This window comes from Rhizobium sp. WYCCWR10014 (assembly GCF_001657485.1).
Classification (GTDB): Bacteria; Pseudomonadota; Alphaproteobacteria; order Rhizobiales; family Rhizobiaceae; genus Rhizobium.
This window is the reverse complement of record NZ_LXFU01000023.1, coordinates 1-56,265: the sequence shown is the minus strand read 5'-3', so window position 1 is coordinate 56,265 and position 56,265 is coordinate 1. Positions and strand designations below refer to the sequence as shown.

General features: G+C 62.5%; 53 protein-coding genes and 1 tRNA gene (1 of these 54 only partly in view). 27 read left to right on the top strand and 27 right to left on the bottom strand.

The genetic code is table 11. The annotated features are described in order from the left end of the window. Both murA and A6U98_RS02525 read right to left on the bottom strand, forming a co-directional pair. Positions 1–765: the 5' portion of a UDP-N-acetylglucosamine 1-carboxyvinyltransferase gene (gene murA / locus A6U98_RS02530; protein ID WP_064647779.1), read on the bottom strand. The gene continues 528 nt to the left of window position 1, outside the view; 765 of the gene's 1,293 nt are visible here — the first part of the coding sequence; its start codon is at positions 763–765; the stop codon falls past the left edge of the window. 107 nt (positions 766–872) lie between these two features. Beyond that, on the bottom strand, positions 873–1,067 hold the full coding sequence (locus A6U98_RS02525) for a hypothetical protein (RefSeq protein WP_003556333.1): 195 nt from the start codon (positions 1,065–1,067) through the stop codon (positions 873–875). A gap of 153 nt (positions 1,068–1,220) precedes the next feature. Here A6U98_RS02525 and A6U98_RS02520 point away from each other — a divergent pair. Both A6U98_RS02520 and A6U98_RS02510 read left to right on the top strand, forming a co-directional pair. Further along, a tRNA-Thr gene (locus A6U98_RS02520) sits at positions 1,221–1,295 on the top strand. Positions 1,296–2,068: 773 nt separating this feature from the next. Next, complete coding sequence (locus A6U98_RS02510) at positions 2,069–2,311, top strand: DUF982 domain-containing protein (RefSeq protein ID WP_011650393.1); 243 nt, start codon at positions 2,069–2,071, stop codon at positions 2,309–2,311. Positions 2,312–2,605: 294 nt separating this feature from the next. On the opposite strand, the gene A6U98_RS02500 is transcribed toward A6U98_RS02510, so the two are convergent. Both A6U98_RS02500 and A6U98_RS02495 read right to left on the bottom strand, forming a co-directional pair. Further along, on the bottom strand, positions 2,606–2,869 hold the full coding sequence (locus A6U98_RS02500) for a hypothetical protein (RefSeq protein WP_064647773.1): 264 nt from the start codon (positions 2,867–2,869) through the stop codon (positions 2,606–2,608). 91 nt (positions 2,870–2,960) lie between these two features. Beyond that, the gene (locus A6U98_RS02495) at positions 2,961–3,221 is read right to left on the bottom strand and encodes a BON domain-containing protein (RefSeq protein WP_064647771.1); all 261 of its coding nucleotides are present in this window, start codon (positions 3,219–3,221) and stop codon (positions 2,961–2,963) included. A 177-nt stretch (positions 3,222–3,398) separates the two neighbouring features. Between A6U98_RS02495 and A6U98_RS02490 the strand changes: the two genes are divergently transcribed. After that, positions 3,399–3,665, top strand: a complete 267-nt coding sequence (locus A6U98_RS02490) for a membrane protein (RefSeq protein ID WP_027666312.1) — start codon at positions 3,399–3,401, stop codon at positions 3,663–3,665. 105 nt (positions 3,666–3,770) lie between these two features. After that, positions 3,771–5,831 (top strand): ATP-dependent helicase, encoded by a 2,061-nt coding sequence (locus tag A6U98_RS02485; RefSeq protein ID WP_064647769.1) that lies wholly within the window; start codon positions 3,771–3,773, stop codon positions 5,829–5,831. Positions 5,832–5,844: 13 nt separating this feature from the next. Here A6U98_RS02485 and A6U98_RS02480 read toward each other — a convergent pair whose 3' ends face one another. From A6U98_RS02480 to mscL, 5 genes are all read right to left on the bottom strand, one after another. Then, on the bottom strand, positions 5,845–6,897 hold the full coding sequence (locus tag A6U98_RS02480) for an enoyl-CoA hydratase/isomerase family protein (RefSeq protein ID WP_064647767.1): 1,053 nt from the start codon (positions 6,895–6,897) through the stop codon (positions 5,845–5,847). 83 nt (positions 6,898–6,980) lie between these two features. Continuing rightward, complete coding sequence (locus tag A6U98_RS02475; RefSeq protein ID WP_064647764.1) at positions 6,981–8,942, bottom strand: EAL domain-containing protein; 1,962 nt, start codon at positions 8,940–8,942, stop codon at positions 6,981–6,983. A 108-nt stretch (positions 8,943–9,050) separates the two neighbouring features. Then, complete coding sequence (galE, locus tag A6U98_RS02470; RefSeq protein WP_064647924.1) at positions 9,051–10,085, bottom strand: UDP-glucose 4-epimerase GalE; 1,035 nt, start codon at positions 10,083–10,085, stop codon at positions 9,051–9,053. 433 nt (positions 10,086–10,518) lie between these two features. After that, positions 10,519–11,685: a pyridoxal phosphate-dependent aminotransferase gene (locus tag A6U98_RS02465; RefSeq protein ID WP_064647762.1), complete on the bottom strand. Its 1,167-nt coding sequence runs from the start codon at positions 11,683–11,685 to the stop codon at positions 10,519–10,521. Between the two features lie 122 nt (positions 11,686–11,807). Next, entirely contained in the window at positions 11,808–12,245 is a 438-nt protein-coding gene (gene mscL, locus A6U98_RS02460) for a large conductance mechanosensitive channel protein MscL (protein WP_012755977.1), read from the bottom strand. 219 nt (positions 12,246–12,464) lie between these two features. Between mscL and A6U98_RS02455 the strand changes: the two genes are divergently transcribed. Beyond that, positions 12,465–15,989 carry a hybrid sensor histidine kinase/response regulator gene (locus A6U98_RS02455; RefSeq protein WP_064647760.1) on the top strand — a complete coding sequence of 1,175 codons (3,525 nt, stop codon included), beginning with the start codon at positions 12,465–12,467 and terminating at the stop codon, positions 15,987–15,989. A gap of 277 nt (positions 15,990–16,266) precedes the next feature. On the opposite strand, the gene A6U98_RS02450 is transcribed toward A6U98_RS02455, so the two are convergent. Then, positions 16,267–16,824, bottom strand: coding sequence for a TetR/AcrR family transcriptional regulator (locus tag A6U98_RS02450; protein ID WP_064647758.1), 558 nt, complete (start codon positions 16,822–16,824; stop codon positions 16,267–16,269). Between the two features lie 137 nt (positions 16,825–16,961). Between A6U98_RS02450 and A6U98_RS02445 the strand changes: the two genes are divergently transcribed. Further along, complete coding sequence (locus A6U98_RS02445) at positions 16,962–18,164, top strand: MFS transporter (protein WP_064647756.1); 1,203 nt, start codon at positions 16,962–16,964, stop codon at positions 18,162–18,164. Positions 18,165–18,171: 7 nt separating this feature from the next. Here A6U98_RS02445 and A6U98_RS02440 read toward each other — a convergent pair whose 3' ends face one another. Both A6U98_RS02440 and A6U98_RS02435 read right to left on the bottom strand, forming a co-directional pair. Further along, positions 18,172–18,615 (bottom strand): nuclear transport factor 2 family protein, encoded by a 444-nt coding sequence (locus tag A6U98_RS02440; protein WP_064647754.1) that lies wholly within the window; start codon positions 18,613–18,615, stop codon positions 18,172–18,174. Between the two features lie 93 nt (positions 18,616–18,708). Continuing rightward, entirely contained in the window at positions 18,709–19,113 is a 405-nt protein-coding gene (locus tag A6U98_RS02435) for a GFA family protein (protein ID WP_064647752.1), read from the bottom strand. Between the two features lie 57 nt (positions 19,114–19,170). On the opposite strand from A6U98_RS02435, the gene A6U98_RS02430 reads away from it, so the two are divergent. Beyond that, positions 19,171–19,671 (top strand): MarR family transcriptional regulator, encoded by a 501-nt coding sequence (locus tag A6U98_RS02430; protein WP_064647750.1) that lies wholly within the window; start codon positions 19,171–19,173, stop codon positions 19,669–19,671. Positions 19,672–20,080: 409 nt separating this feature from the next. Here A6U98_RS02430 and A6U98_RS02425 read toward each other — a convergent pair whose 3' ends face one another. The 6 genes from A6U98_RS02425 to A6U98_RS02400 all read right to left on the bottom strand — a co-directional run bounded on the left by A6U98_RS02425 (position 20,081) and on the right by A6U98_RS02400 (position 27,073). Then, a complete protein-coding gene (locus tag A6U98_RS02425) occupies positions 20,081–20,290 on the bottom strand; it encodes a cold-shock protein (RefSeq protein WP_003545273.1) in 210 nt (69 codons plus the stop codon). Between the two features lie 280 nt (positions 20,291–20,570). After that, positions 20,571–20,981, bottom strand: a complete 411-nt coding sequence (locus A6U98_RS02420) for a YdeI/OmpD-associated family protein (RefSeq protein ID WP_245304479.1) — start codon at positions 20,979–20,981, stop codon at positions 20,571–20,573. Positions 20,982–21,251: 270 nt separating this feature from the next. Continuing rightward, positions 21,252–23,465 carry a 3-hydroxyacyl-CoA dehydrogenase NAD-binding domain-containing protein gene (locus A6U98_RS02415; RefSeq protein WP_064647748.1) on the bottom strand — a complete coding sequence of 738 codons (2,214 nt, stop codon included), beginning with the start codon at positions 23,463–23,465 and terminating at the stop codon, positions 21,252–21,254. A gap of 16 nt (positions 23,466–23,481) precedes the next feature. Next, positions 23,482–23,865 (bottom strand): cupin domain-containing protein, encoded by a 384-nt coding sequence (locus A6U98_RS02410; RefSeq protein ID WP_017990215.1) that lies wholly within the window; start codon positions 23,863–23,865, stop codon positions 23,482–23,484. A gap of 2 nt (positions 23,866–23,867) precedes the next feature. After that, positions 23,868–25,076 (bottom strand): acetyl-CoA C-acetyltransferase, encoded by a 1,209-nt coding sequence (locus A6U98_RS02405; protein ID WP_064647746.1) that lies wholly within the window; start codon positions 25,074–25,076, stop codon positions 23,868–23,870. A gap of 200 nt (positions 25,077–25,276) precedes the next feature. After that, positions 25,277–27,073 (bottom strand): acyl-CoA dehydrogenase C-terminal domain-containing protein, encoded by a 1,797-nt coding sequence (locus tag A6U98_RS02400; protein WP_064647744.1) that lies wholly within the window; start codon positions 27,071–27,073, stop codon positions 25,277–25,279. 373 nt (positions 27,074–27,446) lie between these two features. Here A6U98_RS02400 and A6U98_RS02395 point away from each other — a divergent pair, with 373 nt between their 5' ends. The 8 genes from A6U98_RS02395 to A6U98_RS02360 all read left to right on the top strand — a co-directional run bounded on the left by A6U98_RS02395 (position 27,447) and on the right by A6U98_RS02360 (position 36,983). Continuing rightward, entirely contained in the window at positions 27,447–27,806 is a 360-nt protein-coding gene (locus tag A6U98_RS02395) for a hypothetical protein (protein ID WP_064647742.1), read from the top strand. 209 nt (positions 27,807–28,015) lie between these two features. Beyond that, complete coding sequence (locus A6U98_RS02390; protein ID WP_064647740.1) at positions 28,016–28,717, top strand: SDR family NAD(P)-dependent oxidoreductase; 702 nt, start codon at positions 28,016–28,018, stop codon at positions 28,715–28,717. 95 nt (positions 28,718–28,812) lie between these two features. Further along, entirely contained in the window at positions 28,813–29,169 is a 357-nt protein-coding gene (locus A6U98_RS02385) for a VOC family protein (protein WP_280950183.1), read from the top strand. A 331-nt stretch (positions 29,170–29,500) separates the two neighbouring features. Next, complete coding sequence (locus A6U98_RS02380; protein WP_064647736.1) at positions 29,501–33,268, top strand: peptidoglycan-binding protein; 3,768 nt, start codon at positions 29,501–29,503, stop codon at positions 33,266–33,268. 501 nt (positions 33,269–33,769) lie between these two features. Then, entirely contained in the window at positions 33,770–34,693 is a 924-nt protein-coding gene (locus A6U98_RS02375) for a sulfite exporter TauE/SafE family protein (protein ID WP_064647734.1), read from the top strand. After that, positions 34,693–35,493 carry a TIGR02186 family protein gene (locus A6U98_RS02370; protein WP_064647732.1) on the top strand — a complete coding sequence of 267 codons (801 nt, stop codon included), beginning with the start codon at positions 34,693–34,695 and terminating at the stop codon, positions 35,491–35,493. The genes A6U98_RS02375 and A6U98_RS02370 overlap by 1 nt, the downstream gene beginning before the upstream one ends. Positions 35,494–35,693: 200 nt before the next feature. Further along, complete coding sequence (locus A6U98_RS02365) at positions 35,694–36,251, top strand: dihydrofolate reductase family protein (protein WP_064647730.1); 558 nt, start codon at positions 35,694–35,696, stop codon at positions 36,249–36,251. A gap of 150 nt (positions 36,252–36,401) precedes the next feature. Beyond that, positions 36,402–36,983: a transglycosylase SLT domain-containing protein gene (locus tag A6U98_RS02360; protein ID WP_064647728.1), complete on the top strand. Its 582-nt coding sequence runs from the start codon at positions 36,402–36,404 to the stop codon at positions 36,981–36,983. Positions 36,984–37,028: 45 nt separating this feature from the next. Here the strand turns inward: A6U98_RS02360 and pdeM are convergent, their stop codons facing one another. The 3 genes from pdeM to A6U98_RS02345 all read right to left on the bottom strand — a co-directional run bounded on the left by pdeM (position 37,029) and on the right by A6U98_RS02345 (position 41,051). Beyond that, a complete protein-coding gene (gene pdeM, locus A6U98_RS02355; RefSeq protein WP_197496331.1) occupies positions 37,029–37,766 on the bottom strand; it encodes a ligase-associated DNA damage response endonuclease PdeM in 738 nt (245 codons plus the stop codon). Between the two features lie 94 nt (positions 37,767–37,860). Next, positions 37,861–40,371, bottom strand: coding sequence for a ligase-associated DNA damage response DEXH box helicase (locus A6U98_RS02350; protein ID WP_064647726.1), 2,511 nt, complete (start codon positions 40,369–40,371; stop codon positions 37,861–37,863). A 47-nt stretch (positions 40,372–40,418) separates the two neighbouring features. Next, positions 40,419–41,051 carry a YitT family protein gene (locus A6U98_RS02345; RefSeq protein ID WP_064647724.1) on the bottom strand — a complete coding sequence of 211 codons (633 nt, stop codon included), beginning with the start codon at positions 41,049–41,051 and terminating at the stop codon, positions 40,419–40,421. A gap of 133 nt (positions 41,052–41,184) precedes the next feature. Between A6U98_RS02345 and A6U98_RS02340 the strand changes: the two genes are divergently transcribed. Beyond that, positions 41,185–41,685, top strand: a complete 501-nt coding sequence (locus tag A6U98_RS02340) for an Rrf2 family transcriptional regulator (RefSeq protein ID WP_027686090.1) — start codon at positions 41,185–41,187, stop codon at positions 41,683–41,685. 23 nt (positions 41,686–41,708) lie between these two features. Then, positions 41,709–42,170 carry a carboxymuconolactone decarboxylase family protein gene (locus A6U98_RS02335; protein ID WP_011650365.1) on the top strand — a complete coding sequence of 154 codons (462 nt, stop codon included), beginning with the start codon at positions 41,709–41,711 and terminating at the stop codon, positions 42,168–42,170. A 67-nt stretch (positions 42,171–42,237) separates the two neighbouring features. Here A6U98_RS02335 and A6U98_RS36625 read toward each other — a convergent pair whose 3' ends face one another. From A6U98_RS36625 to A6U98_RS02325, 3 genes are all read right to left on the bottom strand, one after another. Then, entirely contained in the window at positions 42,238–42,405 is a 168-nt protein-coding gene (locus A6U98_RS36625) for a hypothetical protein (RefSeq protein WP_156667808.1), read from the bottom strand. 153 nt (positions 42,406–42,558) lie between these two features. Further along, positions 42,559–43,194, bottom strand: a complete 636-nt coding sequence (locus A6U98_RS02330; protein WP_020493417.1) for a YitT family protein — start codon at positions 43,192–43,194, stop codon at positions 42,559–42,561. Between the two features lie 210 nt (positions 43,195–43,404). Beyond that, on the bottom strand, positions 43,405–44,337 hold the full coding sequence (locus A6U98_RS02325) for a methyltransferase (protein ID WP_064647921.1): 933 nt from the start codon (positions 44,335–44,337) through the stop codon (positions 43,405–43,407). 201 nt (positions 44,338–44,538) lie between these two features. Between A6U98_RS02325 and A6U98_RS02320 the strand changes: the two genes are divergently transcribed. The 3 genes from A6U98_RS02320 to A6U98_RS02310 all read left to right on the top strand — a co-directional run bounded on the left by A6U98_RS02320 (position 44,539) and on the right by A6U98_RS02310 (position 46,736). Further along, entirely contained in the window at positions 44,539–44,805 is a 267-nt protein-coding gene (locus A6U98_RS02320; protein WP_064647722.1) for a DUF6460 domain-containing protein, read from the top strand. Between the two features lies 1 nt (position 44,806). Continuing rightward, positions 44,807–45,304: a CAP domain-containing protein gene (locus tag A6U98_RS02315; protein ID WP_064647719.1), complete on the top strand. Its 498-nt coding sequence runs from the start codon at positions 44,807–44,809 to the stop codon at positions 45,302–45,304. Positions 45,305–45,389: 85 nt separating this feature from the next. Next, a complete protein-coding gene (locus A6U98_RS02310; protein WP_064647717.1) occupies positions 45,390–46,736 on the top strand; it encodes an MATE family efflux transporter in 1,347 nt (448 codons plus the stop codon). On the opposite strand, the gene A6U98_RS02305 is transcribed toward A6U98_RS02310, so the two are convergent. Together A6U98_RS02305 and A6U98_RS02300 are read right to left on the bottom strand one after the other, a co-directional pair. Next, on the bottom strand, positions 46,712–47,800 hold the full coding sequence (locus A6U98_RS02305; RefSeq protein ID WP_064647715.1) for a quinone-dependent dihydroorotate dehydrogenase: 1,089 nt from the start codon (positions 47,798–47,800) through the stop codon (positions 46,712–46,714). The two genes, A6U98_RS02310 and A6U98_RS02305, sit on opposite strands and share 25 nt — an antisense overlap. Then, entirely contained in the window at positions 47,797–48,150 is a 354-nt protein-coding gene (locus A6U98_RS02300) for a DUF952 domain-containing protein (protein ID WP_064647919.1), read from the bottom strand. Before A6U98_RS02300 ends, A6U98_RS02305 begins: the two co-directional genes overlap by 4 nt. A gap of 119 nt (positions 48,151–48,269) precedes the next feature. Between A6U98_RS02300 and A6U98_RS02295 the strand changes: the two genes are divergently transcribed. From A6U98_RS02295 to A6U98_RS02275, 5 genes are all read left to right on the top strand, one after another. Further along, entirely contained in the window at positions 48,270–48,668 is a 399-nt protein-coding gene (locus tag A6U98_RS02295; RefSeq protein WP_064647713.1) for a hypothetical protein, read from the top strand. Positions 48,669–48,759: 91 nt separating this feature from the next. Beyond that, a complete protein-coding gene (locus A6U98_RS02290) occupies positions 48,760–49,407 on the top strand; it encodes a response regulator transcription factor (RefSeq protein ID WP_003545225.1) in 648 nt (215 codons plus the stop codon). Positions 49,408–49,525: 118 nt separating this feature from the next. Beyond that, positions 49,526–50,191 (top strand): helix-turn-helix transcriptional regulator, encoded by a 666-nt coding sequence (locus A6U98_RS02285; RefSeq protein WP_064647917.1) that lies wholly within the window; start codon positions 49,526–49,528, stop codon positions 50,189–50,191. A gap of 11 nt (positions 50,192–50,202) precedes the next feature. Continuing rightward, positions 50,203–50,913 (top strand): thermonuclease family protein, encoded by a 711-nt coding sequence (locus tag A6U98_RS02280; RefSeq protein WP_064647711.1) that lies wholly within the window; start codon positions 50,203–50,205, stop codon positions 50,911–50,913. A 102-nt stretch (positions 50,914–51,015) separates the two neighbouring features. After that, positions 51,016–51,429 (top strand): tellurite resistance TerB family protein, encoded by a 414-nt coding sequence (locus A6U98_RS02275; protein ID WP_029875415.1) that lies wholly within the window; start codon positions 51,016–51,018, stop codon positions 51,427–51,429. Between the two features lie 109 nt (positions 51,430–51,538). On the opposite strand, the gene A6U98_RS02270 is transcribed toward A6U98_RS02275, so the two are convergent. Further along, on the bottom strand, positions 51,539–52,414 hold the full coding sequence (locus tag A6U98_RS02270; RefSeq protein WP_064647709.1) for a transporter substrate-binding domain-containing protein: 876 nt from the start codon (positions 52,412–52,414) through the stop codon (positions 51,539–51,541). Positions 52,415–52,775: 361 nt separating this feature from the next. Here A6U98_RS02270 and A6U98_RS02265 point away from each other — a divergent pair, with 361 nt between their 5' ends. Both A6U98_RS02265 and A6U98_RS02260 read left to right on the top strand, forming a co-directional pair. Beyond that, the gene (locus tag A6U98_RS02265) at positions 52,776–53,714 is read left to right on the top strand and encodes an IS110 family transposase (protein ID WP_064647707.1); all 939 of its coding nucleotides are present in this window, start codon (positions 52,776–52,778) and stop codon (positions 53,712–53,714) included. Between the two features lie 429 nt (positions 53,715–54,143). Continuing rightward, positions 54,144–56,138, top strand: a complete 1,995-nt coding sequence (locus tag A6U98_RS02260; RefSeq protein ID WP_064647705.1) for a methyl-accepting chemotaxis protein — start codon at positions 54,144–54,146, stop codon at positions 56,136–56,138. Positions 56,139–56,265 lie beyond the last annotated feature (127 nt).

Sequence of the window (56,265 nt, the reverse complement as noted above, 5' to 3'; positions counted from 1 at the left end):
GGCGACGGCCATGGCATAGGTGCCGGTCTCGATGCGATCCGGCAGGACGCGGTGGCGAGCGCCGGAGAGCGAGGTGACGCCTTCGATGGTGATCGTCGCAGTACCCGCGCCCGATATCTTGGCGCCCATGGCGTTCAGGCAGTTGGCGAGATCGACGACCTCAGGCTCGCGGGCGGCATTGCCGATGACAGTCGTGCCGCGGGCAAGCGTTGCCGCCATCATCATCACATGGGTGGCGCCGACGGAAACCTTCGGGAAGGTGTAGCGCGCGCCGATCAGGCCGCCATTCGGCGCCTTGGCGTTGATATAACCGGCATCGATCTCCATGCTCGCGCCGAGCGCCGTCAGCCCTTCGATGAAGAGATCGACGGGACGGGTGCCGATGGCGCAGCCGCCCGGCAGCGAAACGCGGCAATGGCCTTCGCGCGCCAGCAACGGCCCGATGACCCAGAAGGAGGCGCGCATCTTCGAGACCAGTTCATAAGATGCTGTCGTATCGACGATCGTGCGGCAGGTGAAGTGGATCGTGCGCGAATAGGAATCTTCCTGGCGCTCGCGGCGGCCGTTGACGGCGACATCAACGCCGTGATTGCCGAGAATGCGCATCAGCAATTCGACATCGGCCAGATGCGGCACGTTTTCGAGCGTCAGCGTATCGCTGGTCAGAAGCGAGGCGATCATCAGCGGCAGTGCGGCATTCTTGGCGCCGGAAATCGGAATGATGCCATTCAGCTCATTACCGCCAACGATTCTGATACGATCCATGTGCGCTTACGGGCCGCGCCCGCCTTTCCTGAAAGTTCTGCCTTGGAATAAGGAGTGAGGTGTTTAGGGGATTTATCGACACGCTTCAATTCGCGACGGACGGAACATTACGATTCGTCCATTTTTGCGGCGGGCAGCCCATTTGTTTCGTCGGCTTGGCCCGAACGGCGGGCGCGGACCTGCTGTTTGCGTCGCCCCAGATTTTCCCTGAGCTTTTCGGCGGCGCGCTCGCGGCGCAGTTTCGCCTGTGCTTCGATCGCTTGCTTGCGGCTCTGCTGGCCGGTTTCGGTCTTTTCGTTCATGCGACAGGATTAGCCGAATTCGCGCCAATCCAAAAGGCCCGTCATTGCAATCGACGCGAAGTTGGAATTTGCGGCTTGCGCTGGCCGCCAAGCTGTGGCAATAGCCCCCCGTTCTCGCGATTGAGCCACACGGCTCGCACGGGTCCTGGTCCTGCTGCCGTAGCTCAGTGGTAGAGCACACCCTTGGTAAGGGTGAGGTCGGTGGTTCAATCCCACTCGGCAGCACCAGTTTTCTCGTAAAAATCTGACTTCACTTCCTGCGCGCTCGGCAAGACTAACGACAAGTGGGAAGCAGCACCGTGCTGTCAGCGCAATCGGGAATTTCGGTTACTTCGACATGATAAGCTATGAACGGGGAAAACTGCCATAGGTCGAACATTTCTCTTGTTACCAAGTCTTCACCTGGAATTGGCGCATGAGGCCACGAAGTCGTCCCATCGTAGATGCCTTCGACATACCACCGATAAAAATTCTCCGACCAGAGATAGGCGCCGAGGTCTATCACCGTCCCCTCACCGTGCCGCCCGAGCGTAGCCCGCAAGTATTCCCGCTGCAGTCTTGGGAGTGTCTCTATGGAGAGACGCGTCAAGAGAGCGTCTTCAGCAGACATCTCTGCCCCACGGGCGAGGTCCGGCATTGCCAAAGCCCCGCAGAGAAAAGCAACCTGGATCAGATTTCGACCTAAACCCATGTGGAGCCCTCAGCTTCGAGAGTATGGTAGCGATGATGCCGCGCCCACGCCATCGGATTTGGTTGCACCCTCCAAAAATTCCCCTCGCATTGGGGCGTCATGATTGCAAATTCCAACGAAATTCTTGGCCCCCGCCCACCGGTCGCTTGGTGAATGTCATCAAGAGGACATTTCGCCTCACCGGCTGCAATCCATTCCGCCCATTGCTGCCGGCAAAAATCACGCTAGAGTATTAACTATCGCAAAGTCTCCCCGGAGGAACTGGGAGATGCTGCGCTTCGTTTCTGTCGACAATCGTGGAGGAGCGTCAATGGCAACTGAAAGATGGAACAGCCCGGTCAAGGTTGGTTTCGAAGGTGCCGATGCGCGAACGGTCAATGGGCCGTTTGATGCGCTGAAGTGCCTGGCGGATCTGTGGCCGAGTATGCGCGGGCTTCGTTATATCAAGGCCCGCAGCGCCTGCCGGGCGGCGCTCGATGGGCGCAAGAGCGTGGAAGAAGCAAGAGCCGAGTTTCTGGCGGCAGCCGAAGAGGCGAAGCTGAAGTTGCATTGAACTGGCGCATAATGCTTTCCGAAAATCGATTCCGATTTTCGGGGTTATGCGCTGCACTTCGGCAAGGAATTTCGGGCGATTTTCGCCTTCTGGGCGCGCAAGCGTGCCGGAACGGAACAATGCTTTAATTTTAGTTTAACCCTGCAACAAATGCGTGCCGGGATTTGATGCGACAGGCGTTGCGCCTGGTACAGCTGCATCAATAGAAGATGCCCAGCCATCATGATGATGGTTAGAGGCTCGTACCCTCTGCGGAAACGCAGGCGAGCCTCGTCCGAGCAAGCCCGGACGTCTTCAGCAGTCCGCGCCGCCCTCATTCTCGATCTCGACATAGCCGACACCGATGATCGTGCCATCCGCCGCGCGGATGAAGGAAGGGAGATAGTGAGGCTCTACCGGTGTGCAGGCGACCGTCCCGGTATATTCGTTGAGGGCGATCTGGTCTTTCGGCAAAGCGGAATAATTAGTGCCGGTTTCCAGCGAAGCATGGGCGGAGCCGGCAAAGACACCACAACCCACTATCAAGGTCGTTGCCCAGAGGCGAGGAAGCAACTGCATGAGAGTCTCCAGCGTTTAGGTCCGGCCTTTCAACACGCGAGAGAGCAGTTTGGTTCCCTTCTTGCATCGCAAAGACATGAGCGCGAGCCGGCTAGCGTCGCAGCAAGCGAGCACGCACATAACCCCGGCCGACGACGCCCTCGGCGATCTCGATCGCCCGCTCGACATCACCCCGCCGGCGCACGAAACCCTCCAGGATGACATAGGAGCCCGATATGCTGACGGTGATTTCGCCGGCTTCGAAATCGGCGGCCGCATGAAGGGCGCTTTCCACCGCGGCCCGCGTCGCGGCATCGCTGTGGCCCTGCCGGCCGGGCTCGCCATGCCCCGTGAATGCTGGAAAGCCGAGCACCGTGAACGTTTCCTAATGTAGGTTGATGTCTGTTAACGCCGCAGCGACGCATTCGTTGCGTCCCCCGGAAAAGAAGAGCCTGTTCGACAGCGATACTTGCGCGGTGGCATGGGCTACCCTTGGCGAAAGGCGACGCCGCTTCCATATCTGGCTGCAGTCGAAAGAGGGATGATGACGATGAAAGCGCTTCTGCCCGCCTTGTTTGCCGGGGCTTTGCTTGCCGGCTGCTCCTCGGCCGATACGCCGGCGCTGGAACCTATTCCCGGCAGCATTACCTATGGCGGCCAGCCGCGAACGAAGCTCAGCAAGTCGCCCGTCGGCAGCGCCGTCTACAACCAGTTCTACAACGGGACGGGACAGCGCGTGGAGGAAACCTATATCCTTCAGCCCGACCGGAGCCTGAAGCTGGTGCGGCGCGAGATCGGCCCGGATTTCCCCGATTGACGCCACCCATGCGCCGCGGCGCTTGACAGGGACGGCAATCGCGAACATTCAAGGAACATCTAATTTTTCCCCAGTGATTCTGCGGGAGCCCGACCGGACGGCTGGATGTACCTCGAAAAGCTCAATCCGCAGCAGCGCATGGCCGTCGAGCATGGCACGCTCATCGACGGCAACCATATTGCCGGGCCGCTGCTGGTCATTGCCGGCGCCGGCTCCGGCAAGACCAATACCTTGGCGCATCGCGTCGCCCATCTCATCGTCAAGGGCGCCGATCCCCGCCGCATCCTGCTGATGACCTTCGCGCGCCGGGCAGCCGCCGAGATGGCGCGGCGCGTCGAGCGCATCTGCCGCGACGTGCTTGGTTCGAATGCCGGCGTCATGGCGGACGCGCTTTCCTGGTCCGGCACCTTCCATGGCATCGGCGCCCGGCTGTTGCGCGATTATGCGGAGCAGATCGGTCTCGATCCTGGGTTTACCATCCACGACCGCGAAGACAGTGCCGATCTGATGAACCTGATCCGGCACGACCTCGGCTTCTCGAAGACGGAAAGCCGTTTTCCCACAAAGGGCACGTGCCTTGCCATCTATTCCAGGGCGGTGAATTCGGAAACCGCGCTCGACCTCGTGCTGCGCGACGTCTTTCCCTGGTGCGCGACGTGGGAGAAACAGCTGCGCGAACTTTTCGCCTGTTATGTCGAGGCCAAGCAGAGCCAGAACGTGCTCGATTACGACGATCTGCTGCTCTACTGGGCGCAGATGGTCGGCGAGACTGTCATTGCCGAGGATATCGGCAGCCGCTTCGACCATGTGCTGGTCGACGAATATCAGGACACCAATCGGCTGCAGGCCTCGATCCTGCTGGCGCTGAAGCCCGGCGGCCAGGGGCTGACCGTCGTCGGCGACGATGCGCAGTCGATCTATTCCTTCCGCGCCGCGACGGTCCGCAACATCCTCGATTTTCCCGCCGCCTTCAGCCCGGCCGCCAATATCGTCACGCTCGACCGCAACTACCGCTCGACGCAGCCGATCCTCGCCGCCGCCAACGCCGTCATCGACCTCGCCTCGGAGCGCTTCACCAAGAACCTCTGGACCGAACGGCAATCGTCCGAGCGGCCGCGCCTGGTCACGGTGCGCGACGAGGCCGAGCAGGCGCGCTACGTCGCCGACATGGTGCTCGACAACCGCGAGGAAGGCCTCACGCTCAAGCAGCAAGCCGTGCTCTTCCGCGCCTCGCATCACAGCGGGCCGCTGGAGGTCGAGCTGACCCGGCGCAACATCCCCTTCGTCAAGTTCGGCGGGCTGAAATTTCTCGACAGCGCGCATGTGAAGGACATGCTCGCCGCGCTTCGCTTCGCGCAGAATCCGCGCGACCGGGTGGCGGGCTTCCGGCTGATGCAGATCCTGCCCGGTGTCGGGCCGTCGACGGCGCAGAAGACGCTCGACCTGATGGCCGAGGATGCCAGCCCGATTTCTGCTCTCGCTGCCATGCCGGCGCCACCGCGCTCCGGCGAGGACTGGACAATGTTCGTTTCGATGCTGCAGGAGCTGAAGACCGGCAAGGCCGGCTGGCCGGCGGAAATCGGCCTGGCGCGGCAATGGTACGCGCCGCATCTGGAACGGCTGCACGAGGACGCAGCAACGCGGCAGGCCGACCTGCTGCAGCTCGAGCAGATCGCTAGCGGTTATGCCTCGCGCGAGCGTTTCCTCACCGAGGTCACCCTCGATCCGCCGGATGCGACCAGCGACCAAGCGGGCGTGCCGCTTCTCGACGAAGACTATCTCATCCTGTCGACGATCCATTCCGCCAAGGGCCAGGAATGGACGAGGGTCTTCATGCTGAACGTCGTCGACGGCTGCATACCGAGCGATCTCGCCGTCGGCACCACCGCCGAAATCGAAGAGGAGCGCCGGCTGCTCTATGTCGCCATGACCCGCGCCCGGGATGGTCTCGACCTTGTCGTGCCGCAACGCTTCTTCACCTATGGGCAGAACTCGCAGGGTGACCGGCATGTCTATGCCTCACGCAGCCGCTTCATTCCGGCAACCCTGCTGCAATTCTTCGAGGCCTGCAGCTGGCCGCTGGTGAAATCGGAGACCGCCGCTCAAGCGCACGTGCGGCAGATGCGCATCGATGTCGGCGCCCGCATGCGCGGCATGTGGCGATAGATCGACTAGTGTGTCAGAGTGAAAGCGGCGGTTCGGCCGGTTTCAGGAAATGCTCGATCCTTGCTGCTTCAACAGCCTCGACAGATGCCGGCGACCATTTCGGATTGCGGTCCTTGTCGATGACGGCGGCGCGGATGCCCTCGAAGAAATCGGGATTATCAAGCATCTGCAGACAGGCGCCGAGTTCTCGGCCGAGGCATTCGGCCAACGAAGCACTGCGGCGGCCGGCTCTCAGCAGCCGCAAAGCGAGCTTCATACTGGTCGGTGAACGCGTCAGCATCACCCGGCGCGTCTCGGCGGCGAATTCGCCTTCCTCCCCGACAAGCGCCGCCAGGATTTCCTCGACGCTGTCAAAACGGAATGCGCGATCGATTACCGCCGCGTTCTGCCGCAGCCGGCTTTCTCCCTGAGGCTCAGACAGCGCCTGCAGCACGACATCGACATCGCCGGATGAGCTGGCGCGCGGCAGGGCGGAGAGAGCATCGATCGCTTCGCCGAGCCGCGACGAGGCGATCTGAAGGTCGGCAAGGCGGGCGTGGATCGCATCGGCAGCACCAATATCGAGCCCTGTCAGGCCGAGCCATGTTCCGGCCTCGCCGGGCGCACGCGGCAGCAGCCAGGTGGCGCCGACATCCGGGACATAGCCGATACCGGTTTCGGGCATGGCAAGTCGCGTGCGCTCGGTGACGATGCGGTGGCGGCCGTGCGACGACAGCCCGACGCCGCCGCCCATGGTGATGCCGTCCATCAGCGCGACATAGGGTTTTGGGTAGGAGGCAATCAGATGGTTGAGGCGGAATTCCTCGCGCCAGAAGCTTGCCGCGAGACCGTCGCCGGTGCGGGCGCTCTCATGCAGGGCGCGGATATCGCCGCCGGCGCAGAAGCCGCGTTCGCCTTCCCCCATCATCGCGACGCTTACCACCTCGGGATCATCGACAAAATCCTGAAGGGCCGCAGTGATCGTCCGGATCATCGGCAGCGTCAGGCTGTTCAGCGCCCGCGGCCGGTTGAGCCCAATCACGCCTGCGGTGCCCCGCCGTTCAATGATGACTTCGCCGTCTTGCATGGTTCACCTCATCTGTTGCGACCATGAATAGACGACGGTGAAGCATCACTCCAGTCGATTTGCGGCCGATCGAGTTCGATCGTTCAGGCAGACAGCGAATTGCGGGCAGAGGCTGCGGCGTCGCACCGGGCGGCGTAATCGATGGCAAGTTCCAGCGGCAGCGGTCGCGAGAAATGATAGCCTTGTGCCAGACGAACACCCATCGCCTTCAATCCCTCGGCGATCGCTTCGCTTTCGACGCCTTCGGCGACGGAGGCAATGCCGAGATTCTGGCAGAGATTGGCGACCGAGCGGGTAATGTTCATGCAACGGGCATCACTATCGAAATTCATCACGAAGGACTTGTCGATCTTCAGCTTGTCGAAGCCGAGACGATGAATATGGCTGAGGCTCGAATAGCCGGTGCCGAAATCGTCCAGCGCAATCGAGATGCCGGCGGCGCGCAGCATTGATATCACCTGGTCGGCGGTGTCGAAATCGGAGAGCAGCGCGGTCTCGGTGATCTCGAATTCGATGCGCCTGGGATCGATGCCGGAGCGGGTGATCATGGCAAGCAGCGCCATCGAGGTCTCGTGGTCGCAGATATCGCGCGCCGAGAGATTGAAGGACAGCCTGAGATGGCGTGGAATGATCGCCAGCGCTTCGAGCGCCTTGGCAAAGAGGATACGGGTCATGCGGCCGATGACCGCCGTGCGCTCGGCGGCGGGAATGAAGGCGTCAGGGTTGATACGGCCGAAGCGGGCGCTGTCCCAGCGGGCGAGCGCTTCGTAAGCGACGACGCGGCCGCTTTTCAAGTCAACGATCGGCTGATAGTCGAGTTTCAATTCCTTGGCGAAGTCGTTCGCCTGCAGCTCGAGTTCGATCAGGTGGCGCTGCGTCAGGATCTTCTCGTGGTCGGCTGAGAAGAACTCGACACCGCTGCTGCGCTTGCTCTTGACCTGATAAAGGGCGAAGTCCGCTTTTTCGTAGAGATCCTCGGCGGTGTACTCGCCGATATCGGGATAGACGATACCGCAGGAACCGAAGACGCGGACCGAGCCGTCGGGGATTTCGTAGGGATCTCGGACGGCAGCGCAGAGCGCCTGGCCGAGATCGGCGATCGCCTGGCGTGTCATCGAGCAGGGAAAGATGATCCCGAACTCATCGCCGCCGAGACGCGAGACGATGCCCTCTTCGCCGACCAGCGCGACGAAACGGCGGGCTGTCTCCTTGAGCACGAGATCGCCGGCGGCATGGCCGAAGACGTCGTTGACCGGCTTGAAACCATCGAGATCGAGAATGCCGAGGACGGGCGGCGAAGAGGGATTCTTCTGCAGCCGTTTTTCCAGTGAGAGAAAGAAGCTGCGGCGATTGGCAAGGCCGGTCAGTTGATCATGCAACGCGTTGCGGCTGTTGACGAGGTTGAGCTCCTCGGCTTCCGCCTGCCTTTGCTTCAATTCCTCGGTCAATTGCACGAGACCGACGAAATTTTGGAAATAGCTGTTGATCACCCGGAGGAAGGGCAGGATCAGGAAGAGACCGCTGATGGCCGTCGCGACGAAAACGGGATTGCCCGAGAACAAGAAGGTTGCGACCATGGCCGAGAAAGTGATGACCGTGGTCAGCGCCGCCGCCATCGGCAGATGCATCAGGCAAAAGATGCAGGAAATGCCGGTGACAACGAGGAAATAGGCGATCTGGCCCTGCTGGGAGGCATCGCCATATTGGTAAAGCGCGATCGCCCAGCCGCCGAAAGCGACGGTCAGGATACCGGCGCCAGCCATCGTGAGCTTCATCAGCCTGTAGGCCCGCTCGGCGGTCACGTCTTCCTTGCCCCTGATCTCCCACCAGCAGAGACGGAAGACGCAGACGACACTCAAGGTCACGGGAATGTAGAGCGAGAGCCAGAGGGGCGCGGATTTGAGGTGGGTGATCGCCACCGCATGGGCGTTGATGATCAGCAGGACATAGAGAATGGGGATCTGCGACGACAGGGCCCTGAACTGCGCCAGCAGAAGCGTCGGATTGTCTTTTTGCAGCTGCAATGAGGCCAGAAAGTTCTTCATCTTCTCCTTTCCGTCGGCCAGAGCCAGCCAGAGAAAGCTTGATTTTTCCTTATTCACGTAACGGCATTGGGCCCCCGCATGTGCGGGGATGATAAACGGGTTGCCGGATCAGAACGAAGCGGCGGCGAGTGCCCGGTGGATGCTGTGCAGGTCGTCGACGTTCTTGTTCGACAGGAACAGTTCCCAATCGAGCGAGCTCTGGACGATGGTTTCGAGCGAATCGTATCTGGGCTTCCAGTCGAGCACCTGCCGGGCGAGCGAAGCGTCTGCGACGACGCTTGCCGAATCGCCGGCGCGCCGCGGCGCCATGTGGATCTTGAAGGAATGCCCGTGGAGACGGGTGACCATGTTCAACACGTCGAGCACGGAATAGCCGCTGCCATAACCGCAATTGGCAATGAGCGAGCCCTTGCCTCTGCGCAGGTGCTGTAGCGCTTTCAGATGTGCATCCGTTAGATCGCTGACATGGATGTAGTCGCGCACGCCGGTGCCGTCATGGGTAGGATAATCGATGCCGTAGACATGGACGCTGTCGCGCGTGCCGAGCGCTGCCTCGCAGGCGACCTTGATGAGGTGCGTGGCACCCGAGGTCGACTGGCCGGCACGGTGGTGCGGGTCGGCGCCGGCGACGTTGAAATAGCGAAGTGCGACATAGTTGAAATCATAGGCGGCGGCGGCATCGCGCAGCATGAACTCGGTCATCAGCTTCGACTGGCCGTAGGGGTTTTCCGGATTGAGGGGGGCCGTCTCCTTCACCGGCAGGTCGGTCTTTTGCTGGCCGTAGACGGCCGCCGTCGAGGAGAAGACGAAGTTGCGGATGCCGGCCTTGATCGAAGCGCTCAGCAGTGCTCGGGTCTTGCCGGAATTGTTGTCGTAATAGGAGAGTGGATCGGCGACCGAGACGGGGACGACGGCGGAACCGGCGAAATGGATGATCGCCTCGATGTCGTTTTCGATGAAGACCTTTTTCAATATGTCGGGATCGGCAATGTCGCCGAGATAGAAACGCGCCGCCGGCGCCACGGCCCAGCGAAAGCCGGTGGAGAGGCGGTCGAGCACGACCACATCCTCGCCTGCATCAAGCAGCGCCCACACCATGTGACTGCCGATATATCCGGCCCCGCCCGTCACCAAAACCGCCATGTCCCGCATCCCTGCTTTCGTTTTTATAAGCAGGGGCATCAGGCGTCGGTTTTTCTTTCCAATTTTCTTATCGAACGGCCTTTGGAAGGCCTTTGAACCGGTATGTTTGGAGTCGTGGTTAGAGGCCGATTTCGGGCTTTGCTAGAGTTTTATCGATCCGGCGATTCCGGTACAAATCACGGCATTCGCGGCTGATGGCAGCCCCTCACCCTAACCCTCTCCCCGTTCTGACGGGGAGAGGGGACGTGCCCTGCGCGACATCAATGGGGACCGAGATGTCGCCGCATACCCCCTTCGGCCCGCAAGCGGGGGTCCGAAGGACGGGTCGAGACCTGTGGCTCGACCCCGGTTGGTGCCGGCAGGCGGATGAGGGGCAGCCCTCGGCGATCTGCTACGGAAATACCCATGACTTTTCGCTGCAGGCCGATGGTCGTCAGAGCTTGAGGATATAGTCGCAGAGGCGCTCGGCCGCGATCGCCACCTGCGTGGGATCACGCAGGAAACAGGCGCGCAGGAAGAGTTCGCCGCCCGGTCCGAAAGCGGTGCCGGGAGCAAGGCCGACGCCTGTCTTGTCGACGATGTCGAGCGCTGCCTTGCGGCTGTCGGCGACGCCGTCGATCTTCAGGAAGGCATAGATCGCGCCGTCCGGCTTCAGCGTCTCGACGCGGTTGGTGGCGACAAGCGCATCGCAGAGAATATCGCGGGAGCGGGCCGCCTTGGCGATATTGGCAGCGACGAAATCGTCGCCTTGATCAAGGGCTGCGACGGCGCCCTTCTGCATGAACTGCGCCACCCCCGATGTCGAATACTGGATCAGGTTTTCGAGCACCTGGCCCATCTCAGGGGGTGCTACGATCCAGCCGACGCGCCAGCCGGTCATCGACCAGTTCTTCGAGAAGGAATTGACGAAGATGACCTTGTCGCCCTCGTCCATCACATCGAGGAAAGAGGGCGCGCGGCCGCCGGCAAAGTAGTAGCGGGCGTAGATTTCATCCGCCATGATCCAGAGGTCGTGCCTGCGGGCAAGCGCCAGGATATCGCCAAGATCCTGCTTCGTTGCCGTCCAGCCCGTCGGGTTCGACGGCGTGTTGATGAAGAGACCCTTGGTCTTCGGCGTAATCGCGGTTTCGATACGGTCAGGATCGACCGCCCATTTGCCGCCTTCAAACTGCAGCTCGACACCAACGGAGCGCGCACCTGAGATTTCGAGAGCGGCGGCGATATTCGGCCAGGAAGGCGAGAGGTAAACCAGTTCGTCATCAGGCGAGGTCAGCGCCTGCACGGCGATCTGGATCGCCTGCATGCCGGAACCGGTGACATAGAAATGTTCGACCGGAAGCCGGATTCCGAAATGTCTGTCGTAATAATCCGAAAGCGCCTGGCGAAGCTCCGGAATGCCGCGCTGCCAGGTGTAGAAGGTCTCGCCGCTGGCAAGCGCATCCATCGCCGCCTTGCTGATGAAATCAGGCGTCGGCAGATCGCCCTCACCCACCCAGAGCGGCAGCAGGCCTTCGCGGCCACGGGCATAGTTGACGAGTTCGACGATCCCGCTTTCGGGCGCCGCCAGGGCGCGCGGGCTAAGGCTGCTGACGATCGACATGCAAATCTCCGGTTTCCGCCTTCATAGCGGATTTGCGCCGGCAAATCCCATGATAACAAGTGATGGCATATCGATTTTGGTGATGAATGAGCCCGGCCGAAGCGGACGGGCTCCAGCCCGGATCAAGCCGTCGGGCGCGTGGCGAGAAGATCGCGGATTTCCGTCAGCAGCTGAACGTCTGCCGGCGGCGCTGGCAGCTCTTCCGGTGCCACTTTTTCCTGGCGCTCGACCTGGGCACGCAGGGTGTTCACGCCCTTGACCATCAGGAAGATGATCCAGGCGAGAATGAGGAAGTTGATGAGCACGGTGAGGAAACTACCATAGGCAAAAACTGCTCCCTGCTCGCGGGCGGCGGCGAGCGACTGCGCGTTGACGGCCGAGGAGAGTGGGAGGAAGTAATTGGAAAAATCGAAGCCGCCGAAAATGGCGCCGACGATCGGCATAATGAGGTCATCCACCAAAGATTTGACGATGCCACCGAAGGCGCCGCCGATGATGACGCCGACTGCAAGATCCATGACATTGCCGCGGGCGATAAAGGCCTTGAACTCATTGAGCATCGGATCCGTCTCCCTTTGATCCATTTCAAAGATATGCAATTGTTTTTATTAGCTACATCTTCATTGCAATTAATCAATCGGCAATCGCAATTATTTGGGGATACCCCTGCGGTCTTTGACTTAAGGCCTAGACCGGCGGGAATTCTCAAAGTGTCTGAAATGACTTAAGCTGCCCACGTTGCGGGAGGTCCCGGCAGGTTTTCCGCCGGCGGAGGGTCAATGCTTCCAGGCTGGGTTATATTTGCGTCTGCCTTCGGCTATCTGCTCCTGCTTTTCGCCGTGGCCAGCTATGGCGACCGCAAGAACCGCAGCCCAGCTACGCTCGACCGCAGCCCGGGCACGCTGGAAGGCGGATGGCCGGTGGTCTATGCGCTGAGCCTTGCGATCTACTGCACCTCCTGGACCTATTTCGGCAGCGTCGGGCTTGCCGCGCAGCGCGGGTTGGAATTTGCCGGCATCTATATCGGCCCCATCCTGGTCTTCACGCTCGGCATGCCACTGCTTCGCCGCATCATCGAGCTCGCCAAGGCGGAGAAGCTCACCTCGGTCGCCGATTTCGTCGCCGCCCGTTACGGCAAGAACCCGACGGTCGCAACGATCGTCGCACTGATCTCGCTGATCGGCGCCATTCCCTATATCGCGCTGCAGCTCAAGGCGATCTCCAGCACCGTCAGCGCCATGGTCAATCCGTCCGATTACGGCATCGGCAGCGGCAATCTCTACTTCCTCGACCTGCCGCTCCTCGCGACGCTGGTGCTTGCCTGTTTTGCCATCATGTTCGGCACGCGGCATACGGATGCGACGGAGCATCAGGATGGCCTCATCCTCGCCGTCTCGATGGAATCCGTGGTCAAGCTTGTCGCCTTCCTGACGGCGGGCGTCTGCGTCGTCTGGTTTCTCTTCGACGGCCCGACCGATCTGTGGCGCAAGACGGTCGACAATGAGCTGGTCATGTCGGCGCTCAGCTACCATACGCCGATCAGCCGCTGGATCACCCTGATCATCTTGTCGGCCTTTGCGATCATCCTGCTGCCGCGGCAATTCCACGTGACGGTTGTCGAAAACCGAACCCCGAAACAGCTGAAACTCGCAGGCTTCCTGTTTCCCAGCTATCTTATCGCCATCAATCTCTTCGTGTTGCCGGTAGCGATCGGCGGGCTCTTGACCTTCGGCGGCACCGGCAATGCCGATTTCTACATGCTGTCGCTGCCGCTTGCCGGCCAGATGCCCGTCATCTCGCTGATCATCTTCATCGGCGGTTTCTCTGCTGCAACGGCGATGGTCATCGTCGATTCTGTCGCCTTGTCGATCATGGTGTCGAACGACATCATCATGCCGATCTTCCTCAGGCGAAAACTCGCCGGCCGCGCCAGCCTGCGCGACAATTTCGCCAAGACACTACTCAACATCCGCCGCAGCGCCATTTTCGCCGTGCTGCTGTTCGGCTACGCCTATTACCGTTCGACCGACAGCACCGCCGGCCTTGCCTCGATCGGCCTGCTTTCCTTTGCCGCCATCGCACAAATTGCCCCAGCGCTGTTCGGCGGGCTGATCTGGCGGCGGGCGAATGCGCGCGGCGCGATCCTCGGGCTTACCTCCGGCTTCGTCATCTGGATCTACCTGCTGTTCCTGCCCTCGCTCGGCGGCCCCGACTATTCCTATGTGGCAAGTGCGGTGCTCGGCTTCATCTTTCCCGGGACCACGTTGTTCACCGCGCCCGACGCCGATCCGCTGGTCAATGCGACGGCGATGAGCCTGCTCGTCAACAGCGCCTTCTTCGTCGTCGGCTCGCTCACCCGCAACGCCAAGCCGCTGGAGCGCATTCAGGCCGGCATATTCGTCAAGCGGCATTCGCGCTCGCAATTTGCCACGCGCGGCTGGAAGACCCGTATCAGCGTCGGCGATCTCAAGGCGGCGATCTCGCGCTATCTCGGCGAAGAGCGCATGCAGCGCTCGTTGACGACTTACGAACAAAGCTCCGGCCGCAAGCTGGAGGATGAGCAACCGGCCGACATGGCTCTCATCCACTTCAGCGAACAGCTGCTCGGCAGCGCCATCGGCTCGTCCTCGGCCCGGCTGGTGCTGTCATTGATCCTGCAGAAGATCGAGGATGCCTCTTCCGACACCGCCTGGCTGCTCGACCAGGCGAGCGAGGCGCTGCAATATAACCAGGACATGCTGCAGACGGCGCTTTCGCAGATGGACCAGGGCATTGCCGTCTTCGACAGTTCCAACCGGCTAACGATCTGGAACCGGCGCTTCCGGCAATTGCTGGATCTGCCGGAAAGTGCCGGCCAAGTCGGTTTTCCCTTGTCCGATATCGTCACCACGCTCATCCAGCGCGGCGATATCGCGCCCGGCGATCTCAGCCAGACGGTGCGGCATTTCCTGACGCTCGACAAACCCTTTTCGCTGGTGCTCGGCGGCGGTGAGCGGATCATCGAGGTGCGCTCCAACGCCATGCCCGACAAGGGCATCGTCGCCACCTTCACCGACATCACCCAGCGCGTCAGCGCCGACCAGGCGCTGAAACAGGCGAATGAAACGCTGGAGCAGCGCGTCGCCGAACGCACGGCCGAGCTTACCCGCGTCAACCGTGAACTCGGCGAGGCGCGCGCTGCGGCCGACGAGGCGAATATCGGCAAGACGCGCTTTTTCGCCGCCGCCGGCCACGATATCCTGCAGCCGCTCAATGCCGCCCGGCTCTATTCCTCGGCCTTGGTCGAGCGCATGGCGCAATCCGAGAACAGCCCGATCGTGCGCAACATCGATTCCGCGCTGGAATCGGTCGAGACCATTCTCGGCGCGGTGCTCGATATATCCAGGCTCGATACCGGCGCCATGCGGCCGCGGCTCGCCTCCGTCGCGCTCTCCGACCTGCTGGAGCGTATCCAGACCGACTTTGCGCCGATCGCCAGGGAAAAACAGCTGAAGCTGGTGGTCATGCCGACGTCGCTCAGGGTCCGTTCCGACCCCAACCTGCTGCGCCGGCTGGTGCAGAACCTGGTTTCGAACGCCATCAAATACACGATTTCAGGCAAGGTGCTGGTCGGGGCGCGGCGGCGCGGCAACCAGGTGATCATCCAGGTGATCGATTCCGGCATCGGCATCCCACCGTCGAAATTCCGCACGGTGTTCAAGGAATTCGCGCGGCTGGACGAAGGCGCGAAAACCGCCTCCGGCCTCGGGCTCGGCCTGTCGATCGTCGACCGCATCGCCCGCGTGCTCAACCATCCGGTCGAGCTGCAGTCGACGCATGGCAAGGGCACGGGATTCCGCATCTCCATGCCGCTCGACGTCTCGCGCCCGGCCGCGGCTGCAGCAGCGGTTGCGCCCGCCGACCGTCCCGGCCAACCGCTGAGTGGGTTGAAGATCCTCTGCATCGATAACGAGCCGAAGATCCTCGAAGGCATGCGGCTGTTGATCAGCGGCTGGGGCTGCGAGGTGGAGGCGCTGGATTGTCTCGCCGACGTCACCGCCGTCGATGGCCAGGAGGGACCGCCTGACATCGTCATCGCCGATTATCATCTCGGCGACGGCACCGGCATTGCCGCCATCCTGCATCTGCGCCGGCGGTTCGGCGCCGATATCCCCGCTTTGCTGATCACGGCCGACCGCACGCCGGAGGTCCGCAGCGAGGCCGAGCGATACGGCATCGCCGTTCAGCACAAGCCGGTGCGGCCGGCGGCGCTGCGCGCCTATATCACCCAGATTTCCGGCCTCAAGCGCGCAGCCGCAGAGTAAAAGACAGGCTTAGAGCCTTTCCGGGTTAGATTGAAGCATTCTGTTGGCTCAAACGGAGTCGGATGGTCGACCGGTCGGCGCGCGTCGTAGCCCAGATCTACGGCCAAGCCGGCCGGTCGATCAGCCGGCCCGTCAGCCAACCCGAAGGGCCGGGCATCTTTCCGCCAGGACAAAGGCGATCGGCTCGCACGTACCAAGAGGTATGCCCTTCGCCAATCGCCTTTGCCCTGACGAAAACCTGCTCCGGCAGAATGCTGCAATCTAACCCGGAAAGGCTCTAAAGCGCCGCGTCCATGACTCGAGCGACGAGATCGCGCACGCGCGCTGCATCCGGCACGTCGCCGAACAGGATGCGGTACATTATCGGCGCCACGACCTGATCCATGACGCGCTCGACATCCGGAAAGGCCTCGCCGCGGGCCTTTGCCCTCTCGGCGATGAGACCGATCTGCTGGCGGGTATATTCGGCGCATTTACAGGCATTTGCCCCGGCCTGCGCCGCCAGCACGTCACGGATCATCTCGCGGCCCGGGCCGGAGGACATTTCCTCGGCATATTGCTCGGCCCAAGCTTCGAGATCGGCCTTGCCGCTGCCGGCATCGATCGGCTGCATATCCGGCCGCAGCCGATCGACGGCGACATCGGCGAGAAGCTGTTGCAGGTCGCCCCAGCGGCGATAGATGGTCGACGGCGTCACCCCCGCCTTGCCGGCGATCAGCGGGATCGTCACCTCGGCGCGGCTCATCTCCGCCAGCAGCTCACGGACTGCCTTGTGCACCGATGCCTGAACCCGGGCGCTTCTGCCGCCCGGACGGAGGTTCTCTTTGACTGTCATGCCTGCAACCCGACTTTCGCCCCTTGACACCGTTGGTTCAAAATCTTTGACAGAGCTATTAACGCAAATAGTTTGCTTTTATGAGGCGCCAGCTCTACATAAGCTAACGCAACGGCTTAGCTTTAAGGAGCTTATATATGGTCGCCGCAGCCAAATCCACCGAGAATTCGCCACGCCCCTCGATCGGCTTTCATGCGCTGACGCTCGCGACCTTTTTCGGCGCCTCCGCGGCGCCGACGCCGCTTTACCGGATCTATCAGGAAAGTTTTTCCGTTTCGCCGGTGCTGATCACGGTGATCTTCGCGGTCTACGCCTTCGCGCTGCTGGCGGCGCTGCTGATCGCCGGTTCGATCTCGGATCATCTCGGCCGCAAGCCGGTGATCTTTTTCGCTCTCGTGCTCGAAATCGTCGCCATGGGCCTCTTCGTCGTCGCAAGCGGTCCCGACTGGCTGATCGCGGCGCGGATCGTGCAGGGGCTGGCAACCGGGATCGCCGGCGCCTCGATCGGAGCGGCGCTCGTCGATGTCGACCGGGCAAAGGGACAGATCGTCAATTCGATCGCGCCGCTTTGCGGCATGGCGGTGGGGGCAGTCGGCACCAGCGCCCTGATCCAATACGGCCCCTTCCCGATGCATCTCACCTATGCGCTGCTGCTCGTCGCCTTCACGCTGCAGGCGGCCGCCATCTGGCTGACAGGCGAGACCGGGGCCAAGCGACCCGGCGCGCTCGGCTCGCTGATACCGCGGGTCACCGTTCCCAAGCAGGTGAAGCGGCCGCTCTCGCTGGTGACGCCGATCAACATCGCCAACTGGACGCTTGCCGGCTTCTATCTCTCGCTGGTCCCGTCCTTGGTCGCTACCACGACCGGCAGCCGGGCGCCGCTGACGGGCGGAGCCGTCGTCACCGCGCTGATGGTGAGCGGAGCAATCGCCGTCTATCTCAGGCGCAGCAAGACGGCCTCGGCCAATCTCGCTTTCGGCGTGTCGGCCAAGACGTTCGGCATCCTGACGGTCGTTGCCGGCGTGCATCTTGCCAATGTGCCGCTGCTGCTCGTCGGCACGATTTTTACCGGTGTCGGTTTCGGCACCAATTTCCTCGGGTCGATCGGCACCATCATGCCGCTCGCCAAACCGGACGAGCGGGCCGGGCTGCTGTCGGCCTTCTACGTCCAGAGCTACCTCGCCTTCAGCCTGCCGGCGATCCTTGCAGGGTTCCTGGCGAAATCGGCCGGTTACGCATTGACGACCGATATCTATGCGACGGCGATCCTGCTTTTGATGGGCGTCGGACTAATGAGCATTCGCGCCGACCGGCGGAAGGTCGCGGGGAGTGCTGCCTGACATTCCTTCACGGCTTCAGATCGAGCAGCGCCCGGCCGCTGCCATCCATGGCGAAGGGCACCGAGGCGTGTTGGTGGGCAACCAACCAGCGGCCGTCCTGCTTGACGAGACCGAGGGTCTGGCGGAACCAGAGATCGACTTCGGTGCCATCTCTCTTGGTCCCGGTCATGCGCGTGAGGCCGCTCCAGAAAGCGACATCCTCGCCAACCGTCAGTCTGGCATCGCGCACCTCGCCGCCGATCGGGCCTTCCCAGGTATCGAACCATGCCTGCAGACCCGCCTCGTCCTGGCCGTAATAGGCAAGCGGCGGCGCCAGCGAAAATTCGACGGAATCCTCCGTCTCATAGGAAAGCGCATCGCTGGCGTTCTTCTCACCCAGCGCCTTGGCCCGCATCATCAGCATGGCGATGATCGCCTCTTCCTCGATCCTGGCATTCGCTTCGTCTTTCACGGTCGTTCTCCTTCTCCGTTATGGACAGAGGACGAAGGGGAGGACGACGATCCGACATCAGCGATAGAACCGCTGCGCACTTTTGGAATTACGTCACAGATAACTCGTCACCGCCGGTTCGTTCCACCAGGCATCGTGCCTGCCGTCGGCATAACGGACCGGCAGTGCTGCCAGTTCCTCAGGTGTGATATCGTCGAGGCAGGCGATGTTGATCGAAACATAGGCGCCGCCGATCGCTTCGACATAACCATCGCCATAGGCCGGCACACCGCAGGTGCGGCAGAAGCGGTGATGACCGCTCATCGTGTTGAACTGATAGTCGGCCGTTTCCGCCTGGTCGCACATCAGCCGGAAATCCTCCGGCTTGACGTTGGCGCCCCAATAGCGCCGTTTGGCGCAGATCGAACAATTGCAGCGGCCGGTGCCCTCCTCGAGATCCATGTCCACTTCGTAGTGTACTTTGCCGCAATGGCAGCTTCCCTTGTAGGTTTTCTTCACGCGCTTTCCTCCTTCGGCGTTGCCTTCAGTGTCCCGATATGACAATGTGTTGTCATTATGAATGAGATACAAAATCGACAACATGTTGTCAAACTAAATCGACCGGAGCGGACGATCGAGGGGGATGCTTTTTCCGCTTTCGCGATCACCGCCCTTCGCCTCGCCGGCCATCTGACGGCGGCGGGCGACCATTTGGCAAAGCCGGCAGGGCAAACCAGCGCGCGCTGGCAGGTGCTGGCCGCGGCGCGGCGCGGCAACATGTCGGTGGCGCAGGTCGCCCGTGCGCTCGGCCTCGCCCGCCAGGGTGTGCAACGGCTTACCGATGTGCTGGAGGGTGAAGGGCTGATCGCCTATGCCGACAACCCGCAGCACCAGCGCGCCAAGCTCGTGCGGCTGACGGAAGAAGGGTCGGCGCGGCTCGGCGTCATCGAGGTCGCACAAGCCGGATGGGCCGACGGGCTGGGCGCTGCGTTCACGTCAGCCGAACTCGATGCGGCACGGGCGGTGATGGCGCGGGTGATGGAGATGCTGGAGGCTGGCGAGGCGCCAGGAGGTTGAGGGACTTGCCTGTCTTACGGGGCTTGTTGTCGCCAGCGACGTATTCAGTTTCACGGTGCGAAAGATTCTTTAAGGTCGTGCCGTGGCCGCCCCCCACTGCCCTGCCGGGCATCTCCCCCACAGGTGGGGAGATCGGCTGGGCGCACCCGCTTCCCCAAACAATCGGCGTCCAGCACGACGAAACGGTAGATGGGCAGGAAGTTCATGCCACTTGTGATCTCCCCACCTGTGGGGGAGATGCCCGGCAGGGCAGAGGGGTATCGCGGACGCATCCGGGGAAAGGGCACGGCATCAACCGGCCGGACACAAAAAAAGGCCGGGTTACCCCGACCTTCCCTGGTATCTCAACGAACCGTGCCAGTACATCCGTGGTCACGATCCGGAGATGATATTCAAAAGCCTTATAGGCTCAGGCCGCCTGGAGGCGGTCTGCCGACATCTTGCCGGACTTGTTGTCGCGAACGAGCTCGTAAGACAGCTTCTGGCCATCCTTGAGATCGCGCATGCCAGCGCGTTCAACGGCGGAGATGTGGACGAAAACGTCGGCTGCGCCGTCATCCGGCTGAATGAAGCCGAAGCCCTTGGTTGCGTTGAACCACTTTACGGTACCTGTGCTCATGACGATATCCTTTTCGAATCGTTCATAGAAGAATGCAACTCGAACAAATGCCGAGCGGCGATGAAAACCGATTTTGGAGGAAGTTCGCCAGGAACGACGCGAGGCCGTTTCAAAGTTCATCTAGCAAGATCGATGCGCGGATATGTAATCGGAAATTGTGTCCGTGACAAGGCCGCAGCTAGGGAAATCGGCGACGTTTCAGACACCGCGGACAGGTCTTTGCCTGCCGCGTGGCGCGGAAAACCGGGGGCGAGATTTTTTGCAGAAGCTGAAATACCGTCTATTCGGCCCGCGCCAACCTGGTGATCGCCTTACCGAGGCGGGCGACCCGCACTTCCGGGGTCGTTGCCTTCAGGAGTGGCAGGACGATTGCATATTGGCCGGTCTTGTCGAGCCGAGCAAAGGCAGCGCCAGCGGCAGCGTTCTCAGCGAGCGCCGCCGCCAGATCGTCCGGCAGGCCGGCATCGCGTTGTGGAGCGTAGGCGACAGCCCAGCGTCCGTCGGCTTTGGCGGCAGCGACTTCGGCAAGGCCCGCGGGCCGCATGCGCCCGGCTTCCACGAGTACTGTGACCCGATCGACATTGAGCTTGGACCACGGACTTTTGGCGCGCCGGGGCGAATAGCGCTGCAGGTAGGAGTTCGCGTCAAACCCCTTGCGCTGGCTGTCAATCCAGCCGTAACAGAGCGCCACATCCAACGCCTCGTCGATGGTGATGAGGGTTCGTTCGGATTTTTCTTACCGATCTTCAGCCAGGCGCCGGTCGATGCTGCGTGATGCACGCGGAGCCAGGATTCCCACTCCATCGGATCGGCGAAGGCGAGGATGTCGGTTGATGGTTGCATGGGCGGTCCGGTCCGGGTGACAGCGAAGCGTGTGTTGCTTGCGGTTCAGATTACCGTCGTCACGCTGTCCCATTCAACATTTGAAATCCGGGAAGAGCGGCACAGTTTAAAAGGCGGCCTAAGCCGCCTTCCCCACCTTCGCATAGGGGTCGAACCGCCCGTAAAACGTTTCTCCCTTGGCGGCCATGTCCTCCAGCAGCGGCGTCGGATTGAAGTGACTTCCGTAGGCAGCAGCTAACTTTTCAGCCAGTTCCACGAAAGCCTTCGCACCCATCCCGTCGATATAGCTCAGCGCTCCGCCGGTATAGGGCGCGAAGCCAAAGCCCAGAATCGACCCAACATCCGCCTCGCGCGGATCGGTGACGATTCCTTCCTCCACGGTGCGGGCGGCTTCGAGCGCAATGGTGACGAGGAAACGTTGCTTCAGGACCTTGACGTCAACTTCATCCGCCTGCTTCTGCGGGTAGAGGGTCTTCAGGTCGGGCCAGAGGGACTTCTTCGCCGGTTTCGGCGGGTAGTCGTAGAAGCCCTTGGAATTCTTGCGGCCGAAACGGCCCTCCTTTTCCACCATGCGGGAGATGAGTTCCATATGCCTGGGGTCGATGGCTTTTTCGCCGAGATCGGCGACCGTCGCCTTGAGGATCTTTAGCGAGAGGTCGATGGCGACCTCGTCGTTCAGCGCCAGGGGGCCAACCGGCATGCCGGCCATCTTGGCGGCATTCTCGATCATCACAGGCGGTACGCCCTCGATCAGCATGTCGTAGCTTTCCGACATGTAGCGCAGCACACAGCGATTGACGAAGAAGCCGCGGGTGTCGTTGACGACGATCGGCGTCTTCCTGATGGCTGCAACATAGTCGAGAGCGACGGCCAGCGCCTTGTCGCCGGTGTCGCTTCCGAGGATGACCTCGGTTAGCATCATCTTCTCGACAGGCGAGAAGAAGTGGATGCCGATGAAATCGGCCGGGCGTTTCGAATTCTTGGCGAGACCTGAGATCGGCAGGGTCGAGGTATTGGAGGCGAAGATCGCGCCTTCCGGCAGCACGGCTTCGACCGCCTCAATGACTGCTTTCTTCACCTCGCGATCCTCGAACACCGCCTCGATGACGAGATCGGCATTGGCGAGGTCGGCATAGTCGGCCGAGGGCGTGATGCGGGAGAGCAATGCGGCTGCTTCATCCTGCGTAAGACGCCCCTTACCGACAGAATCCTTGACCAGGCCTTCGGAGACGGTCTTGCCCTTGGTCGCCGCTTCGATGTCGCGGTCGATCAATGTCACGGGAATGCCGGCGGCGGCGGTGACATAAGCGATCGAGGCACCCATGAAGCCGGCGCCGACGACGCCGATATGTTTCAGCTCGGTCTTGAGGTGACCGGCCGGGCGGCGGGCGCCCTTGCCGAGTTCCTGCATGGAGATGAACAGCGAACGGATCATCGAGAAGGCTTCGCGGGTCTGCAGCACCTCGGTGAAATAACGCTGCTCGATCTTCAGACCGGTGTCGAACGGCACCTGCAGGCCTTCGTAGACGCATTTCAGGATGGCAAGCGCTGCCGGATAATTGCCGGATGTTTCCCTGCGCAGGATCGCTGGCGCTGCCGGCCAGAGCTGTGCGGAAGCCGGCGTCCAGATGCCGCCGCCCGGCGCCTTGAAGCCCTTCTCGTCCCAGGGGGCGACCGGCTTCAGGCCATCCTTGATCATCTGCTTGGCGGCTGGGATCAGCTGATCCGGCTCGACCACCTGATGCACGAGGTTCATCGCCTTGGCGCGGGAGCCGGTCAGCGACTGGCCCGTCGTCATCATCTGCAGCGCATCCTGGGCGTTTGCCAGCCGCGGCACACGCTGCGTGCCGCCGGCGCCGGGGAAGATACCGACCTTCACCTCGGGCAGCGCGATCTTGACGCTCTTGGCATTGGAGGCGACGCGGCCGTGGCAGGCGAGCGACAGTTCGAAGGCGCCGCCCATGCAGGTGCCGTTGATGGCGGACACCCAGGGCTTGCCCGAGGTTTCGAGTTTGCGGAACAGGCCGCTCATGCGGCCGACCAGACCGAAGAGGTTCTGCACCGCCGTCTCTGGACTCTTTGCCTTCTCCTCCTGGTAGGAACTGAACATCGATTTGATCATCGACAGATCGGCGCCGCCGGAAAAGGAGGATTTGCCGGAGGTGAAGACGACACCCTTGACGGCGGCATCGGCGGTCGTGGCGTCGATGATGGCGTCGAGTTCGGCCATCACCTCGGCGGTGAAGACGTTCATCGATTTACCGGGCATGTCCCAGGTGACGAGAGCGATACCGTCGGCGTCGGTTTCGAGCGTGAAATTGGTGTAGGTCATTGGGTTTCCTCCCCGATCAGGCCGGCAAATGGCTGCGCTGCGCGTCTAAGGTCTTCGTCTTTTCGGTGACGACATCGCCGGTATGCTTGGTCTGCGACGGCTCGAAAAGCACGATCCAGCATTCCTCCTCGGCAACCGGATTATGCTCGACACCTCTCGGCACGACATGAAAATCACCGGCGCTCAGATGCACATGCGGGCGGTCGCGATATTCGATGGTCAGCGACCCCTTCCAGATGAGGAAAAGCTCGTCCTCGTCGCGGTGCGAATGCCAGGTCAGCTGGCCCTGGACCTTGGCGAGCTTGACGCTCTGGCCGTTGAGATCGGCGATGACGCGGGGCGACCAGTGCTCGGTGACCTCGGCATATTCGGTTTCGATCGTGCCGGTGTTGAAGCCCATCGTCAGACCCTTTCGATAACCGTTGCGGTACCCATGCCGGCGCCGATGCAGAGCGTCACCAGCGCGGTGTTGAGGTCGCGGCGTTCAAGTTCGTCCAGCACCGTGCCGAGGATCATCGCGCCGGTGGCGCCGAGCGGATGGCCCATGGCGATGGCGCCGCCATTGACGTTGATCCTGTCGTGATCGATGTCGAAGGCCTGCATGTAGCGCAGAACCACGGCGGCGAAGGCCTCGTTGAGCTCGAAGAGGTCGATGTCGGCAAGGCTCATGCCTGATCGTTTCAACAGCTTCTCGGTGACGTCGACAGGCCCGGTCAGCATCAGGGCCGGATCCGAGCCAATATTGGCGAAAGCCTTGATGCGGGCGCGCGGCTTTATGCCCATGCTCTCACCGCCGGCTTTGGAGCCGAGCAGGACGACACTGGCGCCATCGACGATGCCGGAGGAATTGCCGGCATGGTGGACATAGTTGATGCGCTCGATCTCCGGATGGGCCTGGATGCCGACGGCCTCGAAGCCGCCCATCTCGCCGGGCATCTGGAAGGACGGATTGAGGGAGGCGAGCGCCTGCATATCCGTGCCGGGGCGCATGTGTTCATCCTTAGCCAGGATCGTCAGGCCGTTCTGGTCCTTGACCGGGATGACCGACTTGTCGAACCAGCCCTTTTCCCAGGCATGGGCGGCGCGCTTCTGGCTCTCGACCGCGTAAGCGTCGACATCGGTTCTGCTGAAGCCGTATTTGGTGGCGATCAGATCGGCTGAGACACCCTGCGGCATGAAATAGGCCGGGAAATTCACCGAAGGATCCATGAACCAGGCGCCGCCGGACATGCCGAGGCCGACGCGGGACATGCTTTCCACACCGCCTGCGATGACGATGTCGTCGGCCCCTTGGGCGATCTTGCCCGCACCGAAATTGACGGCATCGAGGCCGGAGGCGCAGAAGCGGGAGATCTGCATGCCGGGCGCCTTCGTGGAGTAACCGGCTTCGAAGGCGGCGGCCTTGGGGATGACGGCGCCGGCATCCATGACCGGATCGACGCAGCCCATAATGATGTCATCGACCGTTTCCGTATTGAGCCCGTTGCGGTCGCGGATTGCCTCCAGGGTCTTTGCCGCGAGGCGGACGGAGGGCACCTCATGCAGGGCGCCGTCCTTCTTGCCGCGGCCGCGCGGCGTACGCACGTGGTCGTAAATGAAAACCTCGGTCATTTGTCTCATCTCCCTGACGGCGCGGCGGCGCCGGTGAATTTTAGTCCCCTTCTCCCCAACGAGAGAAGGTGGCCTCGAAGAGGTCGGATGAGGGGGCGCTCGCAGCAAACTCAGCCTTACGGCCGCTCGCTCCTTCGTCGCTCACCCCCTCATCTGTCCTTCGGACATCTCCTCCCCGCTGGGGAGAAGAGAGTACGCTGTCAAAACGCTTCGGCGGCCAGTTCCATCATCGTGTCGGCGCCGGCCTCGATGCGAGCCTTGCGAAGCGCGGTTTCCGGCATGAGGCGTTCCATGAAGAAGCGGGCGGTGACCAGCTTGTTCTTCAGGTAATCCTCGCGGGCGGCATCGCCTGATGCAAGGCCATCCTCGGCGGCTTTGGCCATCTTCGCCCACATATAGCCGAGAATGACGAGGCCGAAGAGGTGCATGTAGTCGGTCGAGCCGGCGCCGGCATTGTCGGGCTTGGCCATGGCGTTCTGCATGAACCACATGGTCGCGCCCTGGACGTCGTTCAAGCCCTTCTTCAGGTGCTTGGTGAAGAAGGAGAGCTTTTCGTTGCTGCGGTTCTCCTCGCAGAAATCGCCGATCTCCTTGAAGAGGGCCATGGCGGCGCGGCCGCCGTTCAAGGCCAGCTTGCGGCCGACGAGATCGAGCGCCTGAATGCCGTTGGCGCCTTCATAGATCATGGCGATGCGGGCATCGCGCACATACTGGCTCATGCCGTGTTCTTCGATATAGCCGTGGCCGCCGAAGACCTGCTGGGCCATGACGGCATGATCGAAGCCCTTGTCGGTCATCACGCCTTTGAGGATCGGGGTGACGAGGCCGAGAATATCGTCGGCCGTCTGGCGCTCGTTGTCGTCGCTAGCGCGGTGGGCGATATCAGACTTGAGCGCGGTCCAGAGCAGGAAGGCGCGGCCCGCCTCATTGAAGGCGCGGATGGTCATCAGCGTGCGGCGAATATCCGGATGGACGATGATCGGATCGGCCTTCTTGTCCGGCGCCTTGGGGCCGGACAGAGAGCGGCCCTGGATGCGATCACGCGCGTAGTTGGCGGCGTTCTGATAGGCGATCTCGGAAATGGCGATGCCCTGCAGACCGACCATCAGCCGGGCCTCGTTCATCATCACGAACATGGCGTTGAGGCCGCGGTTTTCGGTGCCGATCAGGAAGCCGGTCGCCTCGTCATAATTCATCACGCAGGTGGCGTTGGCGTGGATGCCCATCTTGTGCTCGATGGCGCCGCAGGAGACAGCGTTGCGGGCGCCCGGCGCGCCGTCGTCGCCGACGAGGAATTTCGGAACGATGAAGAGCGAGATGCCCTTGGTGCCCTCGGGCGCACCCTCGATGCGGGCGAGCACCAGATGGATGACATTGTCGGTCAGGTCGTGCTCGCCGGCGGAGATGAAGATCTTCTGGCCTGATATTTTGTAGCTGCCGTCAGCCTGCGGCACCGCCTTGGTGCGCAGCATGCCGAGATCGGTACCGCAATGCGGCTCGGTCAGGTTCATGGTGCCGGACCACGTGCCATCCACCATCTTCGGCAGATAGGTGGCTTTCTGCTCGTCGGAGCCGTGGACGAGGAGTGCGGCGATCGCGCCCTGCGTCAGGCCCGGATACATCATCAGCGACATGTTGGCGGCCGACGTATATTCGCCGACGGCGGTATGCAGCGTATAGGGAAGCCCCTGCCCGCCGAATTCCTCCGGCACCGCAAGACCGATCCAGCCGCCTTCGCGATAGGCCTTATAGGCTTCCTTGAAACCCTTCGGCGTCGAGACGCTGGCATCTTCGTGGCGAGTGCAGCCTTCCTGATCACCGGAATAGTTCAGCGGAAAGAGAGCTTCCTCGGCAACCCGTCCGGCCTCGCCGAGGATCGCTTCGATCATATCGGGGGTCGCATCGGCAAAACCCGGCAGATTGTTGTAGCGTTCCAGACCCAGCATGTCGTTCAGGACGAAGAGCGTATCGTTCACCGGGGCCTTGTAGACTGGCATCTCTCAAATTCCTCCCATTCGGCTGACCGGGTCGCGCCGGCCTTGGGCACTGTCTTACAAAATATTGACGTTTGCGTAAACGTCAATTTTGCGCTTGCATCGTCTTTTCTTGAAAAATTCGAGAGACGAATCCGCGGGCCATGAAGCACTGGCGGAGCAGACGCCATCTCATCTTCCTTGTCCATCGCAGAACGGGGTATAAGCGGAAACGTCTATCACCGCGCGGCCAATGCTTCGGGCCGGGGGCAGCAAATCACAGCATCGCGGTAGGTCAGCAGCACTGTCTTAACCATCGCGAAAAATTGGTTGCGATCGTTCAGTAGCCGGCTGCTATACCGGAGCGTATTGAAATAGGGCGTTCGGGAAATCGCATTTGAAACAGGTAATTGGTGCCGCTACAGGATTGTTGATCAGTTGTTCATTGGTAATTGCGCAGGAACCACCGCCCCATCCCATATTGACGAAAGAGCAGTTCCTATCTTATTCCGCTGGGGCGATCGTTGCGGGTATGTATTGCGAAAAGCTTGAATTAAATGGCGATTTCTTCGCCGGGTACGAGTACGGAACCGGTATCTCTCCGTCCCTTGATCCCTATTTCCGGTCAGAAATGAAGCGGCTTGAGAAAGAAGCCAAAGGCGATCTAAAGAGCTACTGTTCGTTAGCAAGACTAATGTTTTACAAGGCTAACAAACCAAAACCGTTGGTGGCTCCTCTTTTGATCGACAAGCCGTAGGAGCGCCTCTGCGCAAAGAGCCGTCGCGCCTTTGGCTTCGAGCCTGCCCTCAACGACTTGTCTGCGCAGACCGGCCTTCCCTTCATCCATCTCTCGCGCATCAGTGCCTACTCGATCGATTCGACGCAGCAGCTGAAATTCCGGCCGAGTTGTGGCGAAGGCCGTTCAGGCTTCCTACGTCTCACGGACGATCCATCGAGGAAGACATCATGTTCGACTTTCCCTATGAGAGCGCACTCATCGTCGGCGCCGGCTCCGGTATCAGCGCATCGCTTGCCCGGCAATTGTCGGCGCAGGGCGTCAAGGTCGGGCTCGCCGCCCGCAATATCGAGAAGCTGCAAGGGCTCATCGAGGAGACCGGCGCCAGCGCCTTTACCGCCGACGTCTCGCAGCCGGCGAGCGTCGCAGCACTGTTCGAAGAGGCTGCCGCCGCAATCGGAGGACCTGACGTGGTGATCTTCAATGCCAGCGCCCGTCAGCGTGGCCCGCTCGCCGAACTCGATCCCGCCGAGGTCGAGAAGGCAATCGCGACCACCGCTTTCGGCGGTTTCCTGGTGGTGCAGCAGGCAGCGCGTCGGATGATTCCGCGCGGCCGTGGCGCCATCCTCATGACCGGCGCGTCGGCAAGCGTGAAGGGCTTTGCGCAGTCGGCCCCCTTCGCGATGGGCAAGTTTGCCTTGCGCGGCCTTGCCCAGAGTGCCGCTCGCGAACTCGGGCCGATGGGCATCCATGTCGCGCATTTCGTCATCGACGGCGCGGTGCGCTCGCAGATCCGGCCGGACCGTGTGGAGAAGCCGGATGGCACGCTGCTGCCGGAGTCGATCGCCCAGACCTATATCGACGTGCTTCGCCAGCACCGCAGCGCGTGGTCGCTGGAGGTGGAAGTCCGGCCCTGGACGGAGAACTTCTGAGCTGCTGCAATAGACGAACAAGGCAACTTTCGCGGCGGTTTCAAACAGGCTAGACTTTTGCCGTCAACGCTGGCTGGGAGGACACCGATGCCGGCCTGGACCACGTCACCATCGAGACCCGCGATGCGCATGAGATGATCGGCTTCCTGGAAGCCGTGCTCGGCGTCAGGGAAGGCTATCGGCCGCCCTTTCCCTCGCCCGGCCACTGGCTCTATCTGGACGAACGCCCGGTCATCCATCTCAGCCTGACGTCGCGCAGCACCGATTTTCCGCCCGGCATCTTCAACCATGTCGCCTTCAGCCTTTACGAATTCGGGCCGGCGCTGGAACGCATCAAGGCTGGCGGCTATCGCTACGAATATTACGATATTCCCGACACCGATTTCGGCCAGGTCTTCGTCTACGGCCCCGAAGGCGTGAAGATCGAGCTGCAATATCCCAGACCCGCCTGAGCGCGCGAGCGCGCCATTCGATGTGACGCGTTCGGGGGCAATTGCCGCCAAAAACGGCGTTTGGAACACAAACGTTAAAAAATTCCCATCGGCATTAACGGCTTGTTTACCACGTTTCGTGAAAGGTGCGGATTGAGCAGTAGCGATCCGCATTCCTTTCCCCAGTCTCGCGTTCCTTAAGGATGCCGCTACATCGTTCAGCTTGAGGAAAGTCTAATTGACTATCGTCTTATGAATGGTGCGCTCCGGTCCGCGCAAACACGCGGGCAGCAGAGGAAAAGCCAAAGATCGAGCTCTGACGAGAGGTCGAGCAGTCGAAGCGAGCAAGAAGATGAACGGATCGCGATCAAATCCTTCCCGACAGTCCGACAGGACCTCGCTCGATGCGCTGAACCGCACGATCGAAGGGCTGGAGGCGCGCATCGAAGGGCTGATGGGCAGCGGGCGCGAACAGCGGCCGCGCACGGCAGCGGCCGAGCGCGATCCTTATGCCGCTTCCCATGCTCCCCGGCCCGCAAAGGCTCCGCCCGAGCCGCGGCCGGATCCGCTCGCCGAAATCCGTCAACGCCAGCGCGCACTCGAAGCCAGCCGCGAACGGCCCTATGCACGCGAACAGGCCCCGCAGCTTCGTGAACCCACGCCGCGCGCCGCCGCCCCGGTGCCGGCGCCCGCCTTCCGCGCCGGCGATGACACGATGACGGAGATCGCCCAGGCGCTCGTCAATCTGCGGCAGGACCTGAAGCGCGACATTTCCGAGGGCGTCACCCGCGAGATGAACGCGCTGCGCGCCGAGCTGCGCGAAATCAAGACAAATGCCGGAGACGGCCGTTTCGCCGACGACATGCGCGCCGATATGGGCCGCCTTGCCCAGAGCATCACCCAGCTGACCGGCCGCTCCGCCGCACCGGAGGCCACGGGCCTTCGTGAGGATTTCGAAGAGCTGCGCTCGCTGATGGACGGCCTGGCGCGCGAAGATTCGCTGCGCCATATGGAAAATCGCTGGGACGGCTTCGAAAACCGGCTTGCGGCGCTCGATACCGAGGGGCTGCAGGAAGAACTCGTTTCGCTCGCTTATCGGCTCGACGACATCAAACGCCATATCGGCGGCATGGGCGAAAGTCCGGCCGTTCGGGCGCTGGAAGACAAGCTGATCTCGATCGCCACGGCGATGGAGCATTTCGGCAATATGATCCAGCCGCACGACCGGGTCATGTCCGAGCAGTTCGCCGCCATGGACATCAGGCTCGACGAGATCAGCCGGGCGATCGCGGCAAGCGGCCGCACGGCCACCACGAATGATCCGGGCCTGATGCAGCGGCTGGAAAGCCGGCTTGCAGCACTGGCAGACCAGATCGACCTGATGAGCCATGACGCAGCCAACCGCGTGAACCCGGCCGACGAGCTGGCGATGCGGCTGGAGGCGCTGACGGGACGCGTCGAGGAGCTGACGAAGGCGGAAGCGACGTCGCGGCTCGACGAACGGCTGGAACATCTTTCCTATCTGCTGGAGCGCACGCAGGAGACGGCGCCGCAGGCCGACCTCACCGGCACGCTTTCCGACATTTCCCGCAAGATCGACGCGCTTGAGAACGGCGCCGTCAACGACGTGCTGGCGCAGCGGCTCGACCATCTGGCCCGGCGCATCGACGAGATGGCCCATCAGCAGCAGGCGCCGGCACCGGCCGCGATAGCCGACGACGGCGCCTTCCTGCGTCTCGAAGGACGGCTGAGCGACATTGCCGCCCGGCTGGAAGAGAGCACATCGGCAGCGCCGACCGATCCGCGGGCGCTGAAGAACCTCGAAGACCAGATCGCCCATCTTTCGGCGCTGATGAGCGCGCCGCGCGAGAGCGCTGTCATACCCCCCGAACTCGACCAGCGCATGGGCGCGATCGAAGATTATATGGCGACGAGCGATGAATATATCATCGAGGCGGCACGCCAGGCGGCAGAGGCCGTGGTCGAAGCCTATTCGCGCCATGGCGGTCCGCAGGGTGTCATGCCCGCCGCCGACATGTCGGCGCTGACGGCGCTGGCCGAGGATCTGCGCCACCTCGAGGATATCAGCCGCGAAGGCGAGGAACGCACCCACAAGACTTTCCAGGCGCTGCACGAGACGCTGGTGCATATCGCCGATCGGCTCGACGGCATGGAAGATCGCGGCCGGCCGGTTGCCCAGATGCCGGTCGCCGACGTCGATTTCGATGTCGATCCCTATGCGCTGATGGTGGCCGAAGCGGAGATGAACAGGACGCCGGCCGCTGCCCCGACAGCGAAGGCTTCTCCTGTTATCCGTACGGCCGAAGTCGCAGCCGAACCTGTCGCCCCGGCGCAAGCCACCGCCATGAGCGGAACGAGCGCGATCGCCATCGAAGCCGCGACCAGGACGACGGAAGCTGCGACAGCGGCACCGGCAAAGGCCAGCCTGCTCGCCAGCCTCGGCAAGCGGCTGCTGCCCGGCAAGAAGGCCGAGAGCCGGACGACCGAACGCCCGATGATCGACCCCGCGCCGTCGATCGACCCCACCGACGTTGTGCCGACGGATGCGGCAAACGAATTGCTCGAGCCGGGCTCGGGCGCACCTGACGTGAAGAAGATCCTTGAACGGGTTCGCGCCAGCCAGAGTGCGGCGCGCGGCAAGCCTGCCGGCGAAACCGATCGCGCCGATTACATCGCTGCTGCGCGCCGAGCGGCGCAGGCGGCCGCGATGGAGGTGGATGCCAATCCGAAGCAGGCAGCCGGCAGGGCCGAGAAGAAGGGCGCGAGTGCCGACAAGGCCGGCAAGGCTTCCGACAAGACGGGCAAGACCAGCGCCTTTTCGCGCTACCGGCGGCCGATCCTGCTGGCGGTCGGTGCCGTGCTGCTCGCCATCATGGCCTTTCCGCTTGCTCGAACGCTGACAAGCGGCGAGCGCGCGCCGCAGCCGCCGGCGGAAGTCTCGGCGCTGACCGGCGCGGCAGAAAACCCGTCACCGGCCTTGCCTGAAGCGACACCCGCCCAGCCGGATGCCGCCGCTCTCGGAACGACCGCTCCGGCAGCGGATGCTGTACCGCCCGCTGCCGAACAGGCGCAGCCGGAGGCAACGCCGCCGGTCGGCGGCGACCATCTGACCGACGTGACGCCGCTTGACGGCGAAGGGGCTGCGACATTTGCCGCTCCCGCCCCGTCCGGTGCAGCACAGGAGACATCGGGCTTCGTTCCCGCACCCGCACCGCAGGCTGCCATCACCATTCCCGACAGCGTCCAGCCGAAATCGCTTGCCGATGCGGCGAGCGGCGGCGATGCGCTGGCGCTGTTCGAAATCGGCGCGCGTTATTCGGACGGCCGCAACGGCATGACGGTCGATCAGAAGCAGGCGGCGAGCTGGTACCAGCTCGCGGCCGACAAAGGCTTTGCGCCTGCGGAATACCGGCTCGGCAGCATGTACGAGAAGGGCAACGGCGTCGAACGCGACATCGCCAAGGCGAAGGGTTTCTACGAGCAGGCGGCAAACCAGGGCAATGCAAGCGCCATGCACAATCTCGCCGTGCTCTACGCCTCCGGCGCGCTCGGCCAGCAGGATTATGCGACGGCCGCCTCGTGGTTCACCAAGGCTGCGAACCTCGGCATTACCGACAGCCAGTTCAACCTGGCCATCCTCTGCGCACGCGGCAACGGCGTACCGGCGGATCTCGAAGAGTCCTACAAGTGGTTTGCGATCGCCGCAAAGGGCGGCGACAAGGATGCGGCGCAGAAGCGCGACGAAGTGGCCAAAGCCATGAAGCCCGACCAGCTCGAACGGGCACGCGCCAAGGCCGATCTCTGGAAGGCGGAACCGGTCGACCATCGCACGAACGCCATCGACATTCCCGACGAATGGGCCGGCACCGGCGCCAAGACGGCGAGCGTCGATATGAAGAAGGCGATCCGCAACATCCAGGCGATCCTCAACAATAACGGCTTCGACGCCGGCGTGCCGGACGGCGAAATGGGCGCGAAGACCGTGACCGCGATCAAAAACTTCCAGAAGTCCGTCGGGCAGGAACCGGACGGCAAGGTGACCGACGCGACCGTGAAGGCGCTGCTCGAACGCAACAAGCAGGGCGGCAAGGCAATCTGAGGCCCGCGTTGCATCGGCGCGGCGTCATCGTCGGCCTGGGAGATCGCCGACAGCAGCCCCTCATCCGCCTGCCGGCACCTTCTCCCCGCACGCGGGGCGAAGGGGGATCGCCGCAACCTCTCCGTTCCTCGCTCCCCTCTCGTATGGCACGTCCCCTCGCCCCGTTTACGGGGAGAGGGTTAGGCTGAGGGGCAGTCGTCGGCGCGAACTGAAGGAGTCGGCCGACTTTGTCAGCAATCCGGGCCTGGCGGCACTATGCCGCAAGGCTTTTTCCAATTTTGCCGTCGTCTGTCACAAAACCTGAAAAAAGCCGGATTATGCCCGGACATATCGATCCGCGCATCCGGCGAATCCTCTGCCACCGATCTCTCCGCCAATCTCTATGGCTAATCACGGGGCCGATCGAAAGCCTCTGGCAACGATTTCACAGTATGGTGCGCATTCGAACGGGGACGTGACAAGAAACCGCCCGGCAGGAGCGGTCATCATTCGGGGTCGGCTGTGACAATCTATCTGCCCATCGCAGAATTGTCGGTGAACATCTTCATCATTCTCGGCATGGGGGCGGCCGTCGGATTCCTGTCTGGAATGTTCGGCGTCGGTGGCGGTTTTCTCATCACGCCGCTGTTGATCTTCTACAATATTCCTCCCGTCGTGGCCGTCGCGACCGGCGCCAACCAGGTTGTGGCATCGTCGATATCGGGCGCGATCACGCATTTCCGGCGCGGCTCGCTCGACGTCAAGCTCGGCACGGTGCTGCTGGTCGGCGGTCTTACCGGCGCGACGGTCGGTATCTGGATCTTCTCGCTGCTGCGCGCCATCGGCCAGCTCGATCTCATCATCTCGCTGATGTATGTCATCTTCCTCGGCACCGTCGGCGGGCTGATGCTGCTCGAAAGCATCAATGCCATGCGTCGGGCAGCGCGCAACGAGCCGCCCGCACCGCGCAAGCCCGGCCACCAGCACTGGGTGCACAAGCTGCCGCTGAAGGTGCGCTTCAAGAAGTCGAAGATCTTTCTCAGCGTCATTCCAATCGTCGCGCTCGGCTTTGCGATCGGCATCCTCACCTCGATCATGGGTGTCGGCGGCGGCTTCATCATGGTGCCGGCGATGATCTACCTGCTGCGTATCCCGACCAATGTCGTCGTCGGCACCTCGCTGTTCCAGATCATCTTCGTGACCGCCTATACGACGATCGTGCAGGCGGCGACGAACTTTTCCGTCGACATCGTGCTCGCCTTCATCCTGATGGTGGCGGGTGTCATCGGGGCACAATACGGCGTGCGCGTCGGCCAAAAACTGCGCGGCGAACAGCTGCGCGCCCTGCTCGGCCTGCTGGTGCTCGCTGTCGGCGTGCGTCTGGCGATCGCTTTGGTGGTGACGCCGGCCGACGTCTATTCGGTGGTGATGGGAGCGGGCAATTGATGCGCCTGGCTGCCGCTGTCATCGCATTGATTTGCCTGCTGCCGGCTGTTGCCGGAGCGCAGTGGTTGCCGGGGCAAGCAACGGAAGCGGTGCGTGAAGGGTTGGAAATCGGCACGTCGACCAGCGAAATCGCCATCACCTCGGATTTCCACGGCGCGGATCTGACCATCTTCGGGGCGCTCTCGAATACCGACCAGTTGCTGCTCGCCATCGGCCAATATGACGTGGTCGTAGTGCTGGAGGGCCCGCGCCAGGATGCGACAGTGCGCAGGAAGGAACGCGTCTTCGGCATTTGGGTGAACACCCGCTCGATGACCTTCGAAGCCGTGCCGCATTCCTATTCGATGTCGAGCTCGCGCATGATCGACGATCTGACGACACCGCTCGAGCTGACCGATCAGGGGATCGGCATCGACCACATTCCGCTGACGCCGGTCGGCTTCGTCGGCGACGGCAGCAATCTCGGCGAGTTCCGCGATGCCTTCCGGCGGCTGCAGCAGGGCGGCGGGCTCTACGACCGCAACCCGAGCGGGGTGCGGTTCGTTTCCTCCAACCTGTTCAAGGCGAGCCTGCGCTTGCCGGCAAACATTCCGAACGGCGTGCACACCGTGCGCGCCTACCTGTTCAAGAGCGGGATTTTCGTGACCGACAAATCGCTGCCGCTGCGGGTCATCAAGACCGGCATCGAGCAGACGATCACCGATGCGGCGCATGACCAGCCGATCCTCTACGGCTTCGCGGCCGTACTGCTCGCCGTCATCACCGGCTGGGGTGCCAGCCTGATCTTCCGCAAGGACTGATCCACAGCCAAGGCGCTCAGGATTTCTTCCCGAAAATGGGCTCGGCAAGGCGCTGAGCATGAAGGCCTGCGCGAGCAGCTGCTTGCCCGAATGTCCTGCTCCAAAAAACCGCTTGCATTTCGCTATCAGTCAGCTTAGCTTTCAACCAGTTGTCAAACGCAACCAGTTTGGATGGATGGTAATTCAGAAGGAGGTTGGAAATGAGAAAGCTTGTTGTCTGGAACCTGATGACGCTCGATGGTTATTTCGAAGGCACGAAGCCTTGGGATATCGACTTCCACAATTTCGCCTGGGGACCTGAGCTGCAGCGCTATGCCGAACAGTTCGGCAGGGAAAGTGATCTGCTGGTATTCGGCCGGAAGACCTATGAGGGCATGGCCTCCTACTGGCCGACCGCCGAGGGCGAAGGTGAGATCAAAGCCTATATGAACGGCATCGCCAAGATCGCCGTGTCGCGGACGATGAGCGAGCCCGGCCGGAACAATGCCCGTGTCGTCAACGACCCGATCCCCGAACTGACGAGGCTGAAGCAGGAGGACGGCAAGACGATCTTCATCTTCGGCAGCGCCGAACTTGCCGACAGCCTGATCAAAGCGGGGCTTATCGATGAAATCAGGGTTTGCCTGGTGCCTGTCATTCTCGGCGGCGGCAATCCGCTTTTCAAACAGGCAGAGGGCCAGGTGCCGCTGAAGCTCATCGAATCCTCGACGACGGAGGGCGGCGCGGTAATCCTGCGCTACGAACCCGTCAGGGCTTAGGGATTTTGATGTGCGATGCCGTCCCGATGGTCGGGCCAGGGTATCCATCCCTGGTCGCACAAGAGAGCAGCCTGGGAAGTTCGCATTCGACTAAAAACCGGTTTTTAACATTTACGAGTTAGTAATCTCTCGGAAACGAGAGGTTTTGTCATGCGTACTCGTATCGTTCTGACGGCCATGGGTCTCGCGCTGCTTGCCGGCTGCGCGACGGCGCCGAAGCAGACGAGGAACATCTGTGCCGTCTTCGACGAGCGCGACGGGCTCTTCTCCAGTTGGCAGAGTGCCGCCGAGCGGACGGAGAAGAAATACGGCGTGCCCGTGCCGATCCTGATGGCGACGATGTATACCGAATCCGGCTTCCAGCCCTATGCGCGGCCGCCGCGCACCAAACTGTTCGGCTTCATTCCCTGGACCCGGCCTTCGACGGCCTACGGCTATTCGCAGGCACTCGACGGGACCTGGGATCACTACCAGTCGCAGACGGGGAACTGGACCGCGCGGCGGGCTAACTTCGCCGACGCGATCGATTTCATCGGCTGGTATCACTACCAGAACAGCGTGGAGACCGGCATTCCGCTGAACGATGCCTATAATCTCTATCTCGCCTATTATTCCGGGCCGACGGGATACAAACGCGGCGACTGGCGCTCGAACGCGCAGTTGCAGCAGACGGCGCAGAAGTTTGCGCGGATGGCCGGGACGTATCAGCGGCAGCTGCAGGAGTGCGATTGAGGGTATTGAAGGGCGCCCGCGTAAGCCGTCCAAATATGAAGGGCGCTACCCCCACAAATTCCCATACCTGACAGAATAAATCCGGTCCTTGCCGAGTAGATGCGCCATCAACAAAGCCTTGTCGAACAGGCCCCTCATCGCCTGATGGCCGAGATCCAGACCGCCGCTCATGACGCCGAAGGCCGGCATCAGCAGGCGGGCGCCGTCGGTGGCAAAGCAGGGGCGGCGGACGGATTTCTCGCGGCGGCGGACGGTCGCGGACGGATGCAGGTGGCCGGCGATTTCGCCGCTCTGCAAGCCGTTCTTCGGCTCATGCCGGAAGGTCAGGCCGGCATAATGCATTTCGTCGGCGGACGTGCCCGGTAGATCGACGATGCCATCCGGATCATGGTTGCCATTGATCCAGATCCATTCGCGGCCGCGGGCCATCTCGACGATCAGGGCGCGAAAATTCTCCGGCAGATGCTTGGAACCGATACGGTCGTCGAAATTATCGCCGAGCGAGATGACGAGCTTCGGATCATAACGCGAGATGACGGCGGCAAGGACGGTCAGCGTCGCCAGCGTATCGTAAGGCGGCAGCATCATGCCGCGGCGGGCGAAGGCTGCGCCCTTTTCCAGATGCAGGTCGGAGACGACGAGCAGCCCGGCATCCGGCAGATAGAGGGCGCCGAGCGGATCGCAGACGGCGGCAATGCCATGGACCGATGTCTCGATGCCCGGCATGGCGGCCAGTCCTGATATGTTGCGCGCCAGCGCCAGGCGGTTCATCACGGTCGTCATTCCCAAATCGTCGTCTGGCCTAAATCGTCGTCGGGCCTAAATCATCGTCAGGCCTAAATCGTCGGGCCCTAATTCTCATCAGGCCCGATTCTCGTCAAGCGAGCGCTTCGGCGATGAGATCGTCCGCCGCTTCGGCGAGCAGCGCGTCATGAGCCTCACCCGGCACCGCCTCGCGTCCGATTTCCAGCATCACCGGCACGGCGAGCGGGGAAATATGGTCGAGAGCGCGGTGGGTGATGTGGCCCCTGATTCGTCTCAGCATATCGCCAAGACGGCCAATATCCAAAAGTCCCGTCGCCGCATCCTGCCGCGTCGCCTGCAAGAGGATGTGATCCGGCTCGTGACTGCGCAGCACGTCGTAGATCAGATCGGCGGAGACGGTGATCTGGCGACCGCTCTTTTCCTTGCCCGGATGGCGGCGCTCGATCAAGCCTGCAATGACGGCGCAATTGCGGAAGGTGCGCTTCAACAGGAAGGATTCGTCCAGCCAGGCTTCGAGATCGTCGCCGAGCATGTCTTCGTCGAAGAGGTCGGAGAGGCTGAGCCGGCCATTGCCGATCATCAGCCCCATATCCTCGAGGCCCCAGATGGCCAGCGAATAATCGGTGGCGACGAAACCGAGCGGCTTGGCGCCTATCCGCTCCAGCCGGCGGGTCAGCAGCATGCCGAGCGTCTGGTGGGCGAGACGGCCTTCGAAGGGATAGGCGACCATGTAGCCGCGGCTGCCGCGCGGGAAGGTTTCGATCAGAAACTCGTCGCGCTTCGGCAGCATCGACTTGTCGTTCTGCAGCGACAGCCAGTCGCGCACCTGATCCGGCAGGTGGCGCCAGCGGTCGGGATCGGCGATCATCGCCCGCACCTGCTCGGCGAGATAGGTAGACAGCGGAAACTTGCCGCCATTATAGGAGGGGATCTTCGGATCGAGCGAAAAGGCCTGCGACGCCAGGCATTCGTTCTCGCGGATGCCCTCGAAACGCAGCACCTTGCCGGAGAAGACGAAGGTATCGCCCGGCGACAATTGCTCGAGGAAATATTCCTCGACCTTCCCCAGCGTAGCGCCGCCGCGGCCGATCCTGCCGCCCTCGCCGCGCTTGACCATGCGGATATTCAGCATCGGGCTTTCGACGATGGTGCCGAGGTTGAGGCGGTATTGCTGGGCGACTGCAGGATTGGAGACGCGCCAACGGCCTTCCTTGGTCTTGCGGATGCGGGCGTAACGCTCGTAGGTCCTCAGCGCATAACCGCCGGTGGCGACGAAATCGACGATGCGCTCGAAGGTCTCCCAGCTCAGATCGGCATAGGGCGAGGCGCTGATGATTTCATCGTAAAGTTCCAGCATGTCGAAAGGCTCGGCGCAGGCCATGCCGAGCACATGCTGGGCAAGCACGTCGAGCGCGCCGCGGCCGACGGGCGGGGTGTCCTGCGCGCCGATATAATTGGCATCGAGGGCGGCCTGGCACTCCATGACCTCGAAACGGTTGGCAGGCACGAGGATCGCCTTCGAGGGCTCGTCCATGCGGTGGTTGGCGCGGCCGATGCGCTGGGCAAGACGCGAGGCGCCCTTCGGCGCGCCGACATGGATGACCAGATCGACATCGCCCCAGTCGATGCCGAGATCGAGGGTGGAGGTGGCGACGACGGCGCGCAGCCGGTTTTCGGCCATCGCCGCCTCGACCTTGCGGCGCTGCGCGACATCGAGCGAGCCGTGATGGAGCGCGATCGGCAGGTTGTCGTCATTGATCGTCCAGAGCGCCTGGAAAAGCATTTCCGCCTGGCTGCGGGTGTTGACGAAGAGCAGCGTCGTGCGATGTTCGACGAGCTTGTTGTAGACATCGGGAATGGCATATCGGGCGGAATGGCCGGCCCAGGGAATGCGCTCTTCGGTCGACAGGATCGAGATATCGGGTTTGGCGCCGCCTTCGACGACGACCAGCCCCGCATGATGTTCGCTACCCTCTTCCTGGCCGACCAGCCATTTCTGCAGATCCATCGGCTCGGCGACGGTCGCCGAAAGGCCAATCGTCTGGAGACCGGGGGCAAGGCGGCGCAGGCGGGCAAGGCCGAGCGAAAGCATATGGCCGCGCTTGGAGGTGACCAGCGAATGCAGTTCGTCGAGGACGATATATTTCAGGTCCTTGAAGAAGCGCTCGGCCTCCCGGTTCGCCAGAAGCAGGGCGACCTGTTCGGGCGTCGTCAGCAGAATATCCGGCGGGTTGAGCTTCTGGCGCTGGCGCTTGGCGTTCGGGGTGTCGCCGGTGCGGTTTTCGACGGTGACCGGCAGGCCCATCTCCTCGACCGGCTTCGTCAGGTTGCGCTCGATATCGATGGCAAGCGCCTTCAGTGGCGAGACATAGAGCGTATGGATGCCGGTGAAGGCAGAGCCGGGCGGGATCCGGCCGCGGCGGGTGAGATCGGTGAGCGAGGGCAGGAAACCGGCGAGCGTCTTGCCGGCGCCGGTCGGCGCAATCAGCAGCGTGCTGTCGCCGGCCTCGGCGCGGGCAAGCAGTTCCAGCTGATGGGCGCGCGGGCGCCAGCCCTTTTCCGCAAACCAGCGGGTAAAGGCGGCAGGAAGCAGGGTACGGGCTTCGGAATCGATCTGGTCCACGCCCTGAAAGTAGTGAAACGCCGGGGAAAAAGAAGAGCGGCGACTTTTCACATGGCGATATAGCGATCCTTGCGGTGGTTGATGGCGATCGTGAGGTTGAGAACGATCGCACCAAGCACGGAGCAGGCGATGATGAAGGGGCTTGCGACGAAGAAGGAGAGCGCCAGGATGACGCCGTCGAAGCCGAGCTGGACGAAGCCGGCGCGCCAGCCGAAGCGATCCTGGATATAGAGGGCGAGAATGCCGATGCCGCCGAGGCTGGCGCGGTGGCGGAAGAGCGCCAGCATGCCGGCGCCGATGACGAGGCCGCCGAAGAGCGCACCGGCAAAAGGATCGACATGCGCCATGCTGATGAAGCGCGGGACGAATTCGGACAGGACCGAGGTGAGCGCGATGGCGGCGAAGGTCTTGACGGTGAAGGCGGCGCCCAAGCGGCGGAAGGCGAGATAATAGAAGGGCAGGTTCACGGCAAAGAAGCAGAGGCCGAAGCTGAAGCCCGTCGCATAATGGGCGAGGAAGGCAAGGCCCGCCGTGCCGCCGGCAAGCAGTCCCGCGCCGGAGAGAAGCGATACGCCGAGCACGGCGAGCATGCTGCCGGCGACGATGCCCTGGGCGTCGTCGAGCAGCGAGTGACGATCGGCGCTGGAATTCAGAAGGCCTGCGAAAGCGTTGGATGCCATGTTGTTCCCCTGGCGGCTTTTCCGTCTTCTATCCGGGGTCAGGATAAAGGCAAGTGGCAAGCAACGAGGACACCTCTTGACAGCTGACATAATCGTGGATATTTTTTATCCACGAATTGAGGAGGCCAGTTGCATGAAGATGGGCGATGGGGTCGAGCAGGCCATTCACAGCGTTGCGATGCTTTCCGGCCTCTCCGAAGGCGGCGTGCTTTCGGCGGCGGCGCTGGCGGAGTTTCACGGCGTTTCGACAAGCTATTTGCTGAAGCATCTGCAGGCGTTATCAGGCGCCGGCATCCTCGATACCGTTCCGGGGCCGAAGGGCGGATATCGGCTGGCAAAAGCGCCGAAGGAGATTTCGCTGCTCGACATCGTGCTCGCGGTCGAGGGGTCTGCGCCGGCGTTCCGCTGCGCCGAAATCCGCCAGCGCGGACCGAACCCGGTCTCCGATCGCTTGTTCGCCCAGCCCTGCACCATCAACGCGGCGATGCTGAAAGCCGAACGGGTCTATCGCGCCGAACTCGCCAAGACGAGCCTGGCCGATATCGGCATCGACCTTGCCGCCGTCGACGACGGATCGATCGCAGCTAGAGGCTGCGCCTTCCTTGAAATCCATGAACGCAAGACGGCTCGTTGAGCCACCAACAAAGGAGAAAGACCATGCAACCACGTTTCAACTTCGCCAAAGCCGCGCCCGATGCCTACAAGGCGGTCGCCGCGCTCGAGCAATATGTCCAGTCTTCCGGGCTGGAGCGCCGCTTCATCCACCTGATCAAGCTGCGCGCTTCGCAGATCAACGGCTGCGCCTATTGTGTCGACATGCATGTGAAGGAAGCCCGCCATGATGGGCTCAGCGAACAATGGATCAACCTGATGTGCGTCTGGCGGGAATCGCCGGTCTATGACGCCCGCGAACGGGCGCTGCTCGGCTGGGTGGATTCAGTGACCAATATCGCCAAGACAGGCGCGCCAGATGCCGACTACGAGACGTTGAAGGCACATTTTTCCGAAGAAGAAATGACGAAGATCACGGTAGCGATCGGCGCCATCAACATCTGGAACCGGCTTGCCGTCGGCTTCCGCTCGCAGCATCCGCTCGATGCGGCGCAGAAGGCAGCCTGAAAGATCTGCTGAGAGAGAAATCATCCTTGCAACCGACCCGAAAATCTCGGGTCGGTCGAATATCGGATCACTCGTGATCCCGAGTGGCCTGTACGGCAACGGCGTCAAACCGATTGTCCGAGAGGTCGATGCTATTGAAGAGGTCTCGAACGACTTTCGCAATTTCTTCCGCGGAAGCGCCCTTGGCGTATTCTTCCTGCATACGGCGTCTGACAAGTTTTTCCAAATCTGACATAACTCACCTCATCAAATCCGGCGCGAGATGAGTGTCGCCCCGCGGCCGATCACAGGCAAGTTACGTTTTGTTTAGAATGGCTTACCGTTTTGTAACGTTAGAGCATGTCGCGCAAAACTGTGCGGCGGTTTTGCGATAACGACATGCGTAAAACTAAAGCGCGATGTAGCGGTCGGCGCGGTGATTGATGGCGACGAAGAGGTTGAGGACGACGGCGCCGAGCACCGAATAGAAGACGACAGGCGGGGTGGTGACGAAGAAGGCGGCGGCGAGCACGCACATGTCGATGGCGAGCTGGACGAGGCCGGCGCGGATGCCGAAACGCTCCTGCAGGTAGATGCCGAGAATGCCGACTCCGCCGAGGCTGGCGCGGTGGCGATAGAGCGCCAGCAGGCCGAAGCCGAGCAGCAGGCCGCCGAGAAGGGCCGCCCAGGCTGGATGGATGCTCGAAATGGACAGGAAGCGCGACTGCACATCGGCAATCACCGAGGTCAGGCCGATGGCGATGAAGGTCTTGACGGTGAAGGCCATGCCGAGGCGCTTCCAGGAGAGATAGAAGAACGGCAGGTTGAGCAGGAAGAAGGCGAGGCCGAAATTGACGCCGAAGGCATAATGCAGGAGGAAAGCCACACCGGCGGTGCTGCCGGTGAGAAGGCCGGCGCTGGCGAGCACATAGAGGCCGAGCGCGGCAACCAGGCTGCCGGAGAATATGCCCTGCACATCTTCGATCGGGGTGTGGCGCGTCGCAGTCGTATTCCAGAAGCCAAGGGCATTGATGAGCTGTGTCATGTCGCCAGTCTCCACGGCGCACGAGTTCGGGAACGCGCTTGGGACGACCCGGGCGCGACGGAATTTGGATTATGAAAGGAGCCCGAGCGCCTCGGCGTAATATTGCCGGGCTCTCTGCCGATGCGGTGCAGTATCGGGTTTTTCGGTCTTCTGATCAAGCGAAATAGGTAAGCAATGCTGACCTATTAAAAAATCGCAAGAAATGTTCGCTCACGCGGGCTTACGCGTAAGGAATAGAATGCCGGAAACCGGTTTTCTGCCATCTTTGCGAATGACCGACTTGGCGATCTTCAGGATTTCCAGCCCGTGACGGGCAAGAAGCATCCTGACATAGCTTTCCGAATGGGCATAACGCAGCGACGGAGCGAGGTGAAAGCCGTCGCCCTCCCCCGCATCCTCGACGGAAAAGGCGATATCGGCGCCTGATGCAGCGAGGTCTCCGACGATGGCAAAGACGCTCTCGAGATTGCCGAGATACATCAGCACATCGGCTGCCGTCACCAGATCGGCGCGATGGCGCGCGGCCTCCGCAAACAGGCCGGAGAGATCGGGTGCAAGCGAGAGATCGGCCTGGGCAAGACTGTCATAGACCCGTTTCTCGGCGGCTTTTGCCAGCATGTTCTGGGAGAGATCGAAGCCTTCGAGGCGGCCGACACCGCCGCGGATTTCAGGGCCGAGCAGACCGGTGCCGCAGCCGAGATCGACGGCGCATTCGTAGCGCCTGCCGGTGGAGGCGACGAGCGCTGCGAGCTTCTGCGGGACGTTGTAGTCGAGCTTTTCGACAAGTGCTGATTCGAAACGGTCGGCGTAGTCGTCGAAGAGGCGCTCGACATAGCGGCTCGGCGGCCGGTCGGGCGTGGCACCGTCGCCGAGAAGGGCGAGCTTGAGGGTTGCGCCGAAAATATCTTCGGGATCGAAGGCAAGCGTCTTGCGGTAAGCCTCGATCGCGGCGTCACCCCTGCCCGCCTTTTCCAGATAGGCCGCGAGGCGATACCAGCCGGCGGCCCAGGCAGGCACGAGCTCGAGGGCCTGTTCCATCAGCTCGGCAGCCGCTTCCGGCTCGCCGCCTTCTTCGAGCATCCTGGCATAATCGGCGCGGCGGTCGGCGATGACGTCGCCTGAGGAAAGCTGGTGGGGCTGCATCAATGGGCCTGTAGCTGTTTGTTTTATGCATGTCGTTTTCCCGGAACCGCTGCACACTTCCGGGCGACATGCATTGGCCGGCATTTGGCGGCGGCCACAAAAAAACTCAAGTCCTATTTCAGAGGCGAAGCGGCCAATTCCGGAAAGGGCTTGCGGGCGCCGCGCCGCGACCTTATTCCAAGGGCAAACAGGAGATGGCTTATGTCCGATCAGGCGAACAGGTTCCTCGGCGATTCAATCGGCCGCACATTGATAAAGCTTATCGTGGTGTCGCTGATCGTCGGTTTCGTCATGACCGTCTTCGGCCTGACGCCGTGGGGCATCATCTACGGCATACGCGATTTCATCATGGAGATCTGGTACCGGGGCTTCTCGGCCCTCGGGCGCGTCGGCGACTATCTCCTCCTCGGCGCGACGATCGTCATCCCGCTCTTCATCATCCTTCGTCTTTTCAGCTACCGCCGGTAACATGACACCCATCGATCTTTCCAGGCGCGGCCTGCTGCGCCTTTCCGGACTTGCGCTCGCCGCCGGCATCGCCGGCTGCACCACGACCCCGCGGATGGCCGGCACGCCGTCCGACGGCGAGGACGAGACGGCGAGCGTACTGCCGCTCGTCAACCAGCTCAGGGCGAAGAACGGCCTGCCGCCGCTTGCCGTCGATCCGGCGGCAAGTACGGCCGCCCTGTTCCAGGCGAAACGCATGGCGAGTGCCGGCAAGATGGCGCATCTGATGGGCATGACCGACAGTTTCGGCGCGCGCGTCAAGGCGAGCGGCGTGCGGTTGCCGGCGGCCGAAAACATCGCGTCCGGCCAGCAGAGCGTCGATGCCGTGGTGGCGGCCTGGATCAACTCGCCGCATCACCTGGAAAACATGCTCGGTCGATATGGCGGCCTTGGCGTCGCCGTCGCCCATAATACATCTTCCAGGAACCTGCCCTATTGGGCCATGGTGCTTTCCAGCTGAGGTGATTCCGCCTGCAGCAGTTCAAGTGATGCAGCGTCTGTTGCGCGTCTGAAACGACGCGTGGCGCTGCCGCGACGAGGCCGGCATGGATACACGCAGCAATCACAACGCGCTTGCATTCGACGTGACGCACCTGATGGTGCTGTCGATCGCCCTTCCGATGACGCTCGGCTTCATGACGACGCCGCTGCTCGGGCTGACGAACACCGCCGTCGTCGGCCGCATGGGAAATGCGGAAGCGCTGGCCGGGCTGGCGATCGGCGCGATGCTCTTCGATCTGATCCTCGGCAGCTTCAACTTCCTGCGCGCCTCGACGACCGGGCTGACGGCGCAGGCCTATGGCCGTCACGACCAGCACGAGCAGCAGGCGGTCTTTTCCCGGGCGATGATTTCGGCGCTCGGCTGCGGGCTGGCGCTGCTCTGTCTTTCGCCGCTGCTAATGGCGGCGGGCTTGAAGCTGATGGGGGCGGAAGGCGCGATCGCCGAGGCGACCAGCACCTATTTTTCGATCCGCATGCTGGCAGCACCCGCGGCACTGGCCAATTATGCCATCCTCGGCTTCGTGCTCGGGCGCGGACAGGGCAATATCGGACTGCTGCTGCAGGCGATCATCAACGGCATCAACATCCTGCTTTCCATCTATCTCGGCCTGACGCTCGACTGGGGCGTGGCGGGGGTCGCCTGGGGAACGATGGCCGGCGAAACCGTCGGCGCACTCGCCGGGCTTGCCATCGTGCTCAGCGGCTTCGGCAAGGCAGCCCGGCCGGCATGGGCGGAGGTCTTTTCCCGGCACCGCCTGGCCGAGCTGTTCGCGCTCAACCGCGACATCCTGATCCGCACCTTCGTGCTGATCGGCGCCTTCACCATCATGACGCGGATCGGAACCAGCTTCGGCGCGGTGACGCTTGCCGCCAATGCCGTGGTGATGAATTTCTTCCTGCTATCAGGCTATTATCTCGACGGGCTTGCCAATGCCGCCGAACAGATCATCGGCCGGGCGATCGGCGCGCATTACCGGCCGGCCTTCGACCGCGGGCTGAAGCTGACGATCTTCTGGTCCTTCGGACTGGCAGCGCTCGGCTCCGCCTTCTTCTTCCTCGCCGGCCCCTGGCTGATCTCGGTGCTGACGACCTCACCCGAGGTGCGGCAGGCGGCCGAAACCTATCTGCCCTGGGCGGCGGTCACCGGACTGACCGGCGCGCTCGCCTTCCTGATGGACGGGGTCTTCATCGGCGCCACGTGGTCGGCCGACATGCGCAACCGGATGCTGATATCTTTTGCCGGCTATCTCCTGATGCTCGCGGTCTTCGTGCCGCTCTTCGGCAACCACGGCCTCTGGCTGGCGATGAACGCCTTCCTGCTCTTTCGCGGCATCTTCCTGGCGATGCTGGTGCGGTCGCGGGCCGATCAGACCTTCCGCGCCGCCCAGTAATCGACCCTGGTATCGCGCAGTTCGCGGATCGAACCGGCCTTTTCGCGATCCAGGAGTTTCGACAAGCCGCGGACGATATCGCCGGCCAGGCCGGGGCCTTCATAGACCATGCAGGAATAGAGCTGGACCAGATCGGCACCCGCCCTGATCTTCTCCAGCGCAGTCTCGGCCGAGGAGACGCCGCCGACGCCGATGATCGGCAGATCAGGGCCGACACGCTTGCGCATCCTGGCAAGCACCGCCGTCGACTTTTCGAACAGCGGCACGCCGGAAAGGCCGCCCGTCTCCTTCGCCTGGCGCTGATCCTTGAGGCCATCGCGCGACAGCGTGGTGTTGGAGACGATCAGGCCATCCAGCGTATGCGAGAGCACTTCCGCGGCGATATCGTCCATGCCTTCCTCGGTCAGATCAGGCGCGATCTTCAGAAAGACCGGAATCTTCCGGCCGGATGCCGCCGCCATCTCGTCGCGCGCCGCAAGCACTGATGACAGCAGTACCGCAAGGCTTTCGCGCCCCTGCAGGTCGCGCAGACCGGGGGTATTCGGCGAAGAGATGTTGGCGGTGAAATAGCGCGCGACGGAATAAAAGCGGCGGATGCCGGCGACATAATCGGCGATGCGGTCCTCGCTGTCCTTGTTGGCGCCGATATTGACGCCGATCATGCCGCCGCCCCTGAGCGCGGCGAGGCGCCCGAAAGCGGCATCATGGCCTTCATTGTTGAAGCCGAGGCGGTTGATGACAGCTTCATCCTCCACCAGGCGGAAGATGCGCGGGCGCGGATTGCCGGATTGCGGCTTCGGCGTCACCGTACCGATCTCGGTAAAGCCGAAGCCGAGCTTCAACAGCGCCTCCGGCACCTCGGCATTCTTGTCGTAGCCGGCGGCCATGCCGAGCGGATTTTCGAAGGTAAGGCCGGCAACGATCTGGCGCAGGCGCGGATCGGACGTGATCTGGCAGGCCGGCACGAGGCCGGATTTCAAGGCGGCGATCGACATGCCGTGCGCCGTTTCCGGATCGAACAGGAAGAGACCCTTGCGGGCGAGACGCTTGAAGGGATCGATCATGGCTGCAGCTCCGGGAAGATATGGGCGCCGGCGTCGTCGAGCGGCAGCAGTACCTCCCAGAGCACGGCGGCAAGCGGCAGATCGGCGTAGAGATGCGGGAAGAGATCGCCGCCGCGCGAGGGCTCGAAGATCAGCTTGTCACCAAAGCCGCGGCCATCGACGGCAATCAGCAGCAGGCCGGACTGGCCGGCAAAGTGCAGGGCAGCGGTCTGCTTCACCTGGTCCGCCGTCGAGAAATGGATGAAGCCGTCCTGGAGATCGATGCCGGCGCCATGAAAAATGCCGGTTTGTCTGGCTTGCTGCCAGAGCGTTTCCGTCACGATCTTGTAAAGGGTCGGTGTCAGGGTCATCATGGCCTCACGATGGGCTGTTCCTTGGTTACCAGGGCTTTGCCGGAAAGAGGCGGCGATGTCCACGCCCCGGCGCGAAAAACGAGGGCACCCACAGGTAAAATCCGGAGGATGAGACGATGAAGGTTTTGGTTCTGACGCTTGGCGTTTTTCTCATGCCGTTTGTGGCCGCGGCAGCCGAAGCCGATGCGGGCCGCTTCCAGCTGGAGAAGAGCGGCGATCATTTCGTTCGGCTCGACCGGCAGACCGGGGCCATGTCGATCTGCCAGGACAAGGACGGCGCCCTCGTCTGCCGGATGGCGGCCGACGAACGGGCGGCCTATGAGGACGAACTCGACCGGCTGGCAAAGCGGGTGACGGCGCTCGAACAGGGCAATGTCGCCCAGCGCGCGCTGCCGAGCGATGCCGAAGTCGACCGTTCGATCAGCATCATGGAGCGGATGATGAAGAGTTTCATGGGGATGGTGAAGGAGTTCCAGGCTGAGGAAAACACCAATCCCCTTCCGCAGAAGACCTGATCTGATATAGTCAGTATGAGCAAGCTGGCGTGCAACGCGGAGGGGCGGAGGCACATGCCGGCATGATCGGGCTCTTGGGAGGGAGTTTTCGATGCAGGAACAGACCATCATCATTGCGGACGATCATCCGCTTTTCCGTGACGCGCTGCGCCAGGCGGTGATCGGCATGGAAGGCCGGCAGTCGATTGTCGAGGCCGGCGATTTCGCTGCGGCGCGCCGGGCAGCCGGCGCCCATGCCGATGCCGACCTGATGCTGCTCGATCTCGCCATGCCCGGCGTCAGCGGCTTTTCCGGCCTGATGGCTCTACGCTCCGAATTCGCCAGCCTGCCGATCGTCATCGTCTCGGCAACAGACGATGCGACGACCATCCGCCGGGCGCTGGAACTCGGCGCTTCCGGCTTCATTTCGAAATCCTCCGGTATCGAGGATATTCGCCGCAGCATCCAGACGGTGCTTGCCGGCGACATCGCCACGCCGGAAAGCTATCGCGACGGGCAGGAGCAGGATCCCGATGTCGCCGACCTGATCCACCGCCTGCATACGCTGACGCCGCAGCAGAGCCGGGTGCTGACCATGCTTGGCGAAGGGCTGCTGAACAAGCAGATCGCCTACGAACTCGGCGTCTCCGAGGCGACGATCAAGGCGCATGTCTCGGCGATCCTGTTGAAACTCGATGTCGACAGCCGGACGCAGGCCGTCATCCAGCTCGGCAAGATCAACATGGCAATGGTCGCCTGAGCGCAGCATGCGATAACAGGATTTTATTCCTCTTTCATCTTTACTCAGACGGCACGGTCGATTAATATTCCGCCGGGTTGAAGCGCGGCGTTGAATGAGCCGCGACGGAATCGCGCGCATGCTGTCACATGGCCAGATCTGGGAAGCGCTCGACAGGCTTGCCGAACGGCACGAGCTGACGCCGTCCGGTCTGGCGCGGCGCGCCGGCCTCGATCCGACCTCCTTCAACAAATCGAAACGGCTTTCCGCCGATGGGCGGCTGCGCTGGCCCTCGACGGAATCGATCGCCAAGGTGCTCGACGCCACAGGGGCGAGCATGGAACAGTTTCTGGCTTTCATGCGGCCGGAGGCCGGCTCTTTAGGACAGCAGGAAGGCGCATTTCCCCGGCAAGGCGGCTCCATTCCGCTGCTCGGTTTCGCCCAGGCGGGCGCCGGCGGTTTCTTCGACGATGGCGGCTTTCCGGCCGGCCAGGGCTGGGACGTGGTGGAATTTCCGGCAGCCCCGTCGCAAAAGGCCGGCGTCTATGCGCTGGAGGTGCAGGGCGAGAGCATGATGCCGCTTTATCGCGACGGCGACGTGCTGATCGTCGAGCCGGGGGCGCAGGTGCGCCGCAACGACCGCGTCGTCGTGCGCACAAACGAGGGCGAGGTGATGGCCAAGGTGCTGCTGCGCCAGAGCCCGCGATCGATCGAGCTGCTGTCGCTCAATCCTGAACATCCGAACCGCACCCTCGAGCTTTCCGACGTCGACTGGATCGCCCGGATCATCTGGGCCAGCCAATAGGAAGATATTCCATGCGCCCTGCCGCCTTCATCACAGGTATCACGGGGATGGTAGTGGTGGTCGGCCTGCTGATGGCGGGCGAAGCAAGGCTTGGCAGCGGCGCAGCCAGCGAAGAAACGGCGTCCGCAGGGGAGACGGCGGCAGCACCGGCGGATACTGCCCTCGAGGCCGGCAAGCCCGCGACGATGTCGGACGACCGTGCCGAAATGATTGCTCGCGCGGCCGAACCGGCGCCCCCACCCGCTCCAGACCCAGGCGACGGGGTGACCTCCAAACCGGCCGATCTGCCGCAACAAGCGGAGACGGCAGCCGGGAAAACGGCAGGTCCGGCTACGAAAAAGGCGGTGGAGCTGGCGCGGCCGATGGCCGAAAATGCCGGCATTCTTTCCTTTGGCGAGCGCCGGCTTCAGATTGCCGGCATTGTGCCGACGCCGGTCGACAGGATATGCGGGCCGGCGGGCCGGCAATGGCCCTGCGGCATGATGGCGAAGACGGCGCTGCGCCTGCTGTTGCGCAACCGCAGCGTCAGCTGCGATCTCGAGACGGTGGAATGGAAGGAAACAGTAACGACTGCCTGCCGGCTCGGCACAGAGGATCTCGGCTCATGGCTTGCCGAAAACGGCTGGGCGGAAGCAGCAGTGGGTTCGCCGCTTACGGCTGCCGCCGAAAAGGCCAGGCAGGCAGGAAAAGGCCTCTACGGCGACGATCCGCGCCGCAATTAAACCGGCAGCCACGACAGCGGTCGGACAGCCCTGGATCGGGCCGATCCCTTGTAATGACTGTCGCCAATTCCTAATCTCGGCAGATCGAAAAAGGAATCAGAGATGAACAAGCCGCTTTCCGCCCATGATGCGCTGATCTACGTGATGGTGATGGCATCCGCCGTCGACAGCACGATGAACGACCGGGAGATGACAAGGATCGGCCAATTGATCGGATTCCTGCCGGTTTTCCGGGATTTCGATGACGACAAACTGATTGCGGTGGCGCGCGACTGCGCCTCGCTGCTGGCCGGGCCGGAAGGCCTCGACGTCGTGCTCGAAACCGTGCGCGATACCCTGCCCGCAAAGCTCTACGACACGGCCTATGCGCTCGCCGTCGAGGTGGCATCCGCCGATCTCTCGGTCAAGGCGGAGGAGTTGCGGCTGCTCAGCCTGCTGCGCGATCGGCTCGGCCTCGACAAGCTCACCTGCGCGGCGATCGAGCGCAGTGCGATTGCCCGCTTCCGCAGGGGCTGAACACTAAAGCGCGTCGCAATCTTTCAGATTCGCTCCTCGCGCTTTAGATCTTTGTTTTGATGCATGTCCTTATCCCGGAGCCGCTGCACACTTCCGGGCGACACGCATGTCAATAGAGCCCGTAGGGGAAATACCGCAGATAGATTTCCTGAAGGCGGCCGTTGCGCGACAGCGTGGCGAGCGCGTGGTCGATGGCGGATGTCAACACGCTGTCTTTCTGCCGCAGCATGATCGTCATGCCTTCGCCGAGGAAATGCTCGGAGAGATAGGGGCCGTCGAAGAGCGCGCAGCATTTGGCTGAGGCCGGCGAAGAGACCCAGAAGGAAAGCTGCAGCGCATCGGCAAAGGCGGCATCGACCTTGCGATCCTTGAGCGCCGCAAGCAGGGCGTCCTTCGTGTCGAATGGCTGGGCCTTGAGCGCGGGGAAAAAGGCAGCCAGCATCGCCTCATGCACCGTCCCCCTGACGACACCGACCGGATGGCTGGCAAGCGCGGCGGCGGTCTTTCCGTCGAGCGGCACGCCGAGATTGCGCACGAAGCGCGCCGGCAGCATCAGATAGGGTCTGGAGAAGAGGAATTGCCGGCGCAGCTCCGGGGTCACCGCAAAACCGGCGATGACGGCATCGCCCTGCGAGGCGGCGAGCGCATCCCTGAGGTCGACGAAGGGAATCGCCTGGATCTGGCACTTATCCGATATTTCCAACTCACTGCAGATTTCGCGGGCGAGATCGACATTGAAACCGGAAAGCTTGCCGTTCTGGTCGGTGAAATTGAAGGGCGGGAAATCGACCGACGTCAGGAAACGCAAGCGCACCAGCGAGGAGAGATCAGGCCTCGCAAGACGTTCGCGCGCATCGAAGAGCAGCGGCAGCGAGGGCGCCGCCTGCTGGGCCGATGCGGCAAAACTTGAAACGAGCGCGCCGAGAAACAGGCCGAGCGCGAAGAAACCCTTCAGAGTCAGGGATGCGAGATTGGATTGCATCATCTTGATCGTTGTCTCTGGGTTAAGCGCGAAGCATTGCGGCGTCGGCGAGATGTATCAGAGTCATGCGCGGCGGGGAATATGTGTGGGAGTGAGCCGGATCGTGCTGCCGTGCGAAGAGCAGCCTTCATGCGACATCCCCGGCCCAGGAGATCTCAGAACCAGCCCCTTGTATCTGCGCGTTAGAGATTTCGTGCGATGGAAGCGATTGAGCGTCTGGCCGGGTGGCCACCCGGCCAGAGGCGTGACGAAGTCGCCCGTTTCCCCCTCCGGTTACAACCGTGGATTAGCCTGGGATCTTCGTCATCGTCACGTACGACCGAATAGTCGCTTGGCTTCAACCGCACGCACAAGGCAGGTTACCGTGAACAGAGTTATATGTGGAGTGGATGTTTCGAAGGACTGGCTGGATGCGTTCATCCGCCCGTCCGGGACATTTGAGCGCTTCGGCAACGATGCGGCCGGCATCGGCGCGCTGGCTGCGCTCTGCCGGGAGCATGGGGTCGAACTGGTCGTCATGGAGGCGTCGGGCGGCTACGAGCGGCAGGCTTTCCTGCTGTTGTGGGAGCTGGGGATCGCCTGCGCCTTGGCCAACCCGCGCCATGTGCGCCGCTTTGCTGAGGCCATGGGCTTTCTGGAAAAGACCGACCGCATCGATGCGGCGATGATCGCCCATTATGCCGAGACCAAGCGGCTGTCTGCCCTGCCGCCGCCGAAAGCCGCGCAGCTACGGCTATCGGCGCTGATGACGCGGCTGTCCCAGGTCACGCGGGACCTCATCGTTCAGAAGCAGCGCCGCAGTGCGGCCGGCGATGGGGCGATCGTGGAAAGTCTCGACGAGGTGATCGCACTGCTGATGCGCCAGAGCAGCAGGCTGGAAGGCGAGATTGCCTCGATGATCGACGATGATCCGCTCTGGGCCTGCCTCAACCGGGCCTTTCGCTCGGTCAAGGGCGTGGCCAACCGCACCGTCGCCCGGCTGATGGGCGAGCTGCCCGAGATCGGCCGGATCTCCAACAAGGCGATCGTCAAACTGGCCGGCCTGGCGCCGATTGCCAACGACAGCGGCAAGAGAGCCGGACCCCGGCCGGTGCGCGGTGGGCGCTCCGGACCGCGGGGCATCCTGTTCCTGGTCGCCGCTATCGCGGCCAGACACGATCCGCATCTGGCTGCCTTCAGGCAAAGGTTGCAAAGCGCCGGCAAACCCAAAATGGTCATCCGCATCGCGCTCGCCCGAAAACTCCTGGTCATTCTCAATGCAAAAGCACGAGATGCGCGTAGAGAATTCGAATGTGCAACTTGACAACCCAGATAGTCGCTCATCCGGCTGCCGCCACCTTCTCCCCGTAAACGGGGCGAAGGGGATACGCCGCGACCTCTCGGCTCCCATCCGACCCCCGCATGGCACGTCCCCTCTCCCCGTCAGAACGGGGAGAGGGTTAGGATGAGGGGCAGCCACTAGCGCGAACTGGACAGCCCTGGCGCAAGACCCGAGACGACAATTCAGTCCCTAAAAATCACAGCCAGCCGCCGCCTCGTGTTAGCGCGGAATTAAAGAATATCGCCTTTTATTTGTTGCGACGACATCGGACCCCGCCAGCCGATCGCATGATGCAAGCGTCAGCCCAAACGTAATCCCTAATCCGCGATATTGAAGCAGCATTTTTCTGCAACAATTGATTTCAAAAGCACCGGGCGCGCGAGCACGCCCCGTCAATCGGGTGACATTTCCATGCTGAAACATCTGAAAATTCGCACAAAAATCATATCGGTGGTGGCACTCCTGGGGCTGATCACGATGGCCGGGCTGATCTATGTCATTTCCGAATTCCGCCGTGCGGACGCCGCCTACAGCGCCTTCATCGCTCATGAGGCGCAGGCCTCGATGCTGAGCGCGCGCGCCAGCGCATCGGCGGTGGCCTCAGTGCTGCAGGTAAGCCTGCTTGCCGACATGAAGCCCGATACGCCCGAATTCCAGACGGCGCTCGCCACACCGAGCAAGCTGCCGCAGGCGCGTGACCGCATGAAGCAGGCGCTGGCACTGGTGCCCAGCCGCAAGCCGGCGATCGATGAAATTCAGGCTAGCATCGATGAGATCGAAATGCTGGCGAACAAGATCATCGAACAGAGCAAAGCCAAGGACAGCGCCGGCGCCCAGGCGAATGTTGTCCTGATCAATGCCAAGCTCGATGCACTGACGCCGAAGATGATCGCCAACAATGATGCGATGATGGCAATGCTCAACGATGGCGGCGGCGCGCTCTCGGCTTCCGTCAACGAACGGATCGTCTTCTGTCTCATTCTGATCGGCATCGCCGTTCTCGCTGCCGTCGGCTTCAGCGTGGTCGTGGCCCAGATCGGCATCGCCGGCCCGATGATGCAACTGCGCCAGCGCATGACGCGGCTTGCCGAGGGCGATACGACAAGCGATGTCGGCGGCCTTGATCGCGGCGACGAGGTCGGCCAGATGGCAAAGGCCGTTTCGGTCTTCCGCGACAATGCGATCGAGCGTGCCCGGATCGAAGCGCGCGCCGCAGCAGACCGCGACGTCAGCGACAGCGAGCGCCGCGACCGCGAGGCGCAGAAGGCCCGCGAAGGATCCGAACTCGACCGCGCCGTCACCGCACTCGGCGACGGCCTGCGCCGCCTTGCCGCCGGCGATCTCGCCTCGCATATCGCCGAGCCCTTCGTCGCGCATCTCGATGCGCTGCGTGCGGATTTCAACAACTCGGTCGAGAAGCTCAACGAAACCCTGCATACGGTCGGCGCCAATGCCCGGGCGATTGGCGCCGGCGCCAATGAGATTCGTTCCTCCGCGGACCAGCTTTCCCAGCGGACGGAACAGCAATCGGCCTCCGTCGAAGAGACGGCAGCAGCGCTGGAGGAGATCACCACGACGGTGCGCGACGCCGCCAAGCGGGCCGAGGAGGCAAGCCAGCTCGTCGCCCGCACCCGCCTCGGCGCCGAAAAGTCAGGCGAGGTCGTCCGCAAGGCCGTCTCCGCCATGCAGCAGATCGAGAAGTCCTCGGGCGAAATCTCCAACATCATCGGCGTCATCGACGACATCGCCTTCCAGACCAATCTTTTGGCTCTGAACGCCGGCGTTGAAGCCGCCCGCGCCGGCGATGCCGGCAAGGGCTTTGCCGTCGTCGCCCAGGAGGTGCGCGAGCTCGCCCAGCGCTCGGCCAAGGCGGCCAAGGAGATCAAGGCGCTGATCAGCACCTCCGGCTCGCATGTGCAGACCGGCGTCTCGCTGGTCGGCGAGACCGGCAAGGCGCTCGACGCGATCGTCGCCGAGGTGCAGGAGATCAACCAGCACGTCCACGCGATCGCCGAAGCCTCCCGCGAACAGTCGATCGGACTGCAGGAGATCAACACCGCCGTCAACACCATGGATCAGGGCACGCAGCAGAATGCAGCGATGGTCGAGGAATCCACCGCCGCCAGCCACAACCTCGCCACCGAAGCGGCAGCGCTCAACAATCTGCTCAGCCAATTCCGGCTGACCGGCACCGGCGGCTTCACCGCTAGTGCGCCAATCGCCACAGCAGCACCACGCGCGCCCACGCGCCCTGCAGGCAGGGCAACCCCGGTCCGCGTCGCCCGCGAAGGCACCGCCCGCCCGGCCGCCTCACCGGCCCGCGCGCTCGGCCAGAAGATCGCCAACGCCTTCGGCGCCGGCAGCAGCACGTCGCCGAGCCAGGATCCCGACTGGACGGAATTCTGAGCCGATCCTCGGCCCGAGCCACGGCGGTCTGGTTCGCGTAGATGGCTGCCCCTCACCCTAACCCTCATATGCGCTAGGTTAGGCGGGCATGTAGAACGTCGCATTGTTTTCGGCGTCTTCGCGGCGG

Coding starts and splice junctions, on each gene's coding strand:
- A6U98_RS02305 (WP_064647715.1), bottom strand. CDS start 47,800: ATGATCGATCCCTTCAAGCGTCTCGCCCGCAAGGGTCTCTTCCTGTTC.
- A6U98_RS02330 (WP_020493417.1), bottom strand. CDS start 43,194: ATGACACAGCTCATCAATGCCCTTGGCTTCTGGAATACGACTGCGACG.
- A6U98_RS02280 (WP_064647711.1), top strand. CDS start 50,203: ATGCGCCCTGCCGCCTTCATCACAGGTATCACGGGGATGGTAGTGGTG.
- A6U98_RS02450 (WP_064647758.1), bottom strand. CDS start 16,824: ATGACAGTCAAAGAGAACCTCCGTCCGGGCGGCAGAAGCGCCCGGGTT.
- A6U98_RS02415 (WP_064647748.1), bottom strand. CDS start 23,465: ATGACCTACACCAATTTCACGCTCGAAACCGACGCCGACGGTATCGCT.
- A6U98_RS02300 (WP_064647919.1), bottom strand. CDS start 48,150: ATGACCCTGACACCGACCCTTTACAAGATCGTGACGGAAACGCTCTGG.
- A6U98_RS36625 (WP_156667808.1), bottom strand. CDS start 42,405: ATGTCAGATTTGGAAAAACTTGTCAGACGCCGTATGCAGGAAGAATAC.
- A6U98_RS02480 (WP_064647767.1), bottom strand. CDS start 6,897: ATGCAAGACGGCGAAGTCATCATTGAACGGCGGGGCACCGCAGGCGTG.
- A6U98_RS02525 (WP_003556333.1), bottom strand. CDS start 1,067: ATGAACGAAAAGACCGAAACCGGCCAGCAGAGCCGCAAGCAAGCGATC.
- A6U98_RS02500 (WP_064647773.1), bottom strand. CDS start 2,869: ATGCAGTTGCTTCCTCGCCTCTGGGCAACGACCTTGATAGTGGGTTGT.
- A6U98_RS02285 (WP_064647917.1), top strand. CDS start 49,526: ATGCTGTCACATGGCCAGATCTGGGAAGCGCTCGACAGGCTTGCCGAA.
- pdeM (WP_197496331.1), bottom strand. CDS start 37,766: ATGACGACCGTGATGAACCGCCTGGCGCTGGCGCGCAACATATCAGGA.
- A6U98_RS02405 (WP_064647746.1), bottom strand. CDS start 25,076: ATGACCGAGGTTTTCATTTACGACCACGTGCGTACGCCGCGCGGCCGC.
- A6U98_RS02485 (WP_064647769.1), top strand. CDS start 3,771: ATGTACCTCGAAAAGCTCAATCCGCAGCAGCGCATGGCCGTCGAGCAT.
- A6U98_RS02475 (WP_064647764.1), bottom strand. CDS start 8,942: ATGAAGAACTTTCTGGCCTCATTGCAGCTGCAAAAAGACAATCCGACG.
- A6U98_RS02400 (WP_064647744.1), bottom strand. CDS start 27,073: ATGCCAGTCTACAAGGCCCCGGTGAACGATACGCTCTTCGTCCTGAAC.
- A6U98_RS02360 (WP_064647728.1), top strand. CDS start 36,402: ATGCGTACTCGTATCGTTCTGACGGCCATGGGTCTCGCGCTGCTTGCC.
- A6U98_RS02335 (WP_011650365.1), top strand. CDS start 41,709: ATGCAACCACGTTTCAACTTCGCCAAAGCCGCGCCCGATGCCTACAAG.
- A6U98_RS02275 (WP_029875415.1), top strand. CDS start 51,016: ATGAACAAGCCGCTTTCCGCCCATGATGCGCTGATCTACGTGATGGTG.
- A6U98_RS02310 (WP_064647717.1), top strand. CDS start 45,390: ATGGATACACGCAGCAATCACAACGCGCTTGCATTCGACGTGACGCAC.
- A6U98_RS02295 (WP_064647713.1), top strand. CDS start 48,270: ATGAAGGTTTTGGTTCTGACGCTTGGCGTTTTTCTCATGCCGTTTGTG.
- A6U98_RS02340 (WP_027686090.1), top strand. CDS start 41,185: ATGAAGATGGGCGATGGGGTCGAGCAGGCCATTCACAGCGTTGCGATG.
- A6U98_RS02445 (WP_064647756.1), top strand. CDS start 16,962: ATGGTCGCCGCAGCCAAATCCACCGAGAATTCGCCACGCCCCTCGATC.
- A6U98_RS02490 (WP_027666312.1), top strand. CDS start 3,399: ATGAAAGCGCTTCTGCCCGCCTTGTTTGCCGGGGCTTTGCTTGCCGGC.
- A6U98_RS02315 (WP_064647719.1), top strand. CDS start 44,807: ATGACACCCATCGATCTTTCCAGGCGCGGCCTGCTGCGCCTTTCCGGA.
- A6U98_RS02260 (WP_064647705.1), top strand. CDS start 54,144: ATGCTGAAACATCTGAAAATTCGCACAAAAATCATATCGGTGGTGGCA.
- A6U98_RS02410 (WP_017990215.1), bottom strand. CDS start 23,865: ATGGGCTTCAACACCGGCACGATCGAAACCGAATATGCCGAGGTCACC.
- A6U98_RS02390 (WP_064647740.1), top strand. CDS start 28,016: ATGTTCGACTTTCCCTATGAGAGCGCACTCATCGTCGGCGCCGGCTCC.
- A6U98_RS02380 (WP_064647736.1), top strand. CDS start 29,501: ATGAACGGATCGCGATCAAATCCTTCCCGACAGTCCGACAGGACCTCG.
- A6U98_RS02320 (WP_064647722.1), top strand. CDS start 44,539: ATGTCCGATCAGGCGAACAGGTTCCTCGGCGATTCAATCGGCCGCACA.
- A6U98_RS02455 (WP_064647760.1), top strand. CDS start 12,465: ATGCTTCCAGGCTGGGTTATATTTGCGTCTGCCTTCGGCTATCTGCTC.
- A6U98_RS02465 (WP_064647762.1), bottom strand. CDS start 11,685: ATGTCGATCGTCAGCAGCCTTAGCCCGCGCGCCCTGGCGGCGCCCGAA.
- A6U98_RS02345 (WP_064647724.1), bottom strand. CDS start 41,051: ATGGCATCCAACGCTTTCGCAGGCCTTCTGAATTCCAGCGCCGATCGT.
- mscL (WP_012755977.1), bottom strand. CDS start 12,245: ATGCTCAATGAGTTCAAGGCCTTTATCGCCCGCGGCAATGTCATGGAT.
- A6U98_RS02290 (WP_003545225.1), top strand. CDS start 48,760: ATGCAGGAACAGACCATCATCATTGCGGACGATCATCCGCTTTTCCGT.
- galE (WP_064647924.1), bottom strand. CDS start 10,085: ATGGCGGTTTTGGTGACGGGCGGGGCCGGATATATCGGCAGTCACATG.
- A6U98_RS02430 (WP_064647750.1), top strand. CDS start 19,171: ATGAATGAGATACAAAATCGACAACATGTTGTCAAACTAAATCGACCG.
- A6U98_RS02425 (WP_003545273.1), bottom strand. CDS start 20,290: ATGAGCACAGGTACCGTAAAGTGGTTCAACGCAACCAAGGGCTTCGGC.
- A6U98_RS02365 (WP_064647730.1), top strand. CDS start 35,694: ATGAGAAAGCTTGTTGTCTGGAACCTGATGACGCTCGATGGTTATTTC.
- A6U98_RS02510 (WP_011650393.1), top strand. CDS start 2,069: ATGGCAACTGAAAGATGGAACAGCCCGGTCAAGGTTGGTTTCGAAGGT.
- A6U98_RS02270 (WP_064647709.1), bottom strand. CDS start 52,414: ATGATGCAATCCAATCTCGCATCCCTGACTCTGAAGGGTTTCTTCGCG.
- A6U98_RS02370 (WP_064647732.1), top strand. CDS start 34,693: ATGCGCCTGGCTGCCGCTGTCATCGCATTGATTTGCCTGCTGCCGGCT.
- A6U98_RS02325 (WP_064647921.1), bottom strand. CDS start 44,337: ATGCAGCCCCACCAGCTTTCCTCAGGCGACGTCATCGCCGACCGCCGC.